The 42,731-nt window shown below is 72.4% G+C and carries 36 protein-coding genes, 2 tRNA genes, 1 pseudogene and 1 riboswitch (1 of these 40 running past the window's edge); of the genes and pseudogenes, 12 read left to right on the forward strand and 27 right to left on the reverse strand.

Annotated elements, in window-relative coordinates; genetic code table 11:
* Nucleotides 1-580, reverse strand: partial view of an NAD(+)/NADH kinase gene (locus ABZV34_RS15430; protein ID WP_356275599.1) — the 5' portion only. The gene continues 341 nt to the left of window position 1, outside the view; only the first 580 of its 921 coding nucleotides appear in the window; it begins with the start codon at nt 578-580; its stop codon lies off the left edge, out of view.
* A 90-nt stretch (nt 581-670) separates the two neighbouring features.
* Nucleotides 671-2,578 (reverse strand): ABC transporter ATP-binding protein, encoded by a 1,908-nt coding sequence (locus tag ABZV34_RS15435; protein WP_356275602.1) that lies wholly within the window; start codon nt 2,576-2,578, stop codon nt 671-673.
* Between the two features lie 225 nt (nt 2,579-2,803).
* Here ABZV34_RS15435 and ABZV34_RS15440 point away from each other — a divergent pair, with 225 nt between their 5' ends.
* The 6 genes from ABZV34_RS15440 to ABZV34_RS15465 all read left to right on the forward strand — a co-directional run bounded on the left by ABZV34_RS15440 (nt 2,804) and on the right by ABZV34_RS15465 (nt 11,082).
* On the forward strand, nt 2,804-3,790 hold the full coding sequence (locus ABZV34_RS15440; protein WP_356275605.1) for a lysylphosphatidylglycerol synthase transmembrane domain-containing protein: 987 nt from the start codon (nt 2,804-2,806) through the stop codon (nt 3,788-3,790).
* A 129-nt stretch (nt 3,791-3,919) separates the two neighbouring features.
* Complete coding sequence (locus ABZV34_RS15445) at nt 3,920-4,684, forward strand: crotonase/enoyl-CoA hydratase family protein (RefSeq protein ID WP_356275607.1); 765 nt, start codon at nt 3,920-3,922, stop codon at nt 4,682-4,684.
* A 278-nt stretch (nt 4,685-4,962) separates the two neighbouring features.
* Nucleotides 4,963-6,078, forward strand: a complete 1,116-nt coding sequence (locus ABZV34_RS15450; protein WP_356275610.1) for a mechanosensitive ion channel family protein — start codon at nt 4,963-4,965, stop codon at nt 6,076-6,078.
* Nucleotides 6,079-6,378: 300 nt separating this feature from the next.
* A complete protein-coding gene (locus tag ABZV34_RS15455) occupies nt 6,379-8,598 on the forward strand; it encodes an NADP-dependent isocitrate dehydrogenase (protein WP_356275613.1) in 2,220 nt (739 codons plus the stop codon).
* A gap of 302 nt (nt 8,599-8,900) precedes the next feature.
* Nucleotides 8,901-9,965, forward strand: a complete 1,065-nt coding sequence (locus ABZV34_RS15460) for a right-handed parallel beta-helix repeat-containing protein (protein WP_356275616.1) — start codon at nt 8,901-8,903, stop codon at nt 9,963-9,965.
* Nucleotides 9,966-10,023: 58 nt separating this feature from the next.
* Nucleotides 10,024-11,082 (forward strand): methyltransferase, encoded by a 1,059-nt coding sequence (locus ABZV34_RS15465; RefSeq protein ID WP_356275619.1) that lies wholly within the window; start codon nt 10,024-10,026, stop codon nt 11,080-11,082.
* Nucleotides 11,083-11,192: 110 nt separating this feature from the next.
* On the opposite strand, the gene ABZV34_RS15470 is transcribed toward ABZV34_RS15465, so the two are convergent.
* From ABZV34_RS15470 to ABZV34_RS15500, 7 genes are all read right to left on the reverse strand, one after another.
* Complete coding sequence (locus tag ABZV34_RS15470; protein ID WP_153287536.1) at nt 11,193-11,525, reverse strand: TcmI family type II polyketide cyclase; 333 nt, start codon at nt 11,523-11,525, stop codon at nt 11,193-11,195.
* A gap of 26 nt (nt 11,526-11,551) precedes the next feature.
* Nucleotides 11,552-12,031, reverse strand: a complete 480-nt coding sequence (locus ABZV34_RS15475; RefSeq protein ID WP_356275621.1) for an SRPBCC family protein — start codon at nt 12,029-12,031, stop codon at nt 11,552-11,554.
* A 1-nt stretch (nt 12,032) separates the two neighbouring features.
* Entirely contained in the window at nt 12,033-12,290 is a 258-nt protein-coding gene (locus tag ABZV34_RS15480; protein ID WP_153287538.1) for a phosphopantetheine-binding protein, read from the reverse strand.
* A gap of 24 nt (nt 12,291-12,314) precedes the next feature.
* A complete protein-coding gene (locus ABZV34_RS15485; protein ID WP_356275624.1) occupies nt 12,315-13,571 on the reverse strand; it encodes a ketosynthase chain-length factor in 1,257 nt (418 codons plus the stop codon).
* Nucleotides 13,568-14,836 (reverse strand): beta-ketoacyl-[acyl-carrier-protein] synthase family protein, encoded by a 1,269-nt coding sequence (locus ABZV34_RS15490; protein WP_356275626.1) that lies wholly within the window; start codon nt 14,834-14,836, stop codon nt 13,568-13,570. The genes ABZV34_RS15485 and ABZV34_RS15490 overlap by 4 nt, the downstream gene beginning before the upstream one ends.
* Nucleotides 14,833-15,315 (reverse strand): cupin domain-containing protein, encoded by a 483-nt coding sequence (locus tag ABZV34_RS15495; RefSeq protein WP_356275629.1) that lies wholly within the window; start codon nt 15,313-15,315, stop codon nt 14,833-14,835. Before ABZV34_RS15495 ends, ABZV34_RS15490 begins: the two co-directional genes overlap by 4 nt.
* A 70-nt stretch (nt 15,316-15,385) precedes the next feature.
* Nucleotides 15,386-16,531: a SchA/CurD-like domain-containing protein gene (locus tag ABZV34_RS15500; protein ID WP_356275632.1), complete on the reverse strand. Its 1,146-nt coding sequence runs from the start codon at nt 16,529-16,531 to the stop codon at nt 15,386-15,388.
* A gap of 234 nt (nt 16,532-16,765) precedes the next feature.
* On the opposite strand from ABZV34_RS15500, the gene ABZV34_RS15505 reads away from it, so the two are divergent.
* On the forward strand, nt 16,766-18,442 hold the full coding sequence (locus ABZV34_RS15505) for an FAD-dependent monooxygenase (RefSeq protein WP_356275635.1): 1,677 nt from the start codon (nt 16,766-16,768) through the stop codon (nt 18,440-18,442).
* Between the two features lie 209 nt (nt 18,443-18,651).
* On the opposite strand, the gene ABZV34_RS15510 is transcribed toward ABZV34_RS15505, so the two are convergent.
* The 5 genes from ABZV34_RS15510 to ABZV34_RS15530 all read right to left on the reverse strand — a co-directional run bounded on the left by ABZV34_RS15510 (nt 18,652) and on the right by ABZV34_RS15530 (nt 22,133).
* On the reverse strand, nt 18,652-19,107 hold the full coding sequence (locus ABZV34_RS15510) for an RpiB/LacA/LacB family sugar-phosphate isomerase (protein WP_356275638.1): 456 nt from the start codon (nt 19,105-19,107) through the stop codon (nt 18,652-18,654).
* Nucleotides 19,108-19,269: 162 nt separating this feature from the next.
* Nucleotides 19,270-19,343: transfer RNA gene (locus ABZV34_RS15515), tRNA-Pro, on the reverse strand.
* Nucleotides 19,344-19,504: 161 nt separating this feature from the next.
* Complete coding sequence (locus ABZV34_RS15520) at nt 19,505-20,896, reverse strand: hypothetical protein (protein WP_356275694.1); 1,392 nt, start codon at nt 20,894-20,896, stop codon at nt 19,505-19,507.
* 310 nt (nt 20,897-21,206) lie between these two features.
* Entirely contained in the window at nt 21,207-21,431 is a 225-nt protein-coding gene (locus tag ABZV34_RS15525; RefSeq protein ID WP_356275641.1) for a hypothetical protein, read from the reverse strand.
* A gap of 264 nt (nt 21,432-21,695) precedes the next feature.
* Nucleotides 21,696-22,133: an Lrp/AsnC family transcriptional regulator gene (locus ABZV34_RS15530; protein WP_356275697.1), complete on the reverse strand. Its 438-nt coding sequence runs from the start codon at nt 22,131-22,133 to the stop codon at nt 21,696-21,698.
* 164 nt (nt 22,134-22,297) lie between these two features.
* Between ABZV34_RS15530 and ABZV34_RS15535 the strand changes: the two genes are divergently transcribed.
* Nucleotides 22,298-23,572, forward strand: coding sequence for an ArgE/DapE family deacylase (locus ABZV34_RS15535; protein ID WP_356275644.1), 1,275 nt, complete (start codon nt 22,298-22,300; stop codon nt 23,570-23,572).
* A 107-nt stretch (nt 23,573-23,679) separates the two neighbouring features.
* Here the strand turns inward: ABZV34_RS15535 and thiD are convergent, their stop codons facing one another.
* The 7 genes and pseudogenes from thiD to ABZV34_RS15570 form a co-directional block, all read right to left on the reverse strand.
* Nucleotides 23,680-24,492 (reverse strand): bifunctional hydroxymethylpyrimidine kinase/phosphomethylpyrimidine kinase, encoded by an 813-nt coding sequence (thiD, locus tag ABZV34_RS15540; RefSeq protein WP_356275647.1) that lies wholly within the window; start codon nt 24,490-24,492, stop codon nt 23,680-23,682.
* A gap of 117 nt (nt 24,493-24,609) precedes the next feature.
* A complete protein-coding gene (locus ABZV34_RS15545; protein ID WP_356275650.1) occupies nt 24,610-26,004 on the reverse strand; it encodes a cytosine permease in 1,395 nt (464 codons plus the stop codon).
* A riboswitch (TPP riboswitch) is annotated at nt 25,994-26,087 on the reverse strand. It overlaps the preceding gene by 11 nt.
* A gap of 106 nt (nt 26,088-26,193) precedes the next feature.
* A complete protein-coding gene (locus ABZV34_RS15550; RefSeq protein ID WP_356275700.1) occupies nt 26,194-27,273 on the reverse strand; it encodes a maleylacetate reductase in 1,080 nt (359 codons plus the stop codon).
* Nucleotides 27,274-27,278: 5 nt separating this feature from the next.
* Nucleotides 27,279-27,413 (reverse strand): annotated as a pseudogene (locus ABZV34_RS15555) (6-chlorohydroxyquinol-1,2-dioxygenase); the annotation flags it as partial.
* Nucleotides 27,414-27,603: 190 nt separating this feature from the next.
* The gene (locus ABZV34_RS15560; protein WP_356275653.1) at nt 27,604-28,824 is read right to left on the reverse strand and encodes a type III PLP-dependent enzyme; all 1,221 of its coding nucleotides are present in this window, start codon (nt 28,822-28,824) and stop codon (nt 27,604-27,606) included.
* Nucleotides 28,825-29,911: 1,087 nt separating this feature from the next.
* Complete coding sequence (locus ABZV34_RS15565) at nt 29,912-30,265, reverse strand: SH3 domain-containing protein (protein WP_356275656.1); 354 nt, start codon at nt 30,263-30,265, stop codon at nt 29,912-29,914.
* 265 nt (nt 30,266-30,530) lie between these two features.
* A tRNA-Pro gene (locus ABZV34_RS15570) sits at nt 30,531-30,604 on the reverse strand.
* Nucleotides 30,605-30,704: 100 nt separating this feature from the next.
* Between ABZV34_RS15570 and ABZV34_RS15575 the strand changes: the two genes are divergently transcribed.
* Both ABZV34_RS15575 and cobF read left to right on the forward strand, forming a co-directional pair.
* Nucleotides 30,705-31,232 carry a DUF309 domain-containing protein gene (locus ABZV34_RS15575; protein ID WP_356275659.1) on the forward strand — a complete coding sequence of 176 codons (528 nt, stop codon included), beginning with the start codon at nt 30,705-30,707 and terminating at the stop codon, nt 31,230-31,232.
* 90 nt (nt 31,233-31,322) lie between these two features.
* On the forward strand, nt 31,323-32,093 hold the full coding sequence (cobF, locus tag ABZV34_RS15580; protein ID WP_356275662.1) for a precorrin-6A synthase (deacetylating): 771 nt from the start codon (nt 31,323-31,325) through the stop codon (nt 32,091-32,093).
* Nucleotides 32,094-32,201: 108 nt separating this feature from the next.
* Here cobF and ABZV34_RS15585 read toward each other — a convergent pair whose 3' ends face one another.
* From ABZV34_RS15585 to ABZV34_RS15605, 5 genes are all read right to left on the reverse strand, one after another.
* Entirely contained in the window at nt 32,202-32,948 is a 747-nt protein-coding gene (locus tag ABZV34_RS15585) for a cobalt-precorrin-6A reductase (protein WP_356275665.1), read from the reverse strand.
* A 21-nt stretch (nt 32,949-32,969) separates the two neighbouring features.
* The gene (locus ABZV34_RS15590; protein ID WP_356275668.1) at nt 32,970-33,743 is read right to left on the reverse strand and encodes a sulfite exporter TauE/SafE family protein; all 774 of its coding nucleotides are present in this window, start codon (nt 33,741-33,743) and stop codon (nt 32,970-32,972) included.
* Between the two features lie 127 nt (nt 33,744-33,870).
* A complete protein-coding gene (locus ABZV34_RS15595; RefSeq protein ID WP_356275671.1) occupies nt 33,871-35,058 on the reverse strand; it encodes a thiolase family protein in 1,188 nt (395 codons plus the stop codon).
* Nucleotides 35,059-35,270: 212 nt separating this feature from the next.
* Entirely contained in the window at nt 35,271-37,607 is a 2,337-nt protein-coding gene (locus ABZV34_RS15600) for a M4 family metallopeptidase (RefSeq protein ID WP_356275703.1), read from the reverse strand.
* A 1,137-nt stretch (nt 37,608-38,744) separates the two neighbouring features.
* Nucleotides 38,745-39,509, reverse strand: coding sequence for an SIS domain-containing protein (locus ABZV34_RS15605; RefSeq protein WP_356275674.1), 765 nt, complete (start codon nt 39,507-39,509; stop codon nt 38,745-38,747).
* Between the two features lie 244 nt (nt 39,510-39,753).
* On the opposite strand from ABZV34_RS15605, the gene ABZV34_RS15610 reads away from it, so the two are divergent.
* On the forward strand, nt 39,754-40,638 hold the full coding sequence (locus ABZV34_RS15610) for a MurR/RpiR family transcriptional regulator (protein WP_356275706.1): 885 nt from the start codon (nt 39,754-39,756) through the stop codon (nt 40,636-40,638).
* 98 nt (nt 40,639-40,736) lie between these two features.
* Here ABZV34_RS15610 and ABZV34_RS15615 read toward each other — a convergent pair whose 3' ends face one another.
* On the reverse strand, nt 40,737-41,852 hold the full coding sequence (locus ABZV34_RS15615; protein ID WP_356275677.1) for a BadF/BadG/BcrA/BcrD ATPase family protein: 1,116 nt from the start codon (nt 41,850-41,852) through the stop codon (nt 40,737-40,739).
* 177 nt (nt 41,853-42,029) lie between these two features.
* Between ABZV34_RS15615 and ABZV34_RS15620 the strand changes: the two genes are divergently transcribed.
* The gene (locus ABZV34_RS15620) at nt 42,030-42,566 is read left to right on the forward strand and encodes an NUDIX hydrolase family protein (RefSeq protein WP_329291891.1); all 537 of its coding nucleotides are present in this window, start codon (nt 42,030-42,032) and stop codon (nt 42,564-42,566) included.
* Nucleotides 42,567-42,731: the final 165 nt, after the last annotated feature.

Genomic DNA, 42,731 nt, shown 5'->3' on the forward strand with positions numbered 1-42,731 from the left:
GCGAGAGGATCGGGCCGCCCGCGGCGAAGCTGTACGCCGTCGATCCGGTCGAGGTGGCGACCACGAGCGCGTCGGCCGCGTAGCGGATGAACTCGTCCCCCTGGAGGCTGATGGAGATGGCGGCCATTCCGTGGCCCGGCACCCGTACGAGGGCGATGTCGTTGAACGCCCGGCACTCGCGCCCGTCCGGCAGGCGGGTCCGTACGGCCATGCGGGCCTCGGTGGTGAAGCGGCCGCTGTCGATGCGGTCCAGCGCCGTCGCCAGGTCCTCGACATCGATCTCGGCGAGGAAACCCAGCCGGCCCAGGTTGACACCGAGCACCGGGGTGGCGGAGCCGGAGAGCAGTCGCATGGCGCGGAGCATGGTTCCGTCACCGCCGAGACTGACGATCAGACCGGCACGGGCCACCAGGTCGTCGGCCGGCACGGCCACGGCGCTGCAGGCGATGCGCCCCACCTCGTCCGGCAGCCCCAGCACCTCGGTCCGGTGTGTACGGGCCCAGTGGACGACGGATTCGATGACCGGCCCCGGATTGCGCCTGGGATGCAGAATCAGGCCGATCGATCCGATCTGACCCATGAGGACTCCCCTTACGTCGACGCGACGGTCCCGAGTGCTCCATCATTGTCCTGCGGTGCGGCTTTCCTGCCGGTGTGGCCCGGTGGCCCTTCAGTCCATCATCAGCCCGAGGCTCCGATCCCGGGCGCTCTCCGGCCGGGGCTCGTCGAACTGGGTCCGGTACAGCTCCGCGTACCGCCCCTCCGCCGCCAGCAGTTCCTCGTGGGTGCCCCGCTCCACGATCCGTCCCGCCTCGACGACCAGGATCACGTCGGCGGAGCGCACCGTGGACAGCCGGTGGGCGATCACCAGGGCCGTACGCCCCGCCAGCGCCTCGGCGAGCGCCTCCTGCACGGCCGCCTCCGAGGTGTTGTCCAGGTGGGCGGTGGCCTCGTCGAGGATGACGACGCGCTGGCGGGCGAGCAGCAGCCGGGCGATGGTCATCCGCTGGCGTTCGCCGCCGGAGAGCCGGTAGCCGCGCTCGCCGACCACGGTGTCGAGGCCGTCGGGCAGGGAGCGTACGAGTTCCTCCAGCCGGGCGCGGCGCAGTACGTCCCACAGTTCCTGCTCCGTCGCGGCGGGGCGGGCCAGCAGCAGGTTGTCGCGTACCGAGTCGTGGAAGAGGTGTCCGTCCTGGGTGACCATGCCGAGGGTCCGGCGCATCGACTCGGCGCTCAGGTCGCGGACGTCGACGCCACCGACGCGGACGGCACCCGCGTCGGTGTCGTACAGCCGCGGCAGCAGTTGGGCGATGGTCGACTTGCCCGCTCCGGACGAGCCGACGAGCGCGACGGTCTGGCCGGGTTCGGCACGGAAGGAGACGCCGCGCAGGACCTCGGCGCCGGCGCGGGTGTCGAGGACGGCGACCTCCTCCAGGGAGGCGAGGGAGACCTTGTCCGCGGCGGGGTAGGCGAAGCTGACGTCGTCGAACTCCACGGAAGCCGGGCCTTCCGGGACCTCCTGGGCGTCCGGCTTCTCCTCGATGAGCGGCTTGAGATCGAGCACCTCGAAGACACGTTCGAAGCTGACCAGGGCGCTCATGACCTCGACCCGCGCCCCGGCGAGCGAGGTGAGAGGTGCGTACAGGCGGGTCAGCAGCAACGCCAGCGAGACGACGGCGCCCGGTTCCAGGCTGCCGCGCAGCGCGTACCAGCCGCCCAGCCCGTACACGAGCGCGAGCGCCAGGGCGGAGACCAGTGTCAGGGCCGTGATGAACGCGGATTGCGCCATCGCCGTGCGCACCCCGATGTCCCGCACCCGCCCGGCGCGCGCCGCGAACTCGGCGGACTCGTCCTCGGGCCGCCCGAAGAGCTTGATGAGGGTGGCGCCGGGCGCGGAGAACCGCTCGGTCATCCGGGTACCCATGGCCGCGTTCAGCTGCGCGGCCTCGCGTTGCATCCTGGCCATCCGGCTGCCCATGCGCCGCGCGGGCACCACGAACACCGGCAGCAGCACCAGCGCGAGCAGCGTGATCTGCCAGGACAGGGTCAGCATGACGGCGAGGGTGAGCAGCAGGGTGACGACGTTGCCGACCACTCCGGAGAGGGTGTTGCTGAAGGCGCGCTGAGCGCCGATCACGTCGTTGTTGAGTCGACTGACGAGCGCGCCCGTACGGGTACGTGTGAAGAACGCGACCGGCATGCGCTGTACATGATCGAACACAGCCGCCCGCAGATCCAGGATGAGCCCCTCCCCCAGCGTCGCCGACAGCCAGCGGCTGAGAATCCCCAGCCCAGCCTCGGCGAACGCGATGACCGCGATGAGCACGGCAAGACGGACGACGGTGCCCTCGTCGCCGCGGGACACGATGGCGTCCACGACGCGCCCCGCGAGCACCGGCGTCGCGACGGCCAGCAGCGCGGTGAGCACGCTGAGCACGACGAACTGGCCGATTCGGCGGCGGTGCGGGCGGGCGAAGGCCGCGATGCGGCGCAGTGTCGCGCGGGCGAAGGGGCGGCGCTCCTGCTGCGCGTTCATCACGCTGTGCAGCTGTGTCCAGGCTGTGGTCTCCATGCTCATGGAAGTGACCGTAGGACCTCAAGCTTCGTTGAGGTCAATGTCCCGCGGAAGAAGTCCACACGCACGAAGGAACGACCCAGGGAACTCATGACGGCATCCACGACGGTATCCACGGCCCCGCCGACCGCGCCGGCCCCGGCCTCTCCCGCACCTTGCCCGGCGTGTCAGACACCGGACCCTCGCCCGCAACCTCCTGTTGGTGCGGGATGGAAAACCTCTCCGGATGTGACAGCGGTCCATTTTCCCCAGACGCCCCCGCAGGGTCCCCTCAAGGGACTCTCCCGGCGCCTCCCCCTCCGGTCGGTCCTGTGCCTGATCCCGCTCGCCCTCGTGCTGGTGGTCGGCGTGCGCCATCGCTCCGTGCTCGCGGAGGGTTTCGGCCAGCTGCGCTCGGCCGAGTGGCCGTGGCTGCTGGCGGCGGCCTTCGCGACCTGTCTGACCTGGGTCGCCGCGGCCGTCACCCGGCAGGGCGCGGTCGTGGAGCGGCTGCCGGCGCGCCGGCTGCTCGCCACCCAGTTCGCGGCGGGTGCGGCCAATCACCTGCTTCCGACGGGGCTGGGCGCCAGCGCGGTCAATCTGCGTTTCATGACGGTGTGCGGCGTTCCGCTCGCCCGCTCCTCAGCGGCGCTCGCGCTGTACATGCTGGCCGAGTCGATCGCCCGGCTCGCCCTGCTGGCGGGCCTGCTCGTCGCGTTCCCCGGGGCGCTTCGGATCGGTGGCCTCCTCCCGGACTGGGCGATGGGCCCTGTGCTGCTCGGCGCGGGCGTGCTGCTGTGCGTCGCGGTGACGGTGCTGCTGCTCGTACGGCGACTGCGCGGGGCGGTGCTGTCGTTCCTGCGCACCGCGCTCGGCGAGGCGCGCTCGGTGCACTCCCGCCCGGCCCGCGCGTGCGCCCTGTGGGGCGGTTCGCTCGCCTTCCCGCTGCTGCAGGCCGCCGGTCTGACCGCGGTGGGACAGGCGATGAACCTGCCGGTGCCGCCGCTGCACATGGCTCTCGCCTACCTGGCGGCGACGGCCGCGGTGGCGATGGTGCCCACACCGGGCGGGATCGGCTCGGTGGAGGCGGCGCTCGTCGTCGCGCTCGTGGCGGCGGGCGGTCCGGTGGCGGTGGCCACGGCGGTGGTCCTGGCGTTCCGGATCATCACGGTGTGGCTGCCGCTGCTGCCCGGGGCGCTGACGCTGGGCGCGCTGGTGCGTCTGAAGGTGATCTGAACGGGACCCGCACGGCGGCGGAACCCGACGGCAGCGGACCCGCGACGGCGGCCGGCCCCGGACGGCGGCGGAGCGCCGACGGCGCGGAGTAGCCTCGGACGTACGTCAGCCGGAGAAGGGGGCAGCAGGATGCCGGTCCGGACCGAACGCCAGGGGTACGTGACCACGGTCGTCCTCTCCCGCCCCGCCGCGCGCAACGCGGTGGACGGTCCGACGGCCGTCGAACTGGCCGACGCCTTCCGGGAGTTCGAGGCCGATGACACGGCCCGGGTGGCGGTGCTCTGGGGCGAGGGCGGCACGTTCTGCGCGGGCGCGGACCTCAAGGCGATCGGTACCGAGCACGGCAACCGGGTCGCCGAGGACGGTGACGGGCCCATGGGTCCGACCCGGCTGCGGCTCTCCAAGCCGGTCATCGCGGCGGTCGCGGGGCATGCCGTGGCAGGGGGTCTGGAACTGGCGCTCTGGTGCGATCTGCGGGTCGCGGAGGAGGACGCGGTCCTCGGTGTGTTCTGCCGCCGCTGGGGCGTCCCGCTCATCGACGGCGGCACCGTGCGCCTGCCCCGCCTCATCGGCACCAGCCGCGCGATGGACATGATCCTCACCGGCCGCCCGGTCCCCGCCCCCGAGGCGTACGGGATGGGACTCGTCAACCGCCTCGTACCGAACGGCCGGGCCCGTGCCGCGGCCGAGGAACTGGCCGCCGACATCGCCGGCTTCCCCCAGTCCTGCCTGCGCAGCGACCGCGCCTCGGTCCTCGAGCAGGAGGGCCTGGTGGAGCGGACCGCCCTGCGCGGTGAACTCCGCCACGGCATGGACGTGCTGGCCGACGGCATGGAGGGTGCGGCACGCTTCGCGTCGGGAGCCGGGCGGCACGGTTCGTTCAGCGGGACGTGAGGCGGGCGAGGTCCCGGACCCGGGCCCCGACGAGGGGCCCGGTTCCGTCAAGAGCCGCCGTACGCGGGCCTGGTGACGGACGGACGGCGAGGGCGCGGGTGCGCGGACCCGGTCACGGACCTACCCTCCGGTACGGCAGGATGAGCGGTCGCCCCGGAAGCCGAACGGCCGTCCGGGCGTGATCGCGCGTTCCCGGATTCGAGCAGGTGGCAAGTGACGACACAGCGCATACGGCCCACGGACCCCCACCCCGGCCACGGTCTCCGGGGAGGTCATCGATGAAGCGTCCCGTCACCCTGGACGACCTCATGATCGCCGGCATAGCCGTGGTCGCGGGACTGCTGGCGGCGTTCCTGCTGCGGATGCTGCTGCGCTGGCTGGGCAAGCACGCGGAGCGCACCCGCTGGAGCGGCGACGACGTCGTCGTGGACGCGTTGCGCGCCCTGGTGCCGTGGGCGGCGATCGCCGGCGGGTTCGCGTCGGCGGCCGCGGTGCTGCCGCTGACCGCGCCGATCGGACGTACGGTCAACCGCTCACTGACCGTGCTGCTCATCCTGGTCACGACGATCACCGCGGCCCGGCTCATCGCCGGACTGGTCCGGTCGGTGACCCAGTCCCGCTCGGGGGTCGCCGGATCGGCCACCATCTTCGTCAACATCACCCGGGTCGTGGTGCTGGCGATCGGTTTCCTGGTCGTCCTGCAGACCCTGGGGATCTCCATAGCGCCCCTGCTGACGGCCCTGGGCGTGGGCGGTCTGGCCGTCGCCCTGGCGCTCCAGGACACCCTCGCGAACCTCTTCGCGGGCGTGCACATCCTCGCTTCGAAGACGATTCAGCCGGGCGACTACATCCGGCTCAGCAGCGGCGAGGAGGGCTACGTCGTCGACATCAACTGGCGCAACACCACGGTCCGTCAGCTCTCCAACAACCTGGTCATCATCCCCAACGCCCAGCTGTCGGGCACCAACATGACCAACTTCACCCGGCCCGAGCAGCGGATGACGCTGACCGTGCAGGTCGGCGTCGGCTACGACAGCGACCTGGACCACGTCGAGCGCGTCACCAACGAGGTCGTCACCGAGGTGATGACCGGGATCACGGGCGCCGTCCCGGACCACGAGCCCGCCGTCCGCTTCCACACCTTCGGCGACTCCCGCATCGGACTGACCGTGATCCTCGGCGTGGGCGAGTTCAGCGACCAGTACCGGATCAAGCACGAGTTCATCAAGCGCCTGCACAAGCGCTACCGCGACGAGGGCATCCGCATCCCGTCGCCCGCCCGCACGGTCGCGCTGCAGCAGGGCGGTGCGGAGCTCCTGGAGCCGGGCATACCGCACCAGCGGGACGCGCGAGCGCAGAGCCGGAACCGGACGGACGGGCCGGCCCGGCTCTAGAGCGTGCCGGGCGTCACACGGCAGGCGGGAGCGAGCGCGGGACTCCCGCCACACGTCCTGGCGGGCGCGGCGCCACCGATGCCGTACGCCGTGGTGCCCTCCGGCCCCACCTGTGGAGAGGCCGGAGGGCCGCCGGTGCGTCGAGGCGGTGGCCGTGACGCACGGTTACGGGACGCGACCCCGCCCGGGGTCGATCGAACCCCGGTCAGGACCGGTCGGACGCGGACCCCTGTCGAGCCGGGGTCGCTCACGAGATATCTTGATGTCGAGCAATGTTGCAGACGTGGAGCGGAGCACCCGGTGACTGACTCGACCATCATCTACACGCACACTGACGAGGCCCCGGCCCTGGCGACGTATTCGTTCCTGCCGGTGGTCCAGGCGTACGCCTCGCAGGCGGGTGTCACTGTGGAGACCCGTGACATCTCGCTGGCCGGGCGCATCCTCGCGCTCTTCCCCGAGTTCCTGGAGGAGGGGCAGCGCGTCCCCGACGCCCTCGCCGAGCTCGGCGGCCTGGCCAAGACGCCGGGCGCCAACATCATCAAGCTGCCGAACGTCTCGGCCTCCATCCCGCAGCTCAAGGCCGCGGTCGCCGAGCTGCAGGAGCAGGGCTACGCGCTGCCGGCCTACCCGGACGACCCGAAGTCGGACGAGGAGCGCGACATCCGCGCCCGTTACGACAAGGTCAAGGGCAGCGCCGTGAACCCGGTGCTGCGCGAGGGCAACTCCGACCGGCGCGCCCCCGCCTCGGTCAAGAACTACGCCAAGACGCACCCGCACCGCATGGGCAAGTGGACGTCCGGCTCGAAGACGAACGTCGCCACCATGGGCGTCGACGACTTCCGTTCCACCGAGAAGTCCACGGTGATCACCGAGGCCGGCGCGCTGAAGATCGAGCTGGTCGGCGACGACGGCTCGACCACGGTGCTGCGCGAGTCCGTACCCGTCCTCGCGGGCGAGGTCGTGGACGCGTCCGTCATGCACGTCGCGCCGCTGCGTGAGTTCCTCACCGAGCAGATCGCCCGCGCCAAGGCCGAGGACGTGCTGTTCTCGGTGCACCTCAAGGCCACGATGATGAAGGTCTCCGACCCGATCGTCTTCGGTCACGTGGTGCGCGCCTTCTTCCCGAAGACGTTCGCCCGGTACGGGGAGACGTTCGCCGCCGCCGGTCTGACCCCGAACGACGGTCTCGGCGGCATCTACAAGGGCCTGGAGGCCCTGCCCGAGGGCGCCGAGATCAAGGCCTCCTTCGACGCCGAGCTCGCCGAAGGACCGGCGCTCGCGATGGTCGACTCCGACAAGGGCATCACCAACCTGCACGTGCCGTCCGACGTCATCGTCGACGCCTCGATGCCGGCCATGATCCGCACCTCCGGCCACATGTGGGGCCCGGACGGCCAGGAGGCCGACACGCTCGCGGTCCTGCCGGACAGCAGCTACTCCGGTGTCTACCAGGTCGTCCTCGACGACTGCCGCGCCAACGGCGCCTTCGACCCGTCCACCATGGGCTCGGTGCCGAACGTCGGTCTGATGGCGCAGAAGGCCGAGGAGTACGGCAGCCACGACAAGACCTTCGAGGTGCCGACCACCGGTACGGTCCGCCTCGTCGACCAGGCCGGCGACGTCGTCCTGGAGCAGACGGTCTCCGCCGGCGACATCTTCCGCGCCTGCCAGACCAAGGACGCCCCGATCAAGGACTGGGTGAAGCTGGCCGTCACCCGCGCCCGCGCCACCGGCGACCCGGCCGTGTTCTGGCTGGACGAGACCCGCGCGCACGACGCCGTGCTCATCGGGAAGGTCGAGCAGTACCTGCCGGAGCACGACACCGAGGGCCTGGACATCCGTGTGATGTCCCCCGTCGAGGCGACCAAGCTGTCCGTGGAGCGCATCCGCCGCGGCGAGAACACCATCTCGGTCACCGGCAACGTGCTGCGCGACTACCTCACGGACCTCTTCCCGATCCTGGAGCTGGGCACCAGCGCCAAGATGCTGTCGGTCGTCCCGCTGATGGCGGGCGGCGGCCTCTTCGAGACGGGCGCCGGCGGCTCCGCCCCGAAGCACGTCCAGCAGCTGGTCAAGGAGGACTACCTGCGCTGGGACAGCCTGGGCGAGTTCTTCGCGCTCGCGGCCAGCTTCGAGCACCTCGCGACCACCACGGGCAACGCCCGCGCCCAGGTCCTCGCCGACACCCTCGACCGCGCGACGGCGACGTTCCTCAACGAGGACAAGTCGCCCACCCGTCGCGTCGGCGGTATCGACAACCGCGGCAGCCACTTCTACCTGGGCCTCTACTGGGCACAGGAGCTGGCCGCGCAGACCGACGACGCGGACCTCGCCAAGGCGTTCGCCCCGCTCGCCGAGACGCTCACCGCGCAGGAGCCGGTGATCGTCGACGAGCTGCTCGCCGTCCAGGGCAAGCCCGCCGACATCGGCGGCTACTACCAGCCCGACCCCGCCAAGGCCGCGAAGGTCATGCGTCCGTCCGCCACCTGGAACGAGTCGCTCGCGACCCTCGCCTGACACACCGTCGAGCCCCCGACGGGCCACGACTGCGCCGCCCCGGCCGGATCATCCGGCCGGGGCGGCCGCGTTCCACCGGTCCGGTTCCGGTGGCCCAGGGCCGGACCCGGTGTGCCGGACCCGTCGCGCCGGACGCTCGTGCCGGAGACATGTACGGAGCAGGCTCCTCCCTCGTCCTGATACCCCGTCAGAGTCCCCGAGCGGCCGACCGACACACCGGCGCACACCCAAGGGGCGACAAGGGCTGTCCACCTGGGTGATCAGCGGTGGCGTGCCGCAACCCCCGCTCATAGCTTCGGCCCATGACCAAACGACAGATGGCCTATCTCGCGTGCACCGCGGCCGTCATGGTGTCGGGGCTGGGTGCCGCCCCGTCGGCCGACCACCGCACCGTGCACCTGGTGAGGCCCGGCGAGTCCGTCCAGAAGGCCGTGGACACCGCACGACCGGGGGACACCGTCCTCATCTCCCCCGGCACCTATCACGGGAGCGTCCGCATCACCGTGCCGGACCTGACGGTGCGGGGCTTCGGTGCCCGCCGCACCGTCATCGAGCCGGGCCCGGCCTCCGCCGGCGGCGTGTGCGCCAAGGCCGGCAACGGCATCTGCGTGACCGGGACCGACAGCAGTCCCCTCACCGGTGTCACCGTGCGCGCGCTGACCGTCAGGGGCTTCGCCAAGCAGGGCCTGTGGGCGTCGGGGACCGACCGGCTGACCGTCCGCGGGGTGACCGCCGAGGACAACGGCCAGTGGGGCATCGCCCAGGAGAGGTCCGACCGCGGGGTGTTCCGGCACAACACCGCCCGGGGCAACGGCGACGCCGGTCTGTTCGTCGCCAACACGGTGTCCGCCGAGGAGGGCGCCCGGGACACCCGGGGGACGGTGATCAGCGACAACCGTCTGGTCGGCAACCGGATCGGCATCACGGTACGCCGGCTGCGCAACCTCACCGTCGACCACAACGAGGCGACCGGCAACTGCGCCGCGGTGTTCATCGTGGGGGACGAGAACAAGCCGTCCGCCGGAGCGCTGACCGTGCGCCGGAACTACCTCCACGCCAACAACAAGTCCTGCCCCAAGACCCCCCGGCTGCCCGCCCTGCAGGGCTCGGGCATCGTCCTCACCGGCACCGAGAACTCCCTGGTGACGAGGAACTGGGTCGTGGACAACGTGGGCACCTCCCCCCTGTCGGGCGGCATCGTGCTGTTCAAGAGCTTCGTCGGCGCCGCCAACCGCGGCAACGTGATCCGCGACAACGTGGCGCTGCGCAACGGCCCGGCCGACCTGGCCGACCTGGACACCGCCGGCACGGACAACGTGTTCCGCCGCAACATCTGCCGGGTCTCCCAGCCCGCCGGCAGGTGCTGACCGCCCCATCGCTCCCCCACCCCCCACCCAAGGCACGACAGAAGAAGCGAGGCACCAGATGACGACTGCCGAGCAGGCTCCGCACCGGACGACCCCCGCCGAACAGGCTCCCCCGCCGCCCATGCGGCTGCGGGAACTCGTCTTCGGAGCGGCGTGCGCCGCCGCCGTACGCGCCGCCGCCCGCCTGGGCGTGGCGGACGCCCTGGAAGAGACGCCGATGAGCGTCGAGGACCTGGCGGCGGCGGTCAAGACCCAGCCGGGGACCCTGCGCAGGCTGCTGCGCGCCCTGTCCTGCCAGGGCGTCTTCGTGGAGCAACCCGACGGCTCCTTCGCCCACACGGAGATGTCCCGGCTGCTGCGCGAGGACGACCCGCACAGCCTGCGGTACATCGCCCTGTGGTGCACCGAGCCCTGGACCTGGAACGTCTGGCCCAGGCTCGACGAGGCGGTGCGCTCCGGCCGCAACGTCTTCGAGGACGTGTACGAGAGGGAGTTCTTCGAGTACCTCAACGAGGAGGCGCCCGAGTCCGCGTACGTCTTCAACCGGGCCATGACGACGTCCAGCGAGCAGTCGGCGCGCGACGTCGCGGCCCTGCTCGATCTCGGTGGGGTGGCCTCGGTCGCCGATATCGGAGGCGGTCAGGGGCAGGTCGTGGCCAGCCTGCTGGAGAAGCACCCCGGGATGCACGGCACCCTGCTCGACCTGCCGGGCGTGGTGGCGAACGCCGACGCGCGCCTGCGCGACGGGGGTGCGCTGGCCGACCGGGTGCGCATCGTGCCCGGTGACTGCCGTGAGGACATCCCGGTACAGGCGGACGTGTACATCATCAAGAACATCCTGGAGTGGGACGACGACAGCACCCGCCGGGCGCTGGCGAACGTCCGCAAGGCGGCGCGGCCCGGTGCCCGCGTCGTCGTCATCGAGAACCTCGTGGACGACACCCCGTCGATGAAGTTCACGACCTCCATGGACCTGCTGCTGCTCCTCAACGTCGGCGGCGCGAAGCACACCCGGCAGAGCATGGTCGACCGGCTGACGTCCGCGGGCCTGGTCATCGGGGAGGTCCGCCCGGTCAACGCGTACCTCCACGCGTTCGAGTGCACCGTCCCCGCCTGAGCCGACGCGGCGACCCGGGCCGGCCCCACACAGGCCGACCCCACACAACCCGAGGCCGCCGGATCCGCGTTCGCGGAGCCGGCGGCCTCGGGTTGTGTCCCGGCGCCCGGTCAGGAGGCGGCGGCGCGCTCCCAGCGGTAGAAGCAGCGCGCCATGGCGTCCTTGGGGCTGCGCCACGTCTGCGGGTCGTACGCGCTGACGTACGCGGACAGTTCCTCGCTGACGCTGCGGAACTCCGGGTGCCCGACCACCTTCGCGATGGCGGGCGCGGGGTCCTTGTCGGACTCGATGAGGTGCATGTACACATCACCGAACTGGAAGAGGCTGCGCCGGTTGACGCCGATCAGGTGCGGCAGTTCACCGCGGTCGGAGGCGGCGAACACGTCGGCGATCGCGGGAGCCGAGTCGGGCGCCATCCTGGCGACGATCAGGGCGTGATGCATCGGGGTCCTTCCTGGTGGTTCGGTGATCAGCCCGGTACGGCGGGCGCGTTGCGGCGGTCGCGGGCGACCTGCTCGATGCGGTCCCGGATCAGGGCCATCTGGACGCGGGAGTTGCGGTTGATGTTGTCCGTCATCCAGGCGTCGTCGACCGGGGCCTCGGGCTTCATCGCGAAGTCCTGCACCCAGTGCATGTGGGTGCCGCCCGGGGTCTCCTTGTACTCCCACCGGATGTCCATGTGGGCGAAGGGGCCGGTCTCGACGCGGCGGGCCCGTACGGTCCGCGCGGCGCGGTCCACGGTCCGCTCCGAGACCCAGCTCCAGACCTTCCCGTTCTCGTCCGGGTGCATGGTCAGGCGGAAGCTCGTCGTGTCGCCGTCACGGGTGAGCACCTCCAGGGACGCGTACTCGCTGAACAGCTGAGGCCAGTTCTCGATGTCGTTGGTCATGTCCCAGACCAGGTCGAGAGGGGCGTCGATGGTGATGCTGTTCTCGGTGTGTCCTGCCACTTCAGGCTCCAGTCTTGAGGGTGCTGTTGACGAGGTCGAGGAACTCGCGGGGCGTCTTGCAGCGCTCCGCGTCGGGCGGCAGCGGCTTGCTGTACCGGTTCTCCAGCTCGCCGACGATGCCGAGCAGGCCCAGCGAGTCGAGGCCGAGGGTGCCGAACGGGGAGTCCGACGCGTGGTGGAGCTGCTGGGGGTCGACGGTGACTCCGGCGGCCTTCTTCATCAGCTTGGCCAGTTCGTCGACGGTCACTTCGATGATCATCTGTGTTCTCCTTCCCGCCCGGTCCTATCGGGCGGATTCGCCGCCGCGGCGCACGACCAGCGCCGCGTTGGATCCCATGAGTCCCCGGCTGAGGACCAGGGCCGTGTTCAGCTCGGCGGGGCGAGCGCTGGACATCACCAGGTCGAGGTCGTGGCAGATGTCGAACACGTTGGGGGTGGGGGGCACCAGACTGTTCTCCATGGCGAGCACCGCGGCCGCGGTGTCCAGCACGGGTGCCGCGCAGTAGGCCCGCCCGATCCCGGTCTTGGGCGCCGTCACCGGCACCCGGGTGCCGTGCGCCCCCAGGGCGTCGGCGATGGCCAGGGCTTCGGCGCGGTCCGCCTCGGGTACGCCCACGGCGTCGGCGAACACGACGTCGATCTCCTGCGGGGCGCAGCCCGCCTCGTCGAGGGCGACCCGGATGGCCTGGGCGAGTCCCTCCCGGGACCGCTCCCAGCGGGAGGCCCCCGTGAAGGTGGCGCCGTGCCCGGCCACGGTGGCCCGGATCGCGGCCCCGCGGTCGCGGGCGCGGGCCTCCTCCTCCACGACGAGCATCGCGCCGCCCTCCGCGGGCGCGAACCCGCAGGCCCCCTCGGTGAAGGGCCGGTAGGCGCGATCGGGGTCCTCGACGGTGCTGATCTCGGGGTAGCCGAGCTGGCAGACCATCGAGTACGGGGCGAGGGGCGCCTCGGCGGACCCGGCGAGGACCGCACCGGTGCCGCGCCGTACGCCGCGGGCGGCGTGCGCGATGGAGTCCAGGCCGCCGGCCTCGTCGCTGGCGACCACTCCGCACGGCCCCTTGAAGCCGCCCCGGATGGAGATCTGGCCGGTGCTGGCGGCGTAGAACCAGGCGATGGACTGGTACGGGCCGACGTACCGGGATCCCTGGCCCCACAGTTTCTGGAGTTCCCGCTGACCGAACTCCCCGCCTCCGGAGCCTGCCGCGGTGACCACGCCCATGTTGTACGGCTCCGCGGGGTCTCCGTGGCCGAGGCCGGCGTCGTCCAGGGCGAGGACGGTCGCGGCCATGGCGAAGTGACTGAAGCGGTCGGTCTGGACGAGGAAGCGCTCCTCGATGAGGGACGCGGCGTCGAAGGAGCGGACCTCGCCCGCGACGCGGAGCGGCAGGTGCTCGCATCCCTCGCGGGTGATCCGGTCCAGAACGCCGAGCCCCTCACTGACGGACTTCCAGTAGGCGTCGGCTCGCAATCCGTTGGGCGCGATCACACCGATTCCGGTGATGGCCGCGCGCCGGGGGCGCTGGGTGCGCTGACTGGTCATGGGTTCCTCCCACCCGGCCCGGTCAGGAGCACCGCGGACTGGAAACCGCCGAATCCGCTGCCCACGGAGAGCACGTTTCTGAGCTTCCGGGGGCGTGCGGTGCGCGGAACGTAGTCCAGGTCGCACTCGGGGTCGGGGGTTTCGTAGTTCGCGGTGGGCGGCACGACCTGGTGCTTCAGGGCGAGGACGCAGGCGACGACCTCGATCGCGCCGATCGCGCCCAGGGAGTGCCCCACCATGGATTTGATGGAGCTCATGGGGGTCTTGTAGGCGTGTGCGCCCAGCGACCGCTTGACCGCGGCGGTCTCGTGACGGTCGTTCTGCCGGGTGCCCGAGCCGTGCGCGTTGACGTAGTCGATCAGTGTCGGATCGAGTCGCGCCTGGTCGAGCGTGGTGTCGATCGCCCGGGCCATCTCGCGGCCCTCACTGGTCAGACCGGTCATGTGATAGGCGTTGCCGTACGTGGCGTAGCCGCCGATCTCGCAGTAGATGTGCGCTCCGCGGGCACGGGCGTGCTCGTACTCCTCCAGGACGAGCACCGCCGCGCCCTCGCCCATGACGAAGCCGTTGCGGTGGGCGTCGAAGGGCCGGGAGGCGTGTTCCGGGTCGTCGTTGTCGGGCGACGTCGCCTTGATGGCGTCGAAGCAGGCCATGGTGATCGGGGATATGGGAGAGTCGGACGCCCCGGCGATGCAGACGTCGGCCCGGCCCTCCTCGATCGTGTGGAAGGCGTAGCCGACCGCGTCGAGTCCGGAGGTGCAGCCCGTGGAGACGGTCTGTACCGGACCCTGCGCGCCGAACTGCTCGGCGACCACCGCGGCGAGCGTGCTGGGTGAGAACGCCAGGTGCAGTTGCGGGTCGGCGGCGCGGTGGTCCACGTCCCACCGTCGACCGCCCTCACTGACCTTGACGTAGTCGTGTTCCAGGCGGGTGGTACCGCCGACGGCGCTGCCGAGCGAGACACCGACCCGCCAGGGGTCCTCCCTGCCGGTGTCGAGTCCCGAGTCGCGTACGGCCTCGTTCGCCGCGACCGCGCCGAACTGGATGTACCGGTCCGCGTGCCGGCTCAGCTCCGGGTCGAGACCGTGGGCGAGGGGGTCGAAGTCGCATTCGGCGGCTATGCGCGAGCGCAGGCCCACCGGATCGAACAGCGTGATGCCGCGGGTCGCGGTACGGCCGTTGGCGAGGAGGTCCCAGAACGCCGTCGCTCCGGTGCCGCCCGGAGCGACCACACCGATACCGGTGACGGCCACCCGCCGGGTCACTTTATGGCCCCACTTCGCTCGGACGGCCGTCCGTGGTCGGGCGCGGACAGGTCCGTCCCGGCGGCGACGAACTCGAGGGCGGGCCCGTGGCCGTCGGTCACCTCCGTGTCGACGTGCCCGAGGCTCGGCCGGGGGGCGAGCGGGCCCAGGTGGAAGACCATGCGGGCCTCGGTGTCACCGACGTTGCGGAAGCGGTGGCGCATGTTGATCGGGATCAGGAGCCCCTGGTCCGGCCGGAGCGCGTGCGCCTCGCCGTCCAGGTCCACCTCGAGCGCGCCGGTGACGACGTACACGAACTCCTCGGAGTACGGGTGGTAGTGCTCGCCGATGCGCTCGCCGGGCTGGATGATGGCCAGGCCCATGAACCCGCTGGTGGAACCCGCCGTGGCGGGGGTGAGCATGGCCCGGATGTCGCCTCCGCGCCTGCGGTTGGGTTCCGTCTCGCTCAGGTCCACGATGCGTGGATGCTTCTGGATCATTCTTGATACCTCCGACTGGGGAAGTGGCGTGCGGCGGGGCGGCCGCGGGCCTGGGGACCGCGGCCGTCCGTCAGGCGTGCGCCGCGGTGCGGTCGGTGACGGGCATCATGTCGGCGTGCGACAGGAGCCGGTTGACGTTGCGCTCCGTCTCCAGCGAGCCCTCGACACCGATCGCGGGACCGTCGAGGAGCCGCTCGAGCTCCGCGGCCTTGCCGGCGCCCTGGACGCCGAGCGAGGCGACGGGGTCGGCGTCGAGTTCGCCCGTGATGTCGACGAGGCGCACCACGATGTCGTCGCGCTGGAAGACGGTGCTCCCGTAGACCGAGCCCTTCGGGTCGGCCGCGGCGGTCTCGTCCTGATGGGCGAGCAGTCGGGCGAGCTCCAACCCCTGGCCGCGCTTGGCCGGGTAGTACAGCGCGTGCCGGCGAAGCCCCGTGGGTTCCGGACGGTCCGCCACCACGTGGTGCACGGCCGGCAGGGCCGCGCGGGTGAAGAAGATCCGCGCCGAGCCCTCGTCGCCCAGGTCGCGGTCCTGCTCCAGGTACGGGTTGATGGCCTCCTCGACCGCGCGTACCTCGGGCTGGCGTGCCACGTGGCGCAGGGCCACGAGCAGGTCGCCCTCCACCTCCACCGCGCGCACGACGCGGTTGCCGTGCATGAAGAGCGAGGTGCGGCGCAGCCGCGTGGTGTCGTCGACCTGGGCCTGGGGGGCCTGGTACCCGGCGAGGATCTCGGCGACCTTCGACTCGGAGCCCGGCTTGACGGTGAAGGTGAGGGCGTGGCGAGCCACCCCGTCGCCCACGCGGGCCCGCACCTGCCTGGCCGCCTTGTCAGCCCTGTCGTTCTTACCGGCCTGCGGCGCCGCCTGCTGCTGGTTACGGTGGGTCTCCCGCAGGATGCTGTACCGCATCGAACGGGTGTCCTTGACGCAGCTGTGCATCGGCTTGACCGTCTCGACGTGCTCCTCGCTGTTCACCCAGGCGAGGAAGGGCGGGGCGCTCTCCCACTCACTGGTGATGAGCCACTGCGAGGGGTTCTCGATCGACTGGCAGAGCTGGTCGCTGATGTGACCGGGGACGGACGCGACCTGGTTGCACATGAGTTCGTAGGCGTCGAGGAACTTCTGCTGGGCTCCGTCGTACAGATCGAGCAGCAGGATCACCCGCAGCTTGGAGCCGTCGAACGCCGACTGCGAGATACGTCCCGAGCTGGTCATCCGGCACACCTTTCTTCGTTCTTCACGGAAGGTCAGGAACGACCGCCGTGGCCGAAAGGCCGGGGTCGCCATGAGCCGATCGTTGACGGGACGTCCGATACGCGCGAGCCCCACGGGGCGGACGAGTGAACTGCGTGCCATCCGGGTGCCCCGGGCGCGCGGCCAGGTCCTCAAAGGGCATGGAACCTGCATCCCATTCCTGACTCACGTCGCGGGTGACGCGGGAGGCATTCAATGAACCGATGGAAAGAGGCCGGCGAGGTCGGTCACCACACGCCGGTCCTCGTCGTCGGCGGCTCCCTGGTGGGCCTGTCCACTTCGCTGTTCCTGGGGCGCCTCGGTGTTCCGCACCTGCTCGTCGAGCGTCACCCGGGCACGTCGATCCATCCGCGCGGACGCGGCAACAACGTCCGCACGATGGAGTTGTTCCGGGTGGCCGGGGTACAGCGGCGCATCGAGCGGGCCGCGTCCGTCCTGGCGGAGAACCACGGCATCCTCCAGGCTCCGGCCCTGGTGGGCGACGCGGGGGAATGGCTGTTCAAGACCATCGACCCGGGTGGCGGCCTGGCCCGTTTCAGCCCCAGCAAGTGGTGTCTGTGCAGCCAGAACGACCTGGAGCCGGTGCTGCTGGAGTGTGCTCGGGAACTGGGCGGGGAGCTGCGGTACTCCACGGAGCTGATGTCGTTCGAGCAGGACGCCGAGGGGGTGACCGCACAGCTCAAGAACCGCCTGACGGGCGAGCACAGCACCGTCAGGGCGGACTATCTCGTCGCCGCGGACGGTCCGCGCAGCCCCGTACGCGAGCGGCTCGGCATCGGACAGAACGGTCCGGGCGACCTGTTCCACAACGTGAGCGTCACCTTCACCTCCCGGCGCCTCGCGGAGGCCGTCGGCGACCGGCGCTTCATCGTCTGCTACCTGACCGGCCCGGAGGCCGACGGGGCGCTGCTGCCGGTCGACAACAAGGAGCACTGGGTGTTCCACGCTCCCTGGCACCCCGAACACGGGGAGACGCTGGAGGAGTTCACCGACGAGCGGTGCGCGGAGCACATCCGGCGGGCCACGGGCGTACGGAATCTCGACGTGGAGATCACCGGCCGGGCCGCCTGGCACGCGGCCGAGCGGGTCGCCGAGCGGTACGTGGACGGCCGGGTGCTGCTCGCCGGCGACTCGGCCCACGAGATGTCCCCCACCGGGGCGTTCGGTTCCAACACCGGTATCCAGGACGCGCACAACCTCGCCTGGAAGCTGGCCGCGGTCCTGGGCGGCTGGGCCGGCCGCGGGCTGCTGGACTCCTACGACGCGGAGCGCCGTCCGGTCGCGGAGGCGACGAGCGCGCGCGCCTCCTCGCGTTCGGTCGAGCACAGCCATCCCGGGTACACGCCCGCGCCCCGAACCGGCGGCCCCGGTGGTCCCGGCGGCCCCCAGGGCAAGGGCGGCGGCATCCTCAACGTGGCGCTGGCCTACCGCTATCCGCGCGGTGCGGTCCTGGGCGCCGATCCGGCACTGCCGATCGTGCCGGACGGCATGCGGCTGACGGGCGAGCCGGGCAGCCGGGCTCCTCACCTGTGGCTGGAGCGTTCCGGCGACCGGATCTCCACCCTCGACCTGTACGAGCGGTCCATGGTGCTCCTGAGCTCGGCGGACGGCACCGCCGGGTGGCACGCCGCGGCGCGGGACGTCGCGGCACGGCTGTCGGTGCCGCTGGACTCGTACCGGATCGGCCGCGGACCCGGCGCGGAGCTGTCCCCCGAGGGCGGAGGCGACTGGGCCCGAACGCACGGTGTCACCGCGGAGGGTGCGGTGCTGGTCCGCCCCGACGGGTTCGTCGCCTGGCGGTCCGAGGGCCCGTCGGCCGATCCCGGCGCGACACTGCGGGAAGCGCTCGTGGCACTGCTGGACCGGCGCTGACGAGTCCTCCGCGCCGCCACGGACGCGGGCGCTCCGCCAGGACGGACGGAGGCGGGGAGCCAGGACGGACGAGGGCGGGAAGCCGGAACGGACGAAGACGGGCGCCCGGACCGGCGACGGCGGGGAACCGGGATGCGCGCGGGGGCGGGACGGCCGGTGCCGCGGGCCGCCCCGCCCTCACGCGTGTCCGGGGGCCTCGCCCGGCCGGGTCAGGGACCCGTTCTGCCGAGGTCGAGCCGTCCGATGTGCGCCACGTTCTCCCGGTCGTCGGCGTCCTCGCCCGCCTCGGCGGCGAACCAGGCGTCGAGGATCTCCTTGAGCAGCGGTTCGGAGGTCAGGCGCAGGCTCAGCGCCAGCACGTTGGCGTCGTTCCAGCGGCGTGCGCCGTCCGCCGTGTACGCGTCCGTGCACAGGGCCGCCCGGACGCCCGCCACCTTGTTCGCGGCGATCGACGCGCCCGTGCCGGTCCAGCAGCACACGACCGCCTGCTCCGCGGTCCCCGCGGCCACGTCGCGGGCCGCCGCCTCCGAGCACACCGCCCACCGCGGGTCCTGGCCGGGGCGCAGTGCCCCGTGGGTCGTGACGTCGTGGCCCCGGCCGCGCAGCTCCGCGACGAGGGAACGGGCCACGGGTTCGTCCATGTCCGAGGAGACGGAGATCCGCATGCCCGGCAGCCTACCCAGCGACGAGGACGTGCGGCACACCGCTTCGTACGGCGGCCGAAGAAGCGCCCGCGCACCCGAAGAAGGGCCGAGCACCCGGAGAAGACCCGGCGTACACGAAGAAGGGCCCTCACGGACCATCGCCCGTGAAGACCCTTCGCACCGTCGGGACGACAGGATTTGAACCTGCGACCCCTTGACCCCCAGTCAAGTGCGCTACCAAGCTGCGCCACGTCCCGATGCGGTTCACCCGCGGTGATCCCGCGTGATCGTGCAGGTAAACCCTACCGCACGTGCGGGGGCGGGCCCGCACACTCGACGGTCGGTGAGGCGATGCGTCCGGGCCGGCCGCACCGGCGGGCGGCGGGCCTGCGACGTACGCGGACCACAGGGGCTGCGGCTACACCGCGCCGCCCGCGAGCCGCCACTCGCGGTGCAGCGTGCCCAGCGGAATCCCCCGCTGGAGGACCGGGGTGCCGAAGACGGACAGCTGGATCTGCAGGGTCCCGCTCAGATCGAGGCCGCCGTAGACGCCCCAGGTACCCGTCGCCGCGGCGTCGGTCTTCGTGCCGGAGCCGGCCGGGGCGGTGACGTCGACGGTGCCCGCGGCCTCACCGCGCAGATACGGGGCCAGGTCGGCGGTGACGCCCACGGCTCCGTACAGGCCGACGGTGGCCTGCGCGCCGAGGGCGGCCTGCACCCCTCCGGCGGTCGTGACCTGGGCGTGCACCGGGGTGCTCGCCATGTGCGACTCGTTGACCGAGGTCCAGCCCCTGGCCGAGTCGTAGGTGCCCCCCGCGTCGAAGTCGCCCTTGAGGTCCTGCTCGATGTCGACGGTGACCCTGCCGTCGCCGCTGATCCGGAAGTAGCAGGTCAGGTCGAGGTTCACGACGACGGGGATCGGGCCGACCTGGAGGACGGGGTCGGCGTGCAGCTTCGCGAACGGCAGCCGGACGGGCTGGGCGGAGGCGGCGGCGCGTCCCTTGAGCGCCCACCGCGAGGTCCAGTCGCCGGAGACACCGAGATGGGCGGTTTTGGGGCCTGCCGCGGTGCCCCCGCCACCGTAGGAGAAGTCGACCTCCGGCTTGACCTGGACGAAGCCGGACACGGTCGCCGCCGCGGAGGCCGACGCCCCCTCGGCCGTGGCGACCCGGGTGGCGACGTCGACCCGCAGGCTGCCGAGCGGGACCTTCGCGCCCTCGGGGCCCGCGTGCACGTCTCCGGCACGCGCCCAGGAGACCTTGACGTCGGGCAGCAGCGGCTCGACGTCGAAGGAGGCGGGATCGACGGGGACGGTGCCCTTCGCCTCGCCGTCGCCGAGCAGCGCGTCCAGGGTCGTCGGCGCGGTCTGCACCTCGGTGCCGTCGGACTTCTCGTCGATCACGTCGGTGACCTTCGCGAGCAGTCCGTCAGGAGCGCCGGGCGCTGGGGCGCTGGCGATGACGTCGCCGACGGCGGTACGGCTCGGCGGCGGTGTCTCTCCGGGGGTCTGCGACGGGGACGGATTCCCCTTGTGCGCGGGGGATATGACGGCGCGCCGGGTGCGGCTGTCGTACGACGTCACCGTCAGCGCGGACTTGTGGGCCCTGCCGCCGGCCGTACCGGGCCGCGCGACGGCGGTCGAGGTGGCCGCGGGCGCGGCGGCGACGGCGAGCGGCCGGCCGTCGTCCGCGGGCGCGGCGGCGGAGGACGTGGCGTCCGGGACACGTTCGGGGGCGGCGGCGGAACGCGGGCCGGGGTCCGAGGAGCAGCCGGCGGCGAGGAGGAGGGCGGATGCGGCGAGCGCGGGCATGACGGCACGCAAGGGCCGCTTGCGGATACGCAAGATCAGTCCTGAGGGGGGTGAGGGTGGGGTGGGGGTGGCAAGGAATTACCAGCGAGTAACTAGATGTGAGCATGCCATGAAGGCGTGAAGACCCGCTTCACCTTTCCGCACCCCTCTGGGGTGATGTGCGCCACGCCGCCCCCCTCAAGGCGGCCGCGGCGCCCCCAACTCACTTGCACATCAGCCGAATTGACACGGCGTCACTTACTCACTCACCCCGTGCGGGCGCACCCCGTCACACCCCGGCCGCACGGGGAACGCGACGGTCCGGGCACCCTCACCTCCCGGTCTCGGGCCCCCAGTACTCCGGGCCGATCCCCCGCCAGTCGATGAGCGGGGACACCGCGATGGTCAGCGGGTCGACATCGAGCCCCGCGCGCCGCAGGAACTCGGACAGGTCGCCCAGGTTGTAGGCCAACCCGAGGCTCTCTCCGTGGACACGGACCCGGCGGCCACCCGTCGGCGCCGGCGGGGACACGATCACAGGCAGCGGTTCGGACATGAATCCAGCCTCGCCTCTCCGGTCCCGGCCTGCATCCCGGCCGGCCGTCTCGCTCGTTCACCGCGCGGCGATATCCGGCCACCGGAGAAGTGTGGGTACGTCATGGCCAGATTCAATCACGTGTTCGATTTCCCGCGCGACCGCGACCTCGAACCCGGCCCCGGCCCCGGCCCCGGCCGTGACAGCCACCGCCACCGCAACCCGCGTCCGCGCCCCGTGCGGCTTGTCGGTCGCCGGCCGCCGCGCGGCCCGCCTCGCCGCTGGTCAGACCCGCGGCCGGTTGATCAGGCCCGACAGGACGATCACGCTCTCCGTCCGCTCGATGACCCGGGCCTCGCGCACCCGCTGGATGGCCCGTTCCAGGTGGGGGATGTCCAGGGCCATCAGGTGCACCATCGCGTCCGCGGCTCCGGAGACCGTGTAGGCCTCGACCACCTCCGGCACGGCCTCCAGGGCCCGCCGCAGTTCGGCGGGGGTCGGATTGCCCTTGCAGTACACCTCGGCGAAGGCCTCGGTCCGCCAGCCCAGCGCCTGGGTGTCGACGAGCGCGGTGAAGCCGCGGATCGTGCCGTCGGCCACGAGCCGGTCCAGGCGCCGCTTCGCCGCCGGTGCGGAGAGCCCGGCGGCGCGGCCGATCTCCGCGTACGTGCTGCGCGCGTCGCTCAGCACACACCGCACGATGTCCTCGTCGATGGCGTCCATGGCCATGTGGCTCGCCCCTTTCGCCGCGCAAGAAATCACCACGCAGGCTCAGTCTTCACAAGAAATCGATCCTAGACGGAAACAAACGGCGATTGTTTGCGTACCGGAACTGTTCGTAGCATCCTCACGCCCCCTCGTCGTCCACCACGGAAGGAGCGTGCGGCATGCGCGCAGTGCTCAGTGCCGAGGAGTCCGCCGCCGTGGAGGCGGTCGACGAAACGGCCGTCGCCACGATGCTGCTCGACACCCTGGCCGTGCCCAGCGTGACGGGAAGCGCCGCCGAGTCCGAGCTCCAGCACCGTCTGGCGCGGGACCTCGGCCGGTCCGGCCTGGACATCGACCTGTGGTCGATGGATCTGCCCGCTCTGCGCGCCGAGCCCGGCTTCCCCGGCATGGAGGTGCCACGCGACGAGGCATGGGGGCTCGTCGCGACGCTGCCCGGCACCGAGGACGGTCCGACCATGATCCTCCAGGGCCATGTCGACGTCGTGCCGCCCGGTGACCTCGCGCAGTGGGCGGGCGCCCCCTTCGTTCCGAGCGTCCGCGGAGACGTCGTGCACGGCCGGGGCGCCTGTGACATGAAGGCCGGGGTCGTCGCCAACGTCGCCGCGCTCGCCGCCATCCGGGCCTCCGGGGTACGGCTGCGCGGCAGCGTGGCGGGCCATTTCGTGGTCGGTGAGGAGGACGGCGGGATCGGGGCCTTCGGGACCCTGCGCCGTGGCCACACCGGCGACGCCTGTGTCATCAGCGAGCCGACCGGCGGCACGCTGGTCACCGCGAACGCCGGTGCCCTGACCTTCCGCATCACCGTGCCGGGCCGGTCCACGCACGCGAGCACCCGCGACGCCGGGGTGAGCGCCATCGACGCCTACGCGCCCATCGCCGCCGCCCTGGCCCGGCTGGAGGCCGCCCGCGGCGAGACGCCCGATCCGCTGATGGCCGAGTACCCCTTCCCGTACAGCGTCTCCGTCGGAATGCTCCAGGCCGGGGACTGGGCCAGCAGCGTGCCGGGACTGCTCGTCGCCGACGGCCGGCTCGGGCTGCAACTCGGCGAGGACCCGACCGCGGCCCGCGCCACGTTCGAACGCTGTGTGGCGGAGGCGTGCGCGGCCGATCCGTGGCTGCGCGGGCATCCCGCGGTCGTCTCGTGGCCCGGCGGCCAGTTCGCCAGCGGGCGGCTCCCGGCCGGCCATCCCCTGCGCGAGACGGTCGGCACCGCGCACGCCGACGCCACCGGCGCCTCCTCGGCCCGGGAACGCGGCGCCCCCTACGGGAGCGACCTGCGGCTCTACGCCGGGGCGGGCATACCGACACTCCAGTACGGCCCCGGGGACGTACGCCTGGCCCACGGCCCCGACGAGCACGTGTCCCTCGCGGAGACGGTCGCCGTCGCCCAGGCGCTGGTCCTGGCGACACTGCGCACCGTGGGAACCCGCTAGGTCCGCCGACCAGGTGGGACCGCGGACCAGGCAGGGCCGAGAAGCAGGTGGGGCCGAGGAGCAGGTCGGGCTGAGGAGCAGGCGGGGCCGAGGACCCCAGGGAGCGTTCAGCGCCCCGCGCGCAGCCGCCAGCCGTGGTCGACCGGTCCGAGGCCGGAGCCGAGCGGGAAGCCCGCCGCGATCGCGCCTGTGACGTACTCCTTCGCCCGGCGCACCGCCTCCGGCACCGTCCGCCCGCGCGCCAGTTCCACCGCGATGGCCGAGGCCAGGGTGCAGCCGGTGCCGTGGGTGTGCCGGTTGTCGTGGCGCGGGGCCCGCAACCAGAGCTGTTCGGCGCCGTCGGTCAGCAGGTCGACGGCCTCGCCGGGCAGATGGCCGCCCTTCACCAGGACCCAACGGGGACCGTAGGACAGCAGCCGTTCCGCGGCCCGGCACATGTCCCGCTCCCCCGTCACCTCGATCCCCGTGAGCTCTGCGGTCTCGTCGAGGTTCGGCGTCGCCACCGTCGCGACCGGCAGCAGCGCGGTCCGTACGGCGTCCAGCGCGTCGTCGGCCAGCAGCCGGTCACCGTGCTTGGAGACGCTCACCGGATCCACCACCACGGGAACGGCGACGTCCGACAGCAGCTCGGCGACGGTCTCGACGAGCAGCGCGGAGCCGAGCATGCCGGTCTTCACCGCCTGCACCCCGATGTCGTCCACCACACTGCGGTACTGCGCGCGGACCGCCTCGGCCGGAAGCTCCCAGGCTCCCTGCACACCGAGGGAGTTCTGCGCGGTGACCGCGGTCAGCACACTCATCCCGTGCGCGCCGAGCGCCAGCATGGTCTTGAGGTCGGCCTGGATGCCGGCTCCGCCGCCCGAGTCCGATCCGGCGACGGTCAGGACGCGGGGCGGGGCGGCGGGGCTGTTCGAGGACATGACGGGTTCGCTCCGTACGAGAGGCGAGACGGGTGGCGGTGACGGATCACGGGTGGCGGGTGAGAGTTGACGGGTGACGGCGGGGCGACGGGGCCGGTGACCGCCGGCGCCCGTGCGTCAGCGGCGCAGCCGCAGCGGCGCGTACACCGCGAGGGCCGCGAGGAACGCCACCCCGTAGGCGAGATCCGCCCCGTGGAGGGCACGGGCGACCGGACCGACGTACAGGCTGGTGCTCATGAACGGCACCGCCGCGGCGAAGGCGCCTACGAACGCCACCAGCGCGGGCCACCACGGCTGCGGACGGGCGCTCTCGGCGGACAGATCGACCGGCGCGCCGGCGCGCGCCCTGGCCCGGACGAGCCAGTCGACGGCGACGATGGCGACGAACCCGGGGATCCAGTAGCCGACGAGCAGCAGCACGTTCTGGAACCGGGTCGTGGTGTCGGCGGCGTGCATCCACAGCACGAGCGGGAAGCCGAGTACGGCAGCCAGCGCGGCTGCGACCGGGCGCGGCAGGCGTACGCCCATGGTCTGCAGGGCGAGTGAGCCGCTGTAGTCGTTCATGGCGTTGCTGCTCAGGGCGGCCAGGGCCACGGCGAGCAGCCCGAAGGCACCGAGGACACCGCCGCCGAGCAGGGTGTCGACACCGCGGGCGGTCTGGTCGGTGAAGACCGAGGCGCCCCACAGGCCGAGCGCCTGGACGGCCACGAAGGACACGCTGACACCGGCGAGCGTGCACCAGAACATGCGCGGCCGGGATGCCGTACGCGGCAGATAGCGGCTGAAGTCGCTGGCGTAGGGGGCCCAGGACAGCGCCAGGCTGAGGGCGATGGTGCAGGTCAGGACGAAGGCCCCGGCCCGGTCGGCGCCGTGCGCGGAGGCGGTGGCCGCGGGGTGGCCGCCGTGCAGGAGCTTCACCGTCAGCGCGGCGAAGGCGGCGGCGAGGGCGAACGTCATCACGGTCTGGAGCCGGTGGATCACCTCGTACCCGAGGACGCCGAGCGCTCCCTGCGCGCCCATCATGACCAGCACACCCAGCCAGAACGGCCAGCCACACAACTGCGCCAGCGCGTCCCCGCCGAACAGGCCGATCAGCGCGTCCCAGGCGATCGAGGACAGCCACTGCAGCGCGCCCGGCACCAGCACGGCCCGTCCGAAGGCGAGCCGGGCGAGCGGCAGCTGTCCGGCGCCGGTCTGGCTGCCCCAGGTGCCGAGGTACGCGGTCGGCACCGCGCCCAGCAGGGTGCCGAGCACGACGGCGGTCAGCGCGGTGGAGAAGTCCAGGCCGAGCGCGACGCCGACGGTACCGGTGAAGACGCCGGTCATCGTCAGGTTGGGGGCGAACCACACGGTGAAGAGGCGGCCGGGGCCGCCGTAGCGGTGGTCCTCCGGCACCGGGGCGATGCCGCGCGCCTCGACGCGCAGATCGCCGGGGGCCTCGGGCATCCGCCCGTCGAAGACGCCCTGCGGGCCCCCGACGGCCACTTCACCACGGGCATACGGCAACGACATGAGACATCCCTCCGCCAGTCCTAACTGGTTCAGGTTCGACGGGTGTGATCTCAGCCCACGTGCGGGCACCCCGTGTCCGGTTCGGCGTCAGGATAGCCCGGCCCGCGCGTACGTCCCAGGCAGGGGGCACACGGACCCGCGCCACCGGGAGCGCGGAGCCCGTGAATCGACGGTGCCACGGGACCGTCCTCAGGAGCCGACGCGCGGCTCCCAGCCCTCGTACGCCGCTGTCAGCAGACCCAGTACGCCGTGCGCGGTGACCTCGCGGGGGTTCGGGTACGCCTGGCCGGCGGCCTGCGCCGCGGCCTCCGCCAAGTCGGCCTCCTCCAGACCGAGTTCGGCGAGGGTGCTCGGCGCGCCCAGGCCCCTGGCGAGCTCCCGCAGGGCGCGCGGGACGTCGTCCGTGCCGAGCGCCCGGGACAGGGTGGCGATCCCCCGGGGCGCGGCGGACGCGTTGTAGGCGAGGACGTAGGGCAGGACCACCGTGTGCGTCTCGGCATGCGGCAGGCCGAAGGTGCCGCCGAGGACATGGCACAGCTTGTGGTGCAGGCCCATGGTGGTGGCGCCGAGGCAGGCACCGCACAGCCACGCGCCGTACAGGGCGCGGCTGCGCGCGGCGAGGTCGCCGGGGGCGGCGGCCACGGCCGGCAGGGCGCCCGTCATCGCCCGGACCCCCTCCTCGGCCATGAGCGGGACGAGGGGCGAGGCGTCGGGCGCGTAGAGGGCCTCGGCGGCGTGCGCGAGGGCGTTGAAGCCGCTCGTCACGGAGAGGGGAACGGGGAGCCCGAGGGTGAGTCCGGGATCGTAGACGACGCTTCGGGGCTGGACGGCGAGGTCGCGTCCGGTGCGCTTGGCGCCGTCCTCGGTCAGACCCCACACCGGGGTCATCTCCGAGCCGGAGTAGGTGGACGGCACGGCGATCAGCGGCAGCCCGGTGCGCAGCGCGATCGCCTTGCCGAGGCCGATCGCCGAGCCTCCGCCGACCGCCACGCAGCCGTCGGCGCGCATCCCGCGGGTCACCTCGACGGCTCGGGCGGCGACCTCGGCGGGTACGTGCATCCGGGCCTCGGCGTGCAGTCCCGCGCACTGGCCGCCCAGCGCGTCGGCGACCGCCCGGGCGGTGGCCTCGCCCCGGCTGCCGCAGACCACCAGTACCCGGTGCAGACCGAGCCGGGCGACCTCGCCGGGGGTCGCGGACACGGCGGCGCCGGGCCGGAAGACGACACGGCCGGGCCGGGTCTCGTACGAGAAGTCGAGCGGGGTGTCCATGGCGCTCATGCCTGCTCCCGGACGAGGTCGAAGCGGGCGTGCCGGAAGGGGGCCGGGAGGCCGAACTCCCCCGGCAGGAACGGGTCGTCGGTCTCGGCGACCTCCTGGACCGGGCTCTTCCCGACGACGAACACGGCGTCATCGGCGTCGGCCGCGGAGTCGGTCATGAAGGCGGTCGGGAGGTCTGTCGTGAAGGCGGTCGGTTCGACGGTCATGCCACTCTCCTGGTCCGGCACACGATGCTGCCAGGCGTGTCCGAGGATGCGCCGCCGCGCCCTCGACGGCAACTCCTGGTGTTCCGTCGCACGGCCATCGGCCATCGATCATCGGTCATCGGGACCGGTCGCCGTCGGCGCTCGCGTCCAGGAAGTGGAAGCCGGGTTCCGGATAGCGCGTGTGGGCCCGGTGCGGGGCGGGCGAGGTGTAGGCGCCCGCGAGGGAGAACACCACGCGGTCACCGGCCCGCAGGCCCTGGGCCCGGACGTCGCGGACCAGGACGTCCTTCGGCGTGCTCAGCTGGCCGGTGAGGGTCGCGCGCTCCCTGCGCACCACGGGACGCGGCCAGGAATACGGCCACGGCTCCACTTCGAGAACGGACCAGGGCCGGTCCTGCCGCCCGGTCTCGGGGGTGCGCAGGTGGACGGCGCCGCCACGGATGACGGCGAAGTCCTCGCTGGAGCCGTGCTCGACGTCCAGCACCTCGCTCGCGTACCAGCCGCAGTACGCGGTCAGCGCGCGGCCGGGCTCGATCCGCAGCGTCAGTTCCGGGTGGTCCGTGACGAGCCGGGCCAGGCCCTCGCCGTACGCGTGCCAGTCGAAGCGGCGCTCGGGGCGGTCGTAGTCCACCGCCATACCGCCCCCGATGTCCACCTCGGTGAGCCGAAGGCCGTTCCGGGCGGCCAGCTCCAGGGTCCAGGCGACGACGGACTCGGCCATCGCCAGATGTTCCTCGGCGTGCACCCCGTTGGCCAAGTGGGCGTGGACGCCGCGCAGTTCGAGGCTCGGATAGCTGCCGTCGGTGAGCAGGCCGACGATCGTGTCGGCCCGGGCCGGATCGAGACCGGAGGCGGTGGGGGACCCGCCGCCGTCCGCCGCGAGAAGGCCGTCGGCCACCGGGAGGTCGAACCGCGGCAGCACCGCCACCCGGCGGTCCGGAACGTGCCGCTGGGCCAGCCCGGCCAGCATGTACAGCTCGTACTCGCTCTCGACCTGGAAGCGTGTCACCCCCCGCTCCAGCGCGTCCGCCAGCTCCGTCGGGGTCTTCTCCGTACCGCCGAAGGCCCGCGGACGGTCCACGGCGGCCTCGGCCACGTGGGCCAGTTCGATGCCGGAGGACACCTTGTATCCGTCGACGTACGGGCCGAGCTCGGCCAGGATCTCCGGTTCTCCGTTGGCCTGGACCGTGTAGTACAGCTCGACGCGATCGGGCAGGGCGGCTCTGACGGACGCGGCGTGGGCGCGCAGTGCTGCCAAGTCGTATACGTAGGCGGGCAGTTCCGTGGGCGACAGGGAGAGGATGCGGTCGCGCACCGCGCGCGGGGGTGTGATCATTGGGGCACTCCGGGTCGTATGGCGCAAGGTGTCGTCGGTACGCGGCGCGGGTGGCGAACGGCCGGACGACATCGCCGACCGGCCTGCGCGTGCTGCGGGGAGCGGGGGCCCGTCGGATACACGGAGCGGAGCCGCCGCGCGCGCTGCGGGGAGCAGGTCCGCGCGCGCTGCGGGGAGCAGGTCCGCGCGCGCCACGGGGAGCAGGTCCGCGCGCGCCACGGGGTGGCCGGTATCCCTCGCGGGACGGGGGTGCGACGTGCGCGCCGGGTCCGCCGCCCGGGGCGGGGTGTCCGAGGGGGGCCGACCGAGCGTCCGGTCCGGCGGGGTGAGCGGGGACCAGGAGAGCACCGCCGCCGCGCTCCGGCAGGCCGACGCCCTCGCTCGCAGGGCTCGCGCCCTGTGGCATCCCACCATCATGCTGATCCGCGACTCCCCACCCGTGGCCCGGACACGATCTCTACCCGGTCAGAGATCCTTAGGCACCTTGAGCCGCTCGCGGACGGGAACCTCCCGGGAGTGTCGCCCCGGCGCACACCACCACCCACGACACCCTCCCATGTCGCGGTTCCGCCGGCGCGTCAGCCGGTGCTGCTCCGGCGCGGCGCACCCCTGGGGCGTGTTGAGGAGGTTCGTCGGGCCGGGAGCCCTCGCGCAGCACGGTGGCGCCGTCGCGTGCGTCGGTACATCGGTACATGGATAGGTCGATACCGGCGAGCACGCGGGCAATGCGGGAGGGAACCTTCCGCCAGGACCGGCAGCCGCCCGGTGGCATGGCGCGGTTGACCGCGGGAGAGATCCACGCCGATCACTGCCGGGCCCAGGGGGCGAGCGCGAACGCTTGGGCGCCTGGGCGCTTGGGCCGCGACGGAGTCCGGGGCCGGCCCGTCACCCGGGCCCGGAAGATTCCTGGAGCGTGGTGTGCGCCCAGTGGTGGATGTGGCAGCGGCCCGGATCGGGGCGGGGCAGGACAGGACAGACCGGTGTGGGGCAGATCGGGGAGGGTCGGGCCGGCGCGAGGGGGCTTGACGCGATCCGGCATGACGTGGTGCCCGGCTCCGTCCGGAACCGGGCACCGCGTCCGGTCAGGTCAGCAGGTGGCCGACGCGGGCAGTCCGCCGTACTGGTCACCCTTGAGATACACGGCGCTCACGTAGCCCTCGGCCAGCCGCACCCACACGTCGTTGACATAGCCGTTGTCGCGGATCGTCTCGCCGTGGGTCCAGCACGACGCGCCGCGCGGATCCCCCGCGGTGACGTGCCCGGTGATACCGGTCTGGCTCGACGGGCCGGAGCGGACGTTGACGTTCACGTACGGCGTGACGGCGTACGGCAGTCCCGCCGCCGCGGCCTGCGCCCCGCCGGCGCCGGTCAGAAGCAGTCCGGCGGCGAACGCGCCGACACCCGCCGTGGTCAACGCCCTGGTCCTCATCCTCATGGTCATGCTGCCCTTCCCCGTGGTGGAGTCCCGGTGCTTCCCGGGTGGGACCGCGCGTCCCGCGTGATCCCACAACGCAGCCTTGCAAGTTCGACGCCGGGCAGGGAACCTCTTTCGACCACGCTCGAATCGTCCCGCCCGGGGGAACCGCGAACCCCCTCACCATGCCGTGCCCGTACAGGGCGGCAGGCCTTGGCGCTTGAGCAGCCACATGTCGCGGCGCACAAAAAGGGCCCTCACAGGCTGTCGCCCGTGAAGACCCTTCGCACCGTCGGGACGACAGGATTTGAACCTGCGACCCCTTGACCCCCAGTCAAGTGCGCTACCAAGCTGCGCCACGTCCCGATGCGTTCCCCCGCGATGTCCCGCAGGATCGTGCGAGCAGAACTTTACCCCACAGCGGGGGCTGCTCCGAAGAGGGCGCGGGGCGAGCGACAATCGGGGCATGAGCGGGACATCCGGAAATCGGCAGAACGGCGCGCGGGATCGGGACAGCGAGGGCAGGGCGCGCAACGCCCGGCCGCGGGACGGGCTGGGCCGCCCACTGCCGTACGGCGCCGACGGCGTCGAGCGGCAGCCCGAGGGCGTCGTACGCGACCCCGAGCGGACGGTGACCGAGGCGCAGGCGCTGCTGGACGCGGGGCGGCCGTTCCACGCGCACGAGGTCTTCGAGGACGCCTGGAAGTCGGGCCCCGAGGACGAGCGCATGCTCTGGCGGGGTTTGGCGCAGCTCGCGGTGGGTCTCACGCACGCGGCCCGGGGCAACACGACGGGCGGCTCCCGGCTGCTGCGGCGCGGCGCGGGAGCCGTCGACGAGTGGCGGGCCGGCGACACCGGCCGGCCCCGCCCCTACGGGCTCGACCTCACCGAACTGACCTCATGGGCAAGGGAGTTGGCGACCGTCGCGGAGCGTGACGGTGCCGCGGTCAGCGCCGGGGCCTGGGCGCCCCGGTTGCGCGGGAGCACGCGCTGAGAGGCCGTTCCACGCTTCGGTCCGGGCCGGGCACGAGCCCCGGGCGGACGCGGTGCGTCCGTTGTCGGTGGCGTGCGGCAGACTCGGGGTGTGCGAAAGATACATGTGATCGGCATCGGCGCGGGCGATCCCGACCAGCTCACCCTCCAGGCGGTCAAGGCGCTGCGGAGCACGGACGTGTTCTTCGTCCTGGGCAAGGGCGAGGCGAAGTCGGACCTCGTCCAGCTGCGCCGTGACATCCTCGACGCCCACCTGCCCGACGGTGCGTACCGCCTGGTCGAGGCCCGCGATCCGGACCGCGACCGGGCAGCCGACGGCGCCGCCTACTCCCCCGCCGTCGGGGACTGGCGCAGCGCCCGTGCCGACATCTGCCAGCGGCTCATCGCCGAGGAGCTGGGTGAGGACGAGAGCGGCGCTTTCCTGGTGTGGGGCGACCCCGCGCTGTACGACAGCACGCTCGGGATCCTGGAGGAGATCCTGGACCGGGGCGCGGTGGCGTTCACGTACGACGTCGTGCCCGGCATCAGCAGTGTCTCCGCGCTCGTCGCCCGGCACCGCACGGGGCTCAACCGGGTGGCCGGGCCCGTCCAGATCACCACGGGCAGGCGTCTCGCGCGGGGCTTTCCCGAAGGCGTCGACGACGTGGTCGTCATGCTCGACGCCCACCAGGCCTTCCAGGGGTACGCCGACCAGGACATCGACATCTACTGGGGCGCGTACATCGGCACACCCGACGAGATCCTCGTCTCCGGCCCGATAGCGGAGGCGGCGCCCCGGATCGAGCGGCTGCGCGCCGAGGCACGCGAGCGCAAGGGCTGGATCATGGACACGTATCTGCTGCGCAGGCGTCCGCGGGGGTAGGACACCCGTCCGCCGCCTTCACCGCGCGGATACCCGCGCGGGTCCGAGGGCAGGGCACACGCGTCGCTCCGTGAGCCGCCCCGGCCCGCCGAGCCGGTCGGCCCCGCGTCAGAGCGGGCCGGACTCCAGGCGGGCCAGGACCGACGCCACGTCCGGTACCGCGGCGACCCCGTCCGGGAGCGGCGGCCGGCGCACGACGACCACGGGCAGGCCCAGCCCGCGAGCGGCGGTGAGCTTGGCGGCCGTCGCCTCTCCCCCGCTGTCCTTCGTCACGAGGACGTCGACGCGGTGCGCGCGCAGCAGGGCCCGCTCGTCGTCCACCGTGAACGGGCCGCGGGCGAGGAGCACTTCGGTGTCCGGCGGCAGCGGCGGCTCCGGCGCCTCCACCGACCGGGCGAGGAAGTGGAGTCCGGCAAGGTGCGCGAAGGCCGCCAGGCCCAGTCGGCCGGTGGTGAGGAAGACCCGGGGGCCCAGCGGCGGGAGGAGCGCGGCGGCCTCGGTGAGTGAGGCGGCGAAGTGCCACCGGTCGTCGGGGCCGGGCCGCCAGCCGGGGCGGCGCAGGACGACCGCCGGGACTCCGGTCGCGGCGGCGGCGCGTACCGCGTTCTCGGTGATGCGGCCGGCGAAGGGGTGCGTGGCGTCGACGACGGCGTCCACCCGCTGCTCGCGCAGCCACCGCGCCAGCCCGTCGGCCCCGCCGAACCCGCCGGTGCGCACGTCCCCTTCGAGCGCACCGGGCCGGGACACCCGCCCCGCGAGGGACGTGGTCACCCGCACTCCGGGGCGGCCCACCAGTTCGGCGGCGAGCCGACGAGCCTCGGTGGTGCCGCCGAGAACCAGGACGTGGGGGGACATGGCGTCGAGCCTACGAGGTGGTCAGCGCAGCAGCAGCTGCACCCCGCCCACCACCGTCGCCGCGATCACCAGCCGTTCGAAGAGCAGCTGGTCGATGCGGTGCACGGCCCATTTACCGAGGAGCGCGCCCGGTACGACGAAGATCGCGAGCGCCGCGTCCAGGAGCAGCGAGTGTCCGTCGATGAGTCCGAGGCCCACGCTGAAGGGCACCTTGGACGTGTTGACGATCAGGAAGAAGAAGGCCGAGGTGCCCAGGAAGCCGAGTTTGCGGAAGCCGGCGGACAGCAGGTACAGCGACATGACCGGGCCGCCGGCGTTGGCGACCATCGTGGTGAACCCGCCGAGGACGCCGTACGAGCGTGCCTTGATCCGGCCCGTCCGGGTCGCGACCGCGTCGGGGTCCTCCTCCTCGGTGGCGGCCCGGCGGCGCCAGAGCGTCACCGCCGCCATCAGCAGCAGGATCGCGCCGATCGAGGTCCGTACCATCCCGTCGTCGGCCCACACCAGGAACAGCGTGCCGAGGACGACGCCCGCCGCGACCGCCGGGAACAGCCGCCACAGCGTGGGCCAGTGGGCGTGCCGCCGGTAGGTCAGTACGGCCAGCACGTCACCGACGATGAGGAGGGGGAGCAGCACGCCGGTGGAGGCGCGGGCGGGCAGTACGGCGGCGAAGATCGCCAGGCTGACCGTGTTGGCACCGCTGACGGCGGTCTTCGAGAAGCCGACGAGCAGTGCCGCGGCGGCGAGGGCGGCGAATTCCCAGCCGGATATGTGCCAGAGCGTCATCGTGTTCATGCGGAAACCGATGCTATGCCCACGCGTCTCGTCCTCGTAAGGCGCGTCCCGTCAGGTGATCCCCGCGCGGGGCCGGTCGCCCCCGGTACCGGTCCCGGGGGCGCGCTCGGCACTCACAGCGACGGGGTCAGGGGCGCTCGACCAGGACCGCGCTGCCCTGGCCGACTCCGACGCACATCGTGGCCAGGCCGCGCCCGGTGTCGTTGCGGCGCATCCGGTGCAGCAGGGTGGTGAGGATGCGGGCTCCGGAGCATCCGAGGGGGTGGCCCAGCGCGATGGCGCCGCCGGTGGGGTTCACCCGCTCCGGGTCGATGCCGAGTTGGTCCACGCAGGCGAGGGCCTGGGCCGCGAACGCCTCGTTGAACTCGGCCTCGTCGAGGTCGCCGACGTTCCAGCCGACCCGCGCCAGCGCCTTGTGCGTGGCGGGAACCGGGCCGATGCCCATGACGTCCGGGTCGACTCCGGCCGAGGCGCCGGCGACGTACCGGCCCAGCGACTCCAGGCCGAGGTCGTTCAGCGCCTCTTCGCCGACGAGGAGCAGTCCGGCAGCTCCGTCGTTCATGGGCGACGCGTTTCCCGCGGTGACCGTGCCGCCCGCGCGGAAGACCGGCTTGAGGCGGGACAGCTTCTCCAGCGAGGTGTCCTCGCGTACGCATTCGTCGGTGTCGACGATCACCCCGTCGGGACGCTCGACGGGCAGCAGTTCGCCGTCGAAGTGCCCGTTCTTGCGGGCGTCCGCGGCACGCTGGTGGCTGCGCAGCGCGAACGCGTCCTGGCGCTCGCGGGAGACGCCGTACCGGGCGGCGACCTCCTCGGCGGTCTCCCCCATCGACAGGAGTCCGTGCAGTTCCTTCATCGCCGGGTTGACGAGCCGCCAGCCGAGCCGGGTGTCGACGGTCTCGATGCGGTGCGGCAGTGCCTCGTCGGGGCGGGGCAGTACGAAGGGGGCCCGGCTCATCGACTCGGAACCGCCGGCGAGCACGATGTCGGCCTCGCCTGCGGCGATGGCGCGGGCCGCCGTGGTGACGGCTTCGAGGCCCGAGGCGCACAGCCGGTTGACGGTCGCGCCGGGCACGGTCTCGGGGAGGCCGGCGAGGAGAACGGCCATGCGCGCGACGTTGCGGTTGTCCTCGCCCGCCTGGTTGGCGGCGCCCCAGTAGACGTCGTCGATCCGGGCCGGGTCGAGCGCGGGCACGTCGGCGAGCAGTCCGCGGATCACGGTCGCGGCGAGGTCGTCGGGCCGCACCCCGGACAGGGCCCCGCGCAGTTTGCCGATGGGGGTGCGGCGGGCCGCCGCGAAGTGGACAGGACGCACGACAGGACTCCTGACGGACACCGAACGACGAGATCAACCATTAATTAGCACCGCTAGTTTTTGACTATAGCCCGCCGTCCGTGCCTTGGAAAGCACAGGCCCGCGGAACCCGGGCTCCGGCAGGCCCCGGGCGGCGGCGCATGGACGAACGTGGGCCACCCCGAGGGGTGGCCCACGTCAGCGCTGGTTCCGACTCGGTCGGACGGTAGCGGTCAGCTGGTCGTGACGGCGGTGTCGTCGACGACGAAGCTGGTCTGGAGCGAGGAGTCCTCCACGCCGCTGAACTTCAGGGCGACGGTGGTGCCGGCGAACGAGGACAGGTCGAAGGTCTTCTGGACGTACCCGGTGGCCTTGTTGAGGTTGGAGTAGGAGGCCAGGGTGGTCGATCCGGCGGTGACCGTCAGCTTGTCGTAGGCGGTGCTGGTCGTGGTCTCCGCGGTGTCGATGTGCAGGTAGAAGGTGTAGCTGGCCTTGCAGCCGGCGGGGATCGTCACCGACTGGGAGAGGGTGTCGGTGTGGGTGGAGCCGTAGCCGTCGAGCCAGGCCTTGTAGGAGCCGCCGTGCGCCGCCTCACCGGTGTCGGTCGTGATGACGCCGCTCGACGCGGTCCACGAGGTGCTGCCCGACTCGAAGCCCGGGTTGCCGAGCAACTGCGCCGGGGTGCAGGTGCCACCGCCCCCCGAGGAGACGGTCCAGGTGAAGGACGCGGTACCGGTCGCGCCGGTGCTGTCCGTGACGGTGACCGTGGTGCTGTAGGTGCCGGCCGTGGTCGGTGTCCCGGTGATCGCGCCGGTGGAGCCGTTGATCGACAGGCCGGTGGGCAGACCCGTCGCGGCGTAGCTCAGCGAGCCGCTGTTGGTGCTGCTGGCGGAGACCTGCAGGCTCACCGCGGTACCGACGGTGGAGGACTGGCTGCCCGGGTTGGTGACGGTCACACCGTTCGACGGCGGGGTGACGTGGCTGCCGACGGCGATGCCCGCGAAGGCGTTCGCCACCCCCGCGTACTGGGTGGAGTTGGCGCCGTACAGCGCGGTGGCGGCGTTGAGCGCGGCGGTTCGGGCCGCGGCGTAGTTGGTGCTGGACGTCATGTACGACGTCAGCGCCTTGTACCAGATCTGCAGGGCGGCGGCCCGGCCGATGCCCGCGACGGCGACCCCGTCGGACGTGGTGCTGTTGTAGGTGACGCCGTTGATCACCTTGGTGCCGCTGCCCTCCGAGAGCAGGTAGAACATATGGTTCGCCGGACCCGAGGAGTAGTGGACGTCCAGGTTGCCGACCCCGGAGTACCAACTGTCCGCCGAGCCGCCGTCCTTGCTGGGCTTGTCCATGTAGCGCAGCGGGGTGCCGTCGCCGTTGATGTCGATCTTCTCGCCGATGAGGTAGTCACCGGGGTCGGACGTGTTGTTGGCGTAGAACTCGACGCCGGTGCCGAAGATGTCGGAGGTCGCCTCGTTCAGACCGCCGGACTCGCCGGTGTAGTTGAGGCCCGCGGTGTTGGAGGTGACGCCGTGGCTCATCTCGTGGCCGGCCACGTCCAGCGCGGTCAGCGGGTCCGCGTTGCCGGAACCGTCGCCGTACGTCATGCAGAAGCAGCTGTCGTCCCAGAACGCGTTGACGTACGCGTTGCCGTAGTGGACCCGGGAGTAGGCGCCGACACCGTTGTTCTTGATGCCGCTGCGGTTGAACGTGTTCTTGTAGAAGTCCCACGTCTCCGCGGCGCCGTAGTGCGCGTCGGCGCCGGCCGTCGCGGCGTTGGACGTGGTGCCGTTGCCCCAGGTGTCGCTGGTCTGCGAGAAGAGCGTGCCGGTGCCGGACGTCCCCCGGTTCAGGTTGTACGTCTTGTGGCCGCCGCGGGCGCCGTCGGTCAGCGTGAAGTTGGAGCCCGACTGCGTCGTCGTCAGGGTCACCTGGCCGCTGTACTGCGTGTTGCCGACGCCGGTCTCGATGCCCTGGTAGCGGTAGAGCTCGTTACCGGTGGTGGCGTCGGTGATGACGTGCAGCTGACTCGGTGTGCCGTCGTCCTGGAAGCCGCCGATCACGGTCTCCCAGGCAAGCTTCGGGGTGCCGTTGCCGGCCCAGATCACCTTGCGGGCGCTGTCGGTGGCGGCCTTCTCGGCGACCAGGGACCTCGCGGCCTTCAGCGCCTTGCCGGCGGCGGCCGACTTGCTGAAGGTCGCGGTGGTCGAGGCGACCTTGATGGTGCGCTTGTTGTTGAAGGTGCTGCTCACCGTGCCGGCGGCCAGCGAGGCCGGCGGGGTGTGCACGACCACGTCGCCGCCCAGTACCGGCAGACCGGCGTAGGTCCGCTCGTAGCGGGTGTGCAGCGTGCCGTCCTGGTCCTTGACGACATCCCTGACGACCAGCTTCTCCTTGGCCCCGAGGCCGAGGGTGCCGGCGGTCGCCGTCGTCTTCTGCGCCGCGCTCTTCAGCAGGGCCGCGCGCTGGGCCGGGGTGAGTTTGGCCTCAAGCCCTCCGCTGCGCAACGGACTGGGGTGGGGGGCGGCGGGCTTGGCGACCGCCGGAACCGTCTGTATGCCGACGGCCAGCATCGCGGCGGTGACCGCAAGTGCTCCGGCTGCGGCCGCCTGACGGGGGATTCGTCTCACTCGTACTCCTACTGCTGCGGTCGCGGGGACGACCGGTGACAGCCCGGACAGACGGGATGTGCTGCCCGGGACGAGCTGAGCAGTGCGGTGCGGGGCCCCTGCGCAGGCCGTGGGGGCCTGTCCGGCAGGTGGAGGAAGGATGGCAGGTTGACGCATCCATGTCATGCATCCTCGGGGCATTCGAGGGTTAACCCTCGGCAGAGGCCGCCCCGGCCCGGATGGCGGCACGGCCCCGACGGGCGGAGGATGGACGCGAGGGGCGGCGCACGGCCGGACCGGCCGGTACCGCCACGAGGGAGGTCGGCACGGTCGGCATGACCGACGGGCGACGCGTTCTCGCTCCGGGCGTGGCCGAATCCGTCCACCTCACCGTTCGCGACCCGGTCGCGGGAACCCGTAAACCGGGCCCACGCCGGTCCGAGTCCGCGCAACCGATCGCGGGAGCCGAGAGCCGCCGGATCCACCACGACCGGCCTGCCGCCCACTTCGGACGACACCCGCGTGGATCAGGGCGCCGAGAGCGAGCCGGACCCGGCGACACCTTCGTTCACCAGTCCACCCCCACCCCTTCCACCCCGCTGCCTTCCCCCTGCCCTCATGCCCGTCCGTCCGTCCACCCGTTGGCCCCTTCGCCCGGCATCCCGTCCGCCGGGCGGGATGCCGGGGCCCGCGGCGACCGGCGGGCCGTGGTGCCCTACTTGGCCGGAGGCATGACGACGGAATATGCGAACACGGAACGGGGTAACTCCGAAGAGCACGGCGACGCACCGGGCCGTGCCGGCCGGGAGAGACCCCCTTTCCCGGCAGCACCCCTGAGGCACGCGCCTGTTCCTCCAGGGCTGGGGCAGATGACTCCGCGGCGCCCGAACCGGGCGGCGTGGAAGCCGGTCGTACGAGTCCAAGGAGGCGCAATGACCCGCCAGATCCGTATTCGTACCAGCCGCCGGACCACCTCGGGGCGCGAGGTCAAGATGGAGATCGACCGGCGGACACCTTCAGGGCGAATCCTCCCCTACTGATGCGAACTCCCCCTTCCCAGGGGCCTGTTCGGACGCGGGGCGCGGAGCGCGGCGGCGTGGGTCAGCTCGCGGTGCGGCGGATGCGTCCCGCGTAGCGCTCCTCCAGTACCAGGTTGCCCTCGAAGCCTCCGGGAACGTTGGCCGACACGTAGACCGGCGGCCTGACACCGGCGGCGAGCAGGAGTGCGGCGCTCTCCGCGACGGCCATCTGCACGAGCATCACCCCGGTGAGGGTGGACAGCGCGCAGACGGCGCCGCCGCCCGGGAGTTCGAGCAGCGCGTCGCCCCTCGGCGCGGCGTTGTCCAGGACGACGTCGGCGAGGTCGGCCAGCTTCCGTCCGCTCGGGTGCGAGGCGGGCACCGCCCGTGTGTGGGCCAGCGAGGTGACGGCCAGGACGCGGTGCCCGCGCTCCTTGGCGTGCAGGGCCATCTCCACGACCACGTTGTTGACGCCCGAGTTCGAGACGACGACGAAGAGGTCCTCGGGCCGCGGCTCCACGAGCGCGTAGATCCGGGCGGCCACACCGGACCGCCGCTCCAGGAGCGGATCGGCGAGGACGTCCGGCCGCTCGCCTCCGTACAGCACCAGGTCGGCGATGCTCAGGCGGTTGGTCGGCACCAACCCCCCGGCCCGGCCCGCGATCTCGAGCACCAGGGCCTGGGAGTGCCCGGTGCCGAACGCCTGGACGACGCCCTCCGCGCGTACACAGTCCGCGATCAGCCCGGCGGCACGCCGCACGTCGTCGCGGGCGGACGCGGTGATGCCGTCGAGGACGGCGAGGCTCTCGCGCGCGAAGCTGTCGGCACTGACGGACCCTGCGGACACGTGGCACTCCCCACCGGTGGATCGAACCACCACTTCTGGCGACGCTGCATGAATGGCCGAACCCTACCCCGTTCCCGGTCCGGCCATTCAAGCTGCCGGTCAGACGATGGCTGGTACATTCACAGCTCGAGCATCCCGAGCATCCCGGGGGTGCCGGAGGTGCCGGGACGTACGCGGCGCCCCGGATGTACGCAGAGCCGAGGAGATCGGGCAGAGCATGGAACGGACCGGCGCCGGCAGCGGGATGCCCCCGACGGATGTCACCGCACTGATCCGTACCGAACTGCCGCGGCTGACCGGCTCCTTGCGCAAGGTCGGCGAGCTGATCCTCGACGACCCGGCCGCTGCCACCCACTGCTCCGCCGCCGAACTGGGCCGCCGTACCGGCACCTCGCAGGCGACCGTCACCCGGTTCTGCCGGGCCGTCGGTCTCGACTCCTACCAGCACCTGCTGATCGCGCTGGCCCAGGAGCGCGGCCGCGGCGAGGTCTCGGACTGGGGCACCGCCGAGATCGGCTCCGACATCTCGCCCGACGACGACCTCGAACGGGTCGTCGCCGTGGTCGGCAGCGCGGACCTGCGCGCGGTCCAGCAGACCGTCGACCGGATCGACCTCGACGCGCTGGAGCGCGCGGCCCAGGCCGTGGCGCGCGCCCGACGAGTCGACGTGTACGGCGTCGGCGGCAGCGGTGCGGTGGCGCTGGAGACCGAGGTCCGCCTCTTCCGCATCGGCTGCGCGGTGCGCGGCTGGACCGAGGTGCACGCGGCGGCCACCTCGGCGGCCCTGCTCACCCCGGCCGACGTCGCCATCGGCATCTCCCACTCCGGGTCGACCCGCGAGACCATCGAGCCCTTCGAACTCGCCAGGGAGCGCGGCGCCACCACCGTGGCGATCACCGCGGACCCGCGCTCGCCGCTCGCCCGCGCCGCGGACGTCCGGCTGATCTCCGCCTCGTCCGAGACCAGCTTCCGCACCGGCAGCATCGGCGCCCGTCACTCCGTCCTGGTCCTCATCGACTGCCTGTACGTACGGGTCGCGCAACTGTCGTACACGCGGGCCAGCGCCTCGCTGACGTTGACCGGCCACATCGCGGGGCAGCACGCGGTGCCCTCCCGTCGCGCCCGCTGAGCCCGCCCTCCCGGCCCCGCATGTCCTTGGGCGGCCCGCCCTCGCACCGCCGCCCCCTGCTTCCGGGCTCCCTGCCGGGTCCGCGCGAGGTCGGTCGGTCACACGGCCCCGGCGGCGTGCGGCGGGCCGCCGTGGCCGAGCCGGGCCAGCGCCACGGCCCCCCGGCAGCCGTCCGCCACCCGGTCGACCGTCAGCCCCAGATGCTCCAGCCGTCCGGTCAGTGATGCCGCCAGCGGACCGTCCGGGCCGGCCAACCCGCCCGTGACGACGATCCGTTCACCCGGCCGAGGGTCCAACGCGCTCACCGCGGCCGTCAGATGGTCCACCGCCTCGCGCAGGATCGCCTCCGCGACCGGGTCCTTGTCGCGGGCCGCCTCGGCCACCAGCGGAGCGAGCCGGGCGAGCGCGATCGGCGGCTGTGCCATCACGGTGGGCAGCAGCCGCATGCGGTAGGCCTCGCGCCGCGCCCCGGACCACCCCGCCACGGCACCCTCGGCCCGCCCGTCCCTCTCGGCCCCCTCCGTGCCCCCGGCCTCCTCGGTCCCCTCAGCCCCTCCAGCCCCTCCAGCCCCTCCAGCCCCATCGAGGAGATCGACGGGCAGTCCCAGAGCCAGGCCGACGGACCGGGCCAGCGTCGTGGGTGCGCCGCGCCCGTCCGCCATGCGCAGGGCCGCGCGTACCGCGCCGCGCCCGATCCAGAACCCGCTGCCCTCGTCACCGAGCAGCCAGCCGTCGCCGTCCACGGTGGCCACGCAGCGGCGGCCTGCGATACGGGTCGCGACCGCTCCGGTGCCGGCGACCAGGGCCAGCCCGTCGGCGGGAGTTCCTGGCGCCGAGGCGAAGGCCGCCTCGGCGTCGCTGCTCACACCGACCGTCCGCGGCGCGATGCCCAGCCGCCGCAGCGCCTCGGTCAGGGCCGCGAGGGCGTTCAGCCTCCCTGGGTCCCCGACCGCGAATTCCGCCCATCCCGCGGAGCCCGCGAATCCGCCGACCACGGCCACGACACTTCCGCGTACGCGCTCCGGCACCGACCGGCCGATGGCCTCGGCGAGGTGATCGGTGAGGCGCGGCAGCGGAACCGTCAGGGCGTTGCCCGGTCCAGCGGCGGCCTCGCCCACGGTGCGTCCGGTCGCGGCGGACGCCAGAACGGCACGGGTGCGCGTGCCTCCGGCGTCCAGCCCGACCACGAGATCCTGGTTCAACTCATTACTCATCGCCCACCATGGTGGTTGACCCATTCACCTGGAACAAGCCCTCGCGGTGGTGGACGTGGATCCGCGGCGCACCCTCCTCTTCAGCGGACGGGCGTTCGTCCACGAAGGAGGCGCCGTTCCCCGTGTCGCGTCGAGCGGCGCACGCGAATCCGGAGGGGTTGAAAGTATGATCAGCCAATGTCTGACATGACCGAGACCACGCCCGGCTGGCTGACCCCCGACGAGCTCGAGATGGCGCGGGCCCGTATGCCGATCCTGTACGTCGAGGCCGTGCCGGTGCGCGTCGACGACAACGGCGAAGTCACCAGCATCGGACTGCTGCTGCGCATAGGGCCCGACGGAACCGTCAGCCGCACCCTCGTCTCCGGCCGCGTGCTGCACCACGAGCGGGTCCGTGACGCCCTGCTGCGGAATCTGGAGAAGGACCTCGGGCCGGTGGCACTGCCCCGCATCCCCACCTCCCTGCAGCCGTTCACCGTCGCCGAGTACTTCCCGACACAGGGCATCACGCCCTTCCACGATCCACGCCAGCACGCGGTGTCACTCGCCTACATCGTCCCGGTCACCGGCGACTGCCGTCCCCGGCAGGACGCCCTCGACCTGGTCTGGTTCAGCCCGGAGGAGGCGTCGACGTCCGTGGTCCTCAACGAGATGCCGGGTGGTCACGGCGCCCTCCTCAAGCAGGCCCTCGCCCACGTGGGCCGCCTGTCCTGAACCCGCCGGGAGCGCCCCGGCCGAAGTCCGGCGCCGACCTCGGCCGGACCGGCGAGCACCGTATGACCCTCTTCCGGTGGTCGGCCGGCTCCCGGCCCAGCCCAGCCCAGGGGTGCTCGTGCCCAGGGGTGGTCGTGCGGCCTCCGCGTCCGCGGCTCCCTCGCG

Origin of the sequence: Streptomyces sp. NPDC005195 (genome assembly GCF_040608315.1) — a bacterium.
In the GTDB taxonomy this organism is placed as follows: domain Bacteria; phylum Actinomycetota; class Actinomycetes; order Streptomycetales; family Streptomycetaceae; genus Streptomyces; species Streptomyces kaempferi.

Coding starts and splice junctions, on each gene's coding strand:
- ABZV34_RS15585 (WP_356275665.1), bottom strand. CDS start 32,948: ATGTCCCCCCACGTCCTGGTTCTCGGCGGCACCACCGAGGCTCGTCGG.
- ABZV34_RS15590 (WP_356275668.1), bottom strand. CDS start 33,743: ATGAACACGATGACGCTCTGGCACATATCCGGCTGGGAATTCGCCGCC.
- ABZV34_RS15450 (WP_356275610.1), top strand. CDS start 4,963: ATGAAGCGTCCCGTCACCCTGGACGACCTCATGATCGCCGGCATAGCC.
- ABZV34_RS15480 (WP_153287538.1), bottom strand. CDS start 12,290: ATGATCATCGAAGTGACCGTCGACGAACTGGCCAAGCTGATGAAGAAG.
- ABZV34_RS15535 (WP_356275644.1), top strand. CDS start 22,298: ATGCGCGCAGTGCTCAGTGCCGAGGAGTCCGCCGCCGTGGAGGCGGTC.
- ABZV34_RS15505 (WP_356275635.1), top strand. CDS start 16,766: ATGAACCGATGGAAAGAGGCCGGCGAGGTCGGTCACCACACGCCGGTC.
- ABZV34_RS15600 (WP_356275703.1), bottom strand. CDS start 37,607: ATGCTGGCCGTCGGCATACAGACGGTTCCGGCGGTCGCCAAGCCCGCC.
- ABZV34_RS15615 (WP_356275677.1), bottom strand. CDS start 41,852: ATGAGTAATGAGTTGAACCAGGATCTCGTGGTCGGGCTGGACGCCGGA.
- ABZV34_RS15550 (WP_356275700.1), bottom strand. CDS start 27,273: ATGGACACCCCGCTCGACTTCTCGTACGAGACCCGGCCCGGCCGTGTC.
- ABZV34_RS15435 (WP_356275602.1), bottom strand. CDS start 2,578: ATGAGCATGGAGACCACAGCCTGGACACAGCTGCACAGCGTGATGAAC.
- ABZV34_RS15560 (WP_356275653.1), bottom strand. CDS start 28,824: ATGATCACACCCCCGCGCGCGGTGCGCGACCGCATCCTCTCCCTGTCG.
- ABZV34_RS15445 (WP_356275607.1), top strand. CDS start 3,920: ATGCCGGTCCGGACCGAACGCCAGGGGTACGTGACCACGGTCGTCCTC.
- ABZV34_RS15460 (WP_356275616.1), top strand. CDS start 8,901: ATGACCAAACGACAGATGGCCTATCTCGCGTGCACCGCGGCCGTCATG.
- ABZV34_RS15565 (WP_356275656.1), bottom strand. CDS start 30,265: ATGACCATGAGGATGAGGACCAGGGCGTTGACCACGGCGGGTGTCGGC.
- ABZV34_RS15510 (WP_356275638.1), bottom strand. CDS start 19,107: ATGCGGATCTCCGTCTCCTCGGACATGGACGAACCCGTGGCCCGTTCC.
- ABZV34_RS15470 (WP_153287536.1), bottom strand. CDS start 11,525: ATGCATCACGCCCTGATCGTCGCCAGGATGGCGCCCGACTCGGCTCCC.
- ABZV34_RS15520 (WP_356275694.1), bottom strand. CDS start 20,896: ATGCCCGCGCTCGCCGCATCCGCCCTCCTCCTCGCCGCCGGCTGCTCC.
- ABZV34_RS15620 (WP_329291891.1), top strand. CDS start 42,030: ATGTCTGACATGACCGAGACCACGCCCGGCTGGCTGACCCCCGACGAG.
- ABZV34_RS15500 (WP_356275632.1), bottom strand. CDS start 16,531: ATGACCAGCTCGGGACGTATCTCGCAGTCGGCGTTCGACGGCTCCAAG.
- ABZV34_RS15530 (WP_356275697.1), bottom strand. CDS start 22,133: ATGGACGCCATCGACGAGGACATCGTGCGGTGTGTGCTGAGCGACGCG.
- ABZV34_RS15495 (WP_356275629.1), bottom strand. CDS start 15,315: ATGATCCAGAAGCATCCACGCATCGTGGACCTGAGCGAGACGGAACCC.
- ABZV34_RS15465 (WP_356275619.1), top strand. CDS start 10,024: ATGACGACTGCCGAGCAGGCTCCGCACCGGACGACCCCCGCCGAACAG.
- ABZV34_RS15610 (WP_356275706.1), top strand. CDS start 39,754: ATGCCCCCGACGGATGTCACCGCACTGATCCGTACCGAACTGCCGCGG.
- ABZV34_RS15485 (WP_356275624.1), bottom strand. CDS start 13,571: ATGACCAGTCAGCGCACCCAGCGCCCCCGGCGCGCGGCCATCACCGGA.
- ABZV34_RS15525 (WP_356275641.1), bottom strand. CDS start 21,431: ATGTCCGAACCGCTGCCTGTGATCGTGTCCCCGCCGGCGCCGACGGGT.
- ABZV34_RS15545 (WP_356275650.1), bottom strand. CDS start 26,004: ATGTCGTTGCCGTATGCCCGTGGTGAAGTGGCCGTCGGGGGCCCGCAG.
- thiD (WP_356275647.1), bottom strand. CDS start 24,492: ATGTCCTCGAACAGCCCCGCCGCCCCGCCCCGCGTCCTGACCGTCGCC.
- ABZV34_RS15575 (WP_356275659.1), top strand. CDS start 30,705: ATGAGCGGGACATCCGGAAATCGGCAGAACGGCGCGCGGGATCGGGAC.